Source organism: Plastoroseomonas hellenica (genome assembly GCF_018129085.1).
In the GTDB taxonomy this organism is placed as follows: Bacteria; Pseudomonadota; Alphaproteobacteria; order Acetobacterales; family Acetobacteraceae; genus Plastoroseomonas; species Plastoroseomonas hellenica.
In genome coordinates this window covers 167,417-221,996 of sequence record NZ_JAAGBB010000005.1, presented here as the reverse complement: position 1 = coordinate 221,996, position 54,580 = coordinate 167,417, and the positions used below count along the sequence as shown (strand labels likewise).

The 54,580-nt window shown below is 69.1% G+C and carries 59 protein-coding genes, 1 pseudogene and 2 riboswitches (1 of these 62 only partly in view); of the genes and pseudogenes, 32 read left to right on the top strand and 28 right to left on the bottom strand.

The window, feature by feature from the left end; translation table 11 throughout:
• Window positions 1-57: 57 nt before the first annotated feature.
• Complete coding sequence (locus GXW71_RS06250) at window positions 58-492, bottom strand: LysR substrate-binding domain-containing protein (protein ID WP_211851546.1); 435 nt, start codon at window positions 490-492, stop codon at window positions 58-60.
• A 68-nt stretch (window positions 493-560) separates the two neighbouring features.
• A complete protein-coding gene (locus GXW71_RS06245) occupies window positions 561-1,337 on the bottom strand; it encodes an MBL fold metallo-hydrolase (protein ID WP_211851545.1) in 777 nt (258 codons plus the stop codon).
• A 78-nt stretch (window positions 1,338-1,415) separates the two neighbouring features.
• Between GXW71_RS06245 and GXW71_RS06240 the strand changes: the two genes are divergently transcribed.
• Entirely contained in the window at window positions 1,416-2,306 is an 891-nt protein-coding gene (locus GXW71_RS06240) for a LysR family transcriptional regulator (RefSeq protein WP_211851544.1), read from the top strand.
• A 135-nt stretch (window positions 2,307-2,441) separates the two neighbouring features.
• Here GXW71_RS06240 and GXW71_RS06235 read toward each other — a convergent pair whose 3' ends face one another.
• Window positions 2,442-3,416, bottom strand: coding sequence for a LysR family transcriptional regulator (locus tag GXW71_RS06235; protein ID WP_211851543.1), 975 nt, complete (start codon window positions 3,414-3,416; stop codon window positions 2,442-2,444).
• Window positions 3,417-3,632: 216 nt separating this feature from the next.
• Here GXW71_RS06235 and GXW71_RS06230 point away from each other — a divergent pair, with 216 nt between their 5' ends.
• From GXW71_RS06230 to GXW71_RS06215, 4 genes are all read left to right on the top strand, one after another.
• Window positions 3,633-4,700: an LLM class flavin-dependent oxidoreductase gene (locus GXW71_RS06230; protein WP_211851542.1), complete on the top strand. Its 1,068-nt coding sequence runs from the start codon at window positions 3,633-3,635 to the stop codon at window positions 4,698-4,700.
• A 32-nt stretch (window positions 4,701-4,732) separates the two neighbouring features.
• A complete protein-coding gene (locus tag GXW71_RS06225) occupies window positions 4,733-5,710 on the top strand; it encodes a Bug family tripartite tricarboxylate transporter substrate binding protein (protein WP_211851541.1) in 978 nt (325 codons plus the stop codon).
• 297 nt (window positions 5,711-6,007) lie between these two features.
• Window positions 6,008-6,682 (top strand): GntR family transcriptional regulator, encoded by a 675-nt coding sequence (locus tag GXW71_RS06220; RefSeq protein WP_211851540.1) that lies wholly within the window; start codon window positions 6,008-6,010, stop codon window positions 6,680-6,682.
• A gap of 32 nt (window positions 6,683-6,714) precedes the next feature.
• Entirely contained in the window at window positions 6,715-7,515 is an 801-nt protein-coding gene (locus tag GXW71_RS06215; RefSeq protein ID WP_211851539.1) for a phytanoyl-CoA dioxygenase family protein, read from the top strand.
• 12 nt (window positions 7,516-7,527) lie between these two features.
• Here GXW71_RS06215 and GXW71_RS06210 read toward each other — a convergent pair whose 3' ends face one another.
• Entirely contained in the window at window positions 7,528-8,145 is a 618-nt protein-coding gene (locus GXW71_RS06210; protein ID WP_211851538.1) for a hypothetical protein, read from the bottom strand.
• Window positions 8,146-8,243: 98 nt separating this feature from the next.
• Between GXW71_RS06210 and GXW71_RS06205 the strand changes: the two genes are divergently transcribed.
• A complete protein-coding gene (locus GXW71_RS06205; protein ID WP_211851537.1) occupies window positions 8,244-9,125 on the top strand; it encodes a bifunctional helix-turn-helix transcriptional regulator/GNAT family N-acetyltransferase in 882 nt (293 codons plus the stop codon).
• Between the two features lie 26 nt (window positions 9,126-9,151).
• On the opposite strand, the gene arsB is transcribed toward GXW71_RS06205, so the two are convergent.
• The 9 genes from arsB to GXW71_RS06160 form a co-directional block, all read right to left on the bottom strand.
• Complete coding sequence (gene arsB / locus GXW71_RS06200) at window positions 9,152-10,219, bottom strand: ACR3 family arsenite efflux transporter (protein ID WP_367617257.1); 1,068 nt, start codon at window positions 10,217-10,219, stop codon at window positions 9,152-9,154.
• Complete coding sequence (arsC, locus tag GXW71_RS06195) at window positions 10,216-10,647, bottom strand: arsenate reductase (glutaredoxin) (protein ID WP_211851536.1); 432 nt, start codon at window positions 10,645-10,647, stop codon at window positions 10,216-10,218. Before arsC ends, arsB begins: the two co-directional genes overlap by 4 nt.
• Entirely contained in the window at window positions 10,644-12,014 is a 1,371-nt protein-coding gene (locus GXW71_RS06190; protein WP_211851535.1) for an FAD-dependent oxidoreductase, read from the bottom strand. Before GXW71_RS06190 ends, arsC begins: the two co-directional genes overlap by 4 nt.
• Entirely contained in the window at window positions 12,011-12,376 is a 366-nt protein-coding gene (locus GXW71_RS06185) for an ArsR/SmtB family transcription factor (protein ID WP_211851534.1), read from the bottom strand. The genes GXW71_RS06190 and GXW71_RS06185 overlap by 4 nt, the downstream gene beginning before the upstream one ends.
• Window positions 12,377-12,439: 63 nt before the next feature.
• Window positions 12,440-13,012 (bottom strand): class I SAM-dependent methyltransferase, encoded by a 573-nt coding sequence (locus GXW71_RS06180; protein ID WP_211851533.1) that lies wholly within the window; start codon window positions 13,010-13,012, stop codon window positions 12,440-12,442.
• A 293-nt stretch (window positions 13,013-13,305) separates the two neighbouring features.
• Window positions 13,306-14,133 (bottom strand): dienelactone hydrolase family protein, encoded by an 828-nt coding sequence (locus GXW71_RS06175; protein ID WP_211851532.1) that lies wholly within the window; start codon window positions 14,131-14,133, stop codon window positions 13,306-13,308.
• Between the two features lie 103 nt (window positions 14,134-14,236).
• Complete coding sequence (locus GXW71_RS06170) at window positions 14,237-15,406, bottom strand: helix-turn-helix transcriptional regulator (RefSeq protein ID WP_211851531.1); 1,170 nt, start codon at window positions 15,404-15,406, stop codon at window positions 14,237-14,239.
• A gap of 93 nt (window positions 15,407-15,499) precedes the next feature.
• Window positions 15,500-16,243 carry a sulfite exporter TauE/SafE family protein gene (locus GXW71_RS06165; RefSeq protein ID WP_211851530.1) on the bottom strand — a complete coding sequence of 248 codons (744 nt, stop codon included), beginning with the start codon at window positions 16,241-16,243 and terminating at the stop codon, window positions 15,500-15,502.
• Window positions 16,244-16,447: 204 nt separating this feature from the next.
• On the bottom strand, window positions 16,448-16,840 hold the full coding sequence (locus GXW71_RS06160) for a winged helix-turn-helix transcriptional regulator (protein ID WP_211851529.1): 393 nt from the start codon (window positions 16,838-16,840) through the stop codon (window positions 16,448-16,450).
• Between the two features lie 75 nt (window positions 16,841-16,915).
• Here GXW71_RS06160 and GXW71_RS06155 point away from each other — a divergent pair, with 75 nt between their 5' ends.
• Window positions 16,916-17,299 (top strand): YybH family protein, encoded by a 384-nt coding sequence (locus GXW71_RS06155; RefSeq protein WP_211851528.1) that lies wholly within the window; start codon window positions 16,916-16,918, stop codon window positions 17,297-17,299.
• 94 nt (window positions 17,300-17,393) lie between these two features.
• Here the strand turns inward: GXW71_RS06155 and GXW71_RS06150 are convergent, their stop codons facing one another.
• Window positions 17,394-17,879 carry a MarR family winged helix-turn-helix transcriptional regulator gene (locus GXW71_RS06150; RefSeq protein WP_211851527.1) on the bottom strand — a complete coding sequence of 162 codons (486 nt, stop codon included), beginning with the start codon at window positions 17,877-17,879 and terminating at the stop codon, window positions 17,394-17,396.
• A gap of 82 nt (window positions 17,880-17,961) precedes the next feature.
• Between GXW71_RS06150 and GXW71_RS06145 the strand changes: the two genes are divergently transcribed.
• Window positions 17,962-18,843 carry an EamA family transporter gene (locus GXW71_RS06145; protein WP_211851526.1) on the top strand — a complete coding sequence of 294 codons (882 nt, stop codon included), beginning with the start codon at window positions 17,962-17,964 and terminating at the stop codon, window positions 18,841-18,843.
• A 21-nt stretch (window positions 18,844-18,864) separates the two neighbouring features.
• Here the strand turns inward: GXW71_RS06145 and GXW71_RS06140 are convergent, their stop codons facing one another.
• On the bottom strand, window positions 18,865-19,317 hold the full coding sequence (locus GXW71_RS06140) for an SRPBCC family protein (protein ID WP_211851525.1): 453 nt from the start codon (window positions 19,315-19,317) through the stop codon (window positions 18,865-18,867).
• Window positions 19,318-19,365: 48 nt separating this feature from the next.
• Between GXW71_RS06140 and GXW71_RS06135 the strand changes: the two genes are divergently transcribed.
• The gene (locus GXW71_RS06135) at window positions 19,366-19,698 is read left to right on the top strand and encodes an ArsR/SmtB family transcription factor (protein ID WP_211851524.1); all 333 of its coding nucleotides are present in this window, start codon (window positions 19,366-19,368) and stop codon (window positions 19,696-19,698) included.
• A 3-nt stretch (window positions 19,699-19,701) separates the two neighbouring features.
• On the opposite strand, the gene GXW71_RS06130 is transcribed toward GXW71_RS06135, so the two are convergent.
• Window positions 19,702-20,640: a LysR family transcriptional regulator gene (locus GXW71_RS06130; RefSeq protein WP_367617256.1), complete on the bottom strand. Its 939-nt coding sequence runs from the start codon at window positions 20,638-20,640 to the stop codon at window positions 19,702-19,704.
• Between the two features lie 115 nt (window positions 20,641-20,755).
• Here GXW71_RS06130 and GXW71_RS06125 point away from each other — a divergent pair, with 115 nt between their 5' ends.
• The 3 genes from GXW71_RS06125 to GXW71_RS06115 all read left to right on the top strand — a co-directional run bounded on the left by GXW71_RS06125 (window position 20,756) and on the right by GXW71_RS06115 (window position 24,087).
• The gene (locus tag GXW71_RS06125; protein ID WP_211851523.1) at window positions 20,756-21,703 is read left to right on the top strand and encodes an N-carbamoyl-D-amino-acid hydrolase; all 948 of its coding nucleotides are present in this window, start codon (window positions 20,756-20,758) and stop codon (window positions 21,701-21,703) included.
• A gap of 250 nt (window positions 21,704-21,953) precedes the next feature.
• Window positions 21,954-23,351 carry an amidohydrolase family protein gene (locus GXW71_RS06120; RefSeq protein ID WP_211851522.1) on the top strand — a complete coding sequence of 466 codons (1,398 nt, stop codon included), beginning with the start codon at window positions 21,954-21,956 and terminating at the stop codon, window positions 23,349-23,351.
• 244 nt (window positions 23,352-23,595) lie between these two features.
• Complete coding sequence (locus GXW71_RS06115) at window positions 23,596-24,087, top strand: hypothetical protein (RefSeq protein WP_211851521.1); 492 nt, start codon at window positions 23,596-23,598, stop codon at window positions 24,085-24,087.
• Window positions 24,088-24,213: 126 nt separating this feature from the next.
• On the opposite strand, the gene GXW71_RS06110 is transcribed toward GXW71_RS06115, so the two are convergent.
• From GXW71_RS06110 to GXW71_RS06095, 4 genes are all read right to left on the bottom strand, one after another.
• The gene (locus GXW71_RS06110) at window positions 24,214-24,840 is read right to left on the bottom strand and encodes a DedA family protein (protein ID WP_211851520.1); all 627 of its coding nucleotides are present in this window, start codon (window positions 24,838-24,840) and stop codon (window positions 24,214-24,216) included.
• A gap of 57 nt (window positions 24,841-24,897) precedes the next feature.
• The gene (locus tag GXW71_RS06105) at window positions 24,898-25,548 is read right to left on the bottom strand and encodes a class I SAM-dependent methyltransferase (RefSeq protein ID WP_211851519.1); all 651 of its coding nucleotides are present in this window, start codon (window positions 25,546-25,548) and stop codon (window positions 24,898-24,900) included.
• Entirely contained in the window at window positions 25,545-26,099 is a 555-nt protein-coding gene (locus tag GXW71_RS06100) for a hypothetical protein (RefSeq protein ID WP_211851518.1), read from the bottom strand. The genes GXW71_RS06105 and GXW71_RS06100 overlap by 4 nt, the downstream gene beginning before the upstream one ends.
• Window positions 26,100-26,379: 280 nt before the next feature.
• Window positions 26,380-26,886 carry a hypothetical protein gene (locus GXW71_RS06095; protein WP_211851517.1) on the bottom strand — a complete coding sequence of 169 codons (507 nt, stop codon included), beginning with the start codon at window positions 26,884-26,886 and terminating at the stop codon, window positions 26,380-26,382.
• A gap of 159 nt (window positions 26,887-27,045) precedes the next feature.
• On the opposite strand from GXW71_RS06095, the gene GXW71_RS06090 reads away from it, so the two are divergent.
• From GXW71_RS06090 to GXW71_RS06070, 5 genes are all read left to right on the top strand, one after another.
• Entirely contained in the window at window positions 27,046-27,717 is a 672-nt protein-coding gene (locus GXW71_RS06090; RefSeq protein ID WP_211851516.1) for a response regulator transcription factor, read from the top strand.
• Window positions 27,718-27,720: 3 nt separating this feature from the next.
• The gene (locus GXW71_RS06085) at window positions 27,721-29,037 is read left to right on the top strand and encodes a sensor histidine kinase (RefSeq protein ID WP_211851515.1); all 1,317 of its coding nucleotides are present in this window, start codon (window positions 27,721-27,723) and stop codon (window positions 29,035-29,037) included.
• 138 nt (window positions 29,038-29,175) lie between these two features.
• A complete protein-coding gene (locus GXW71_RS06080) occupies window positions 29,176-29,910 on the top strand; it encodes an MlaC/ttg2D family ABC transporter substrate-binding protein (protein WP_211851514.1) in 735 nt (244 codons plus the stop codon).
• Between the two features lie 147 nt (window positions 29,911-30,057).
• Entirely contained in the window at window positions 30,058-30,972 is a 915-nt protein-coding gene (locus tag GXW71_RS06075) for an MlaA family lipoprotein (RefSeq protein WP_211851513.1), read from the top strand.
• A gap of 59 nt (window positions 30,973-31,031) precedes the next feature.
• Window positions 31,032-31,481, top strand: coding sequence for a DoxX family protein (locus GXW71_RS06070; RefSeq protein WP_211851512.1), 450 nt, complete (start codon window positions 31,032-31,034; stop codon window positions 31,479-31,481).
• A 113-nt stretch (window positions 31,482-31,594) separates the two neighbouring features.
• On the opposite strand, the gene GXW71_RS06065 is transcribed toward GXW71_RS06070, so the two are convergent.
• Together GXW71_RS06065 and GXW71_RS06060 are read right to left on the bottom strand one after the other, a co-directional pair.
• On the bottom strand, window positions 31,595-32,089 hold the full coding sequence (locus GXW71_RS06065) for a PadR family transcriptional regulator (RefSeq protein WP_246526315.1): 495 nt from the start codon (window positions 32,087-32,089) through the stop codon (window positions 31,595-31,597).
• Between the two features lie 181 nt (window positions 32,090-32,270).
• Window positions 32,271-33,056 (bottom strand): IclR family transcriptional regulator, encoded by a 786-nt coding sequence (locus GXW71_RS06060; protein WP_211851510.1) that lies wholly within the window; start codon window positions 33,054-33,056, stop codon window positions 32,271-32,273.
• Between the two features lie 107 nt (window positions 33,057-33,163).
• On the opposite strand from GXW71_RS06060, the gene GXW71_RS06055 reads away from it, so the two are divergent.
• The 12 genes from GXW71_RS06055 to GXW71_RS06000 all read left to right on the top strand — a co-directional run bounded on the left by GXW71_RS06055 (window position 33,164) and on the right by GXW71_RS06000 (window position 43,860).
• Window positions 33,164-34,027: a MaoC family dehydratase N-terminal domain-containing protein gene (locus GXW71_RS06055; RefSeq protein WP_211851509.1), complete on the top strand. Its 864-nt coding sequence runs from the start codon at window positions 33,164-33,166 to the stop codon at window positions 34,025-34,027.
• Window positions 34,024-35,226: a CaiB/BaiF CoA transferase family protein gene (locus tag GXW71_RS06050; protein ID WP_211851508.1), complete on the top strand. Its 1,203-nt coding sequence runs from the start codon at window positions 34,024-34,026 to the stop codon at window positions 35,224-35,226. The genes GXW71_RS06055 and GXW71_RS06050 overlap by 4 nt, the downstream gene beginning before the upstream one ends.
• 106 nt (window positions 35,227-35,332) lie before the next feature.
• A complete protein-coding gene (locus GXW71_RS06045) occupies window positions 35,333-35,959 on the top strand; it encodes a hypothetical protein (protein ID WP_211851507.1) in 627 nt (208 codons plus the stop codon).
• A 13-nt stretch (window positions 35,960-35,972) separates the two neighbouring features.
• Window positions 35,973-36,623 carry a DNA oxidative demethylase AlkB gene (gene alkB / locus GXW71_RS06040; RefSeq protein WP_408901989.1) on the top strand — a complete coding sequence of 217 codons (651 nt, stop codon included), beginning with the start codon at window positions 35,973-35,975 and terminating at the stop codon, window positions 36,621-36,623.
• A 74-nt stretch (window positions 36,624-36,697) separates the two neighbouring features.
• Window positions 36,698-37,519 carry an alpha/beta fold hydrolase gene (locus tag GXW71_RS06035; RefSeq protein WP_211851505.1) on the top strand — a complete coding sequence of 274 codons (822 nt, stop codon included), beginning with the start codon at window positions 36,698-36,700 and terminating at the stop codon, window positions 37,517-37,519.
• Window positions 37,520-37,624: 105 nt separating this feature from the next.
• A complete protein-coding gene (locus tag GXW71_RS35125) occupies window positions 37,625-38,185 on the top strand; it encodes a methylated-DNA--[protein]-cysteine S-methyltransferase (RefSeq protein ID WP_367617255.1) in 561 nt (186 codons plus the stop codon).
• On the top strand, window positions 38,182-38,922 hold the full coding sequence (locus tag GXW71_RS06025; RefSeq protein ID WP_211851504.1) for a 2OG-Fe(II) oxygenase: 741 nt from the start codon (window positions 38,182-38,184) through the stop codon (window positions 38,920-38,922). The genes GXW71_RS35125 and GXW71_RS06025 overlap by 4 nt, the downstream gene beginning before the upstream one ends.
• Before the next feature lie 102 nt (window positions 38,923-39,024).
• Window positions 39,025-39,123, top strand: a riboswitch (glycine riboswitch).
• Between the two features lie 3 nt (window positions 39,124-39,126).
• Window positions 39,127-39,221, top strand: a riboswitch (glycine riboswitch).
• Between the two features lie 58 nt (window positions 39,222-39,279).
• Window positions 39,280-40,527, top strand: coding sequence for a D-amino acid dehydrogenase (locus tag GXW71_RS06020; RefSeq protein WP_367617254.1), 1,248 nt, complete (start codon window positions 39,280-39,282; stop codon window positions 40,525-40,527).
• 123 nt (window positions 40,528-40,650) lie between these two features.
• The gene (locus GXW71_RS06015; RefSeq protein WP_211851502.1) at window positions 40,651-41,262 is read left to right on the top strand and encodes a MarR family winged helix-turn-helix transcriptional regulator; all 612 of its coding nucleotides are present in this window, start codon (window positions 40,651-40,653) and stop codon (window positions 41,260-41,262) included.
• Window positions 41,148-42,173 carry a Bug family tripartite tricarboxylate transporter substrate binding protein gene (locus GXW71_RS06010; protein ID WP_211851501.1) on the top strand — a complete coding sequence of 342 codons (1,026 nt, stop codon included), beginning with the start codon at window positions 41,148-41,150 and terminating at the stop codon, window positions 42,171-42,173. The genes GXW71_RS06015 and GXW71_RS06010 overlap by 115 nt, the downstream gene beginning before the upstream one ends.
• A gap of 26 nt (window positions 42,174-42,199) precedes the next feature.
• Window positions 42,200-43,531 (top strand): nucleotide disphospho-sugar-binding domain-containing protein, encoded by a 1,332-nt coding sequence (locus GXW71_RS06005; protein ID WP_211851500.1) that lies wholly within the window; start codon window positions 42,200-42,202, stop codon window positions 43,529-43,531.
• Window positions 43,532-43,587: 56 nt separating this feature from the next.
• On the top strand, window positions 43,588-43,860 hold the full coding sequence (locus GXW71_RS06000; RefSeq protein WP_211851499.1) for an FAD-dependent oxidoreductase: 273 nt from the start codon (window positions 43,588-43,590) through the stop codon (window positions 43,858-43,860).
• A gap of 22 nt (window positions 43,861-43,882) precedes the next feature.
• Here GXW71_RS06000 and GXW71_RS05995 read toward each other — a convergent pair whose 3' ends face one another.
• Window positions 43,883-45,091 carry an MFS transporter gene (locus GXW71_RS05995; RefSeq protein WP_211851498.1) on the bottom strand — a complete coding sequence of 403 codons (1,209 nt, stop codon included), beginning with the start codon at window positions 45,089-45,091 and terminating at the stop codon, window positions 43,883-43,885.
• A 168-nt stretch (window positions 45,092-45,259) separates the two neighbouring features.
• Window positions 45,260-45,703, bottom strand: coding sequence for a VOC family protein (locus GXW71_RS05990; protein ID WP_211851497.1), 444 nt, complete (start codon window positions 45,701-45,703; stop codon window positions 45,260-45,262).
• A gap of 510 nt (window positions 45,704-46,213) precedes the next feature.
• Here GXW71_RS05990 and GXW71_RS05985 point away from each other — a divergent pair.
• Window positions 46,214-47,803, top strand: a complete 1,590-nt coding sequence (locus GXW71_RS05985; protein ID WP_211851496.1) for a cytochrome P450 — start codon at window positions 46,214-46,216, stop codon at window positions 47,801-47,803.
• A gap of 65 nt (window positions 47,804-47,868) precedes the next feature.
• Window positions 47,869-48,389 (top strand): annotated as a pseudogene (locus tag GXW71_RS05980) (FAD-dependent oxidoreductase).
• A gap of 238 nt (window positions 48,390-48,627) precedes the next feature.
• Here the strand turns inward: GXW71_RS05980 and GXW71_RS05970 are convergent.
• From GXW71_RS05970 to GXW71_RS05955, 4 genes are all read right to left on the bottom strand, one after another.
• The gene (locus tag GXW71_RS05970; RefSeq protein ID WP_367617253.1) at window positions 48,628-49,542 is read right to left on the bottom strand and encodes a DNA polymerase; all 915 of its coding nucleotides are present in this window, start codon (window positions 49,540-49,542) and stop codon (window positions 48,628-48,630) included.
• Entirely contained in the window at window positions 49,478-50,179 is a 702-nt protein-coding gene (locus GXW71_RS05965) for a hypothetical protein (protein WP_211851493.1), read from the bottom strand. The genes GXW71_RS05970 and GXW71_RS05965 overlap by 65 nt, the downstream gene beginning before the upstream one ends.
• Entirely contained in the window at window positions 50,172-51,875 is a 1,704-nt protein-coding gene (locus GXW71_RS05960) for an RNA-directed DNA polymerase (RefSeq protein WP_211851492.1), read from the bottom strand. Before GXW71_RS05960 ends, GXW71_RS05965 begins: the two co-directional genes overlap by 8 nt.
• Before the next feature lie 71 nt (window positions 51,876-51,946).
• A complete protein-coding gene (locus GXW71_RS05955) occupies window positions 51,947-53,488 on the bottom strand; it encodes a hypothetical protein (protein WP_211851491.1) in 1,542 nt (513 codons plus the stop codon).
• 682 nt (window positions 53,489-54,170) lie between these two features.
• Between GXW71_RS05955 and GXW71_RS05950 the strand changes: the two genes are divergently transcribed.
• On the top strand, window positions 54,171-54,580 hold the start of the coding sequence (locus GXW71_RS05950) for a sulfurtransferase (protein WP_211851490.1). It continues 475 nt past the right edge of the window; the window shows 410 of its 885 coding nt (coding positions 1-410); its start codon is at window positions 54,171-54,173; the stop codon falls past the right edge of the window.

Genomic DNA, 54,580 nt, shown 5'->3' with positions numbered 1-54,580 from the left:
GGGTCACCGACAATGTCCCGAGCACGGGACCGAGGGACCGTCCGAGCATGAGCCGCGTCAGAACCGCCGCACGATCGTGACCTTGCTGCGCAGGTGCCGCAGCAATTGCTGTGCGGCAGGCGACAGGCGGCGGCCGCGCCGGGTGACGAGGTGCGCCTCCCCACCCTCGAGCAGCGGCGGCTCGGCTTCCAGCGCCAGGACCCTCCCCTCCTCGACCTCCCGCGCCGCGGCGAAGGCAGCGGTGATGATGACGCCGTTCCACTGCTCGACGAAATGCAGCAGGGCGCGCGCCGAATTGGTCAGGAGCTGCGGCACCAGGCGCATGCGGTCGCCATGCTCGGCGGAGAGCAGCACCTGGCGTACGCCATAGCCGCCTGGCAGCAGCCCGAGCCGATGCTTCTTGAGGTCCGCGAGCGTCACCCGCCGGCCAAGCCGCGCCAGCGGATGGCCCGGACGCACGATGCCCTTCAGCGGCCTCGCCGCGGGCTGCATAGGCCGTCGCCGGTGGACTCGGTCGCTGCCATCGTCAGGACAAACCCCTTGGGGGTCTGCCGCTCTCGCTACAGCGCAAAGGTGACCGGCTTGCCGCGCTCGAGCGGGGTCAGACGCTCGCCGATACCCAGCGCAGCGAAGCTTGCCGCGATCTCGGCCGCGCTTTCCGTGAAGTGCACCCAGCCCTCATTGTGGATGGCGACGATCGTGGCCTCCGGGAAGGCATGCGCAGCTTCCAGCGCGTCGTTGCTGCCCATCGTCATGTGGAAGCGCCCGCGCGGCTGGGCGGCGCCGGTGAAGAGCATCACCACCTTGGGCGCGAATCGGCGCGCCACCTCCGCCGTGCCTTCGTACCAGACCGTGTCGCCGGTGACGTAGAGCGCATCGCCCGGCTGCTCCGTGCCGAGCAGCAGGCCGACGACATCGCCCGAGATCGGCTCGATGCCGACCGGGCCGTGCCGCGCCGGCGCCGCGGTGACGAAGAGCTGCTCGCCGCCCTGGCCGATTAGCGTCCGGGTCTCGAAGGGCGCGAGGCCGATGGCATTGGCCCCGAGGCGCGCGGCGCCGGCCTGGGTCGTAAAGGTCGCCGGCACGTGCGGCAGCAGGGCGCGGCCGGCCTGGTCGAGATTGTCGAGATGCTGATCATGGCTCAGCAGCACCGCATCCAGCGCGCCGATCTTCTCGATCGAGAGCGCGGGGCCGGAGGTTTTTTCGAAATGCACCGGCGTCTTCCGGTAGAGACCCGGCGGATCGAAGGTCGGGTCGGTTAGCAGGCGCAACCCACCGATCTCGATCAGCGCGGTCGGGCCGCCGATCAGCGTCAGGGTCAGCATCGATGCAAGCATGGCGCAGCTCTTTCGCGAGGTCGGTTGCGCCGTAGATAAAGGGCCCGGCCCTGTGCCGAAATCCGCTAAGCTCGCGCAATGGCTGATCGAAATCGCACAGCGCCGGATTGGGAGGATATCCGCGTCTTCGTAGCGCTTGCGCGGCATGGCAGCCTCTCCGCGGCAGCGCGGGCGCTCGCGGTCAACCATGCGACCATCGCCCGGCGTCTCGCCGCGCTCGAAGCCGCGCTCGGGGAGAAACTCGCGGAGCGGCGGCCGGATGGCTATGTGCTGACCCCGGCCGGCCAGCGCAGCCTCGCCGCAGCCAGCGAGATGGAGGCGGCAGCTGCCGCGCTCAGCCGCGGCGGTGCGGCGGCGGGGCCCAAGGGCCTGGTCCGCATCAATGCGACGCCCGGCCTCGCGCAAGGCTTCCTTGTCCCCCGCCTGGCGGCCGCGGCGGCGCGGCATCCGGGCCTCGACATCGAGGTCGCGACCGATCTGCGGGTCGTCAGCCTGGAGCGGCGGGAGGCGGATATCGCGCTGCGGCTCGGGCGACCGCAGGATGGCGACGTGCTCGCGCGGCGCCTGGTGGTGCTCGGCTTCGGCTTCTACGCCACCTCGGCCTGGCGCCACCGGATCGCGCAAGGTGCGGCGCCGGTCTTCGTCGGCTTCGACGAGGCAAGTGCCCATATCCCGGAAGCGCTCTGGCTGGCGCAGCATTTCCCGCGCGCGCGCCGGGCCTTCCGGGCCGGCAACCAGGCCGCGCATGCGGCGGCCGCGGCAGCCGGGGCCGGCATCGCGCTGTTGCCGCATGTGACCGGCCGCGCCGATCGCCGCCTCGGCCTCTGCCCAATCGAGCCGGCGCCACCATCGCGCGAGCTCTGGCTGATCACGCGGCGGCAGGATGGCCGGGATCCGGCGATCCGCACGGTGTCGGATCTGCTTACCACGATATTTTGCGACAGTGCGGCGCTCTTCGCACCGGCCTGATGTGCAATGCACAGTTTTGGCCTGGCCGATACCGGAACGGCCGCTCTCAGGAGCGAGCGACTGGAGAGTTGCGTACCCGTGTGACCGACAATGTCCCGAGCACGGGACCGAGGGACCGTCCGAGCATGAGCCGCGTCAGAACCGCCGCACGATCGTGACCTTGCTGCGCAGGTGCCGCAGCAATTGCTGTGCGGCAGGCGACAGGCGGCGGCCGCGCCGGGTGACGAGGTGCGCCTCCCCACCCTCGAGCAGCGGCGGCTCGGCTTCCAGCGCCAGGACCCTCCCCTCCTCGACCTCCCGCGCCGCGGCGAAGGCAGCGGTGATGATGACTCCGTTCCACTGCTCGACGAAATGCAGCAGGGCGCGCGCCGAATTGGTCAGGAGCTGCGGCACCAGGCGCGTGCGGTCGCCATGCTCGGCAGAGAGCAGCACCTGGCGTACGCCATAGCCGCCTGGCAGCAGCCCGAGCCGATGCTTCTTGAGATCCGCGAGCGTCACCCGCCGGCCAAGCCGCGCCAGCGGATGGCCCGGACGCACGATGATGCGCATCGGATGCCGCCGCGCGGCATGGGATTGAAGCTGCGCATCCGGCGGCGGGTTGAACATCAGCGCCATCTGGATGGTGTCGTCGAGAAGCTGCGCGACGAGCTGGTCTGTGCTGCCGACCTGCAGGTTCACGTGAAGCTGCGGATGCGCATCGACGAAGCTGCGCAACGGCTCGCCCATGACATGCCAGAGGAAGCCCTCGCCCAGGCCGAGCGAGACCTGGCCGCGCCGCGCGCCCGTGATCTCCTGAAGCTGTGCGATGACGCCGTCGAGCCGCGCCCGCTGCTCCGCGCAGTAGTCGTCGAGCAGGGCGCCTGCCTCGGTCGGGCGCACGCCGCGCCCATGGCGCTCGAGCAGCGCGATGCCGAGCTCCCCTTCCATGCGCGCGATCTGCCGGCTGAGCGCGGAGGCGCTGACGCCGAGCCGTTCCGCCCCGCCGCGCACGGACCCTGCCGCAACCGCCTCGTGCAGGTAGAGCAGCCGCCGCTGGTCGAGCCCGGCGAGGCGGTTAGCGAGGGGCAGGCGCTGCGCCTCCGACAGGAAGCGGCGTGGGGTGCTCGGCAAGCAGCGTCTCCGTGCAACGAGGCGTTGCCGAAAAGGCAACGCTGAAGTCCATGTAGGGAACACAATGGGGCTGGCTATTTCCCAGGTCCATGCTCGGATGAGGGGGACATCCGGGCCACCGGGTGGGATGACCATGCTTCAACACGCGACGCCGCCGGGTAGCCGCATTTGCCGGCCGCCATCGGCAGGCCGCATGACCGCGATCGGAGGAACCCCATGACGCATCCCCTGCGCATCGGCATCTGGGCCCTGGTGCATGGCAATCGCGCCGCGCTGCGCGATCCGCTGGAACCCTATGACGCGTCCTGGCGGCGCAACCGGAACCTGATCCTCGAAGCCGAATCCCTCGGCTATGACTGCGTGCTGGTCGCGCAGCACACCATGAATCCGCACCAGACCGATCTCGGGCAACTCGAGGCCTGGACGGCCTCCGCCGCGCTGGCGGCGGAAACCCGGCGGATCGAGATCATCGCCGCCATTAAGCCCATGCTCTACCACCCGGTCGTGCTGGCCAAGATGGCCACGCAGATCGAGGAGATCAGCAACGGCCGCTTCGCCATCAACCTCGTCAACGCGTGGAACCGCAAGGAGATCGAGGATGCCGGGATGGTGTTCCGCGAGCATGACGAGCGCTACGCCTACGGCACCGAATGGCTGTCCATCGTCGAGCGCCTGATGCGCGGCGAGACGGTGAACCATGAGGGCCGCTACTTCACCGTGAAGGACTATGTGCTGAGCCCCACCGGACTGCAGCGGCCGCGGCCGCCGATCTATGTCGGCGGCGAATCCCCGCCGGCGCGGGACCTGGTCGCGGCGCTCGCCGATGTCTGGTTCATCAACGGCCAGCCGCTGGAGAACGTGCAGGCGCTGATCGCCGATGTCCGCGCCCGCCCCCGCAAGGGCCCGCCGGTGCGCTTCGGTCTGTCCACCTTCGTCATCGCGCGCGAGACGGAGGCCGAGGCGCAGGAGGAGTATCACCGCCTGCTCGCGCTGGCGAAGGAGGATGCGGACATCAAGGCCTATGTGCGGGCCAACACCGATCCGGCGGTGCAGATGCGCAAGACCCAGGCACGCTACGAGAGCGTCGGGACGAATGGCGGCACCTCCGGCGGCACGGTGGGCAGCTACGACCAGGTGGCCGAGCGCATCGCGCAGTTCCATGCCGCCGGCATCGACACGCTGCTGACCCAATTCCAGCCCTTCGAGCCCGAGATGCGCCGCTTCGCGCAGCATGTGATGCCGCGCCTCGCTCCCATTCGGGCCGAACAGCCGCGCGCCGCCTGATCCCTTCCCCGCACCGCCCAGGAGATCCGAGCATGGCGACGCGACGCAGTCTGATTCGCACCGCATTGACGGCGCCGCTGGCCGTGCCGGGCGTCGCCGCCGCGCAGGGCACCTGGCCGGACCGGCCGCTGCGCCTGGTTGTGCCCTTTCCGCCCGGCGGTGCGTCGGACCTGCTCGGTCGCCTGATGGCCGAACAGCTCACCACGCGGCTCGGCCAGCCGGTGGTCGTGGAGAATCGCGGTGGCGCCGGCGGCAAGGTCGCGGCGGAATACGTCGCGAAGCAGCCGGCCGATGGATACACCCTGATGCTCGGCACCCAGCCGACGCAGGTCTTCAACAAGTACCTCTACGCCAATCCCGGCTACGATCCCGATCGCGACTTCACGCCGCTGACCACCGTCGCGGCTGTCGCCTATATCCTGGTCGTCACGCCGCGGCTGCCGGCGCGCGACGTGAGCGAGCTCATCGCCTATGCGCGCGCCAATCCGGGCAGGATCAACTACGGGTCCTCCGGCACCGGCGGGGGCATGCATCTCGCCTCGCACCTGTTTGCCCAGCGCGCCGGCGGGGACATGGTGCATGTGCCCTATCGCGGCGCCGCGCCGGCCGTCACTGCCCTGGTGCAGGGCGAGGTGCAGCTCATGGTCGACCTGGTGCCGAACAGCCTCGCGCTGGTGCGCGGCGGCCAGCTCCGCGCGCTCGCCGTCGGCCTGTCGGAGCCCACGCCGCTGCTGCCGGGCGTGCCGACCTTCCGCAGCTTCGGCATCACGGATTTCGACGTGCCGTCCTGGTTCATCATGGTCGCGGCGGGAAAGATCCCGGCCCCGATCGCCGACCGCCTGCGGGAGGCCTGTGTCACCTCGGTGAATGACCCGATCTTCGCGGCGCGGCTGGAGGGGGTCTCGGCCCGGCCCATGCCGATCTCCGGACCGGAGCTCGACCACTTCCTGGCGCAGGAAGGCACGCGCTGGGAACAGATCATCCGCAGCGCGAACGTGCGTCTCGACTGACGCCGGCCGGCCGTCGAGCGCTGCTGCCTGATCCAAGGCTTTGACAGTGCAGTTTCTCCCGGGCGGCATAGGAGAGCGATGCGGCCTCGGCTGGTGATGCCATCGGGGGTTCTGACGCAATGGAGCAAAGCGGATATCCGCTAAGGGGCCCGCGCTACCGTCCGCTCCCGAGCCATCCAAGTCGTTCCTGATCGGGCTTCGCCTTGGTGGGCGTGGCGGCGCCCCGGCTTTGACAGCTGACCACCAAAGGGCCTAGTTTTCCGAATTCGGAATTCCAAATTCAGCAAGGTTACCGCCGTGATCCCGCTGAACCCCGCCCCGAACCTCATCCAGCAGGTCTACGACCGCATTCTGTCGGCGATCGTCGATCACAGCCTGGCGCCGGGCGATCGCATCCGGCAGCAGGAGCTGGCCGAGCAGCTCGGCGTCTCGCGCCAGCCGGTCAGCCATGCGCTGCACCTGCTGCACCGGCAGGGGCTGGTGGTGGAAAGCGGGCGCAAGGGCTTTCAGGTCACGCCCCTCGACCCCGCGCGCATCCGCCAGCTCTATGAAGTGCGGGGCGCGCTGGATGGCCTGGCGGCGCGGCTGGCGGCCGGTCACGCCGGCAGCGATGCGGCCGGCCGGGCCGCCTTCGCGGACGCCCTGGCCGCGGGCCGCGCCATCGATGCGCGGACGCCGCTCGCCGATCTCATCGCCCTCGATGTCGCGCTGCATCGCGCGCTCTATCGGCTGTCGGGCAATCCGGCGATCGAGGAGATGGCGGCGCCGCAATGGCCGCATATGCGCCGCTCCATGGCGGCGGTGCTGACCGATCCGGACTACCGCACCCGCGCCTGGGTCGAGCATGCGGCGATCGCCGAGCGCATCCTGGCCGGCGATGCCGCCGGCGCCGAAGCGGCGGCGCGGGACCATGCGCTGGCCGCCGGCCTGACGACGGAGGAGCGGCTGCGGTCGCGGCAACGCGCGGCCTGATCCCGATCGACGACACGCAAAGGGAGGATAGGATGCGACTGACCCAGGACCAGCTCGACCAGTTCCAGACCGAAGGCTGGCTGCTGCTGCCGGAGCTCTTCACCGCCGAGGAGGTCGATCTCCTGCGCCGCGAGGCCGAGGCGATCTATCGCGAGCATCGCCCCGAGGTGTGGCGGGAGAAGACCGGCGCGCCGCGCACCGCCTTCGCCGCGCACACCTACAACGAGGCCTTCCGGCTGCTGGGCGCGCATCCGCGCATGATCGGGCCCGTCGAGCAGGTGTTCGGCGAGAAGGTCTACATGCACCAGTACAAGATCAACGCCAAATCCGCCTTCACCGGCGAGGTCTGGCAATGGCACCAGGATTACGGGACCTGGAAGCGCGACGACGGTATGCCGGAGCCGCGGGCGATGAACATCTCGGTCTTCCTCGACGAGGTGATGCCGATCAATGGGCCGCTGATGCTGGTGCCGCGCAGCCAGACCGCCGGCGACCTCAAGGCCTCCCACGACGTCGAGACGACGTCCTATCCGCTCTGGACACTGGACGAGGCGACGGTGACCCGGCTGGTCGCGCAGGGCGGCATCGTGGCGCCGACCGGCAAGCCCGGCAGCATGCTGATGTTCCATGGCAACCTGGTGCACGGCTCGGCCGGCAACATCACGCCCTATCCGCGCAAGATCGTCTATCTGACGCTCAACGCCGTCTCGAACCACATCCGCACGCCGACCCGGCCGGACTTCATCGCGCATCGGGATTTCACGCCGATCGAGCCGGTCGCCGACGACGCCCTGATCCGCCTCGCGCGCGCGCATCGCCAGGCAGCCGAGTAGCGCCGGCGAGGCTCAGCCCGGGCAGCGCCAGCGGGCCTCGATTGCGATGGCCTCGGTCTCGGGCATGCGGTTGTGCGGGATCTGCTGCACGAGACCACCTGCGCGGAGGCTGCCGCTCAGGCCGTCGGCCGCGATCGTCACGCTGGCCTCGGCAGCGGGGTCATCGGCCTCGATCATCCGTTGCCACAATCGGCCGCCGGCGGCGACGGTGATCCGGACGGCGCGCCGCGGCCGCGCCGGCCCATCCGGCGTGAAGAAGACCTCGAGCGTGAAGCGCGTCTGCGGACCGTAGGGAAGCCATTCCTCGGTCGGGCGCGCCGCGCCCGGCACCGGCGGCGGAAAGTCGGGGCCGAACTCGACGGTATAGTGGAAGGGTTGCTGCGAGGCCGCGGCCGCCGGCGCCGCCCCGGTCGCGGCGGCAAGCTCGGCCGGCGCCGGCAGCCGGCAGCGGTGCCGGTCGTCCCGCGGATGCGAGAGGACCATCCGCGGCTCATGGACGACGCCGCGGATGCTGGCGGTCACGGCGAGCGTGCCGTCCGATGTGCCGCCCGGCGGCGGGCCCGCGCAGCCGGCGAGCGCGAGCGCGCCGGCCAGGAGGCAGGGCGATGGGCGGAGCGAGCTCGCAGGCATTGTGGATGGCTCTCCAGGGGGGGTCGCCGTCCCTCATAGACCGCGCCGCGCGCGAGGGCACGCTTGCCTTTCCTCAATCCCTGACTAAAGTCAGAGGAATGGAACCGCGCCAGATCGAGCAGGTTCGCCGCTTCAACCGCGCCGTCACCCAGCGGGTCGGCGCGCTGGAGGAGAGCTATCTGCGGCGTGGCCGGCCGCTCGGTGAAGCCCGCCTCCTGTTCGAGCTGGGCGCAGAAGGGGCCGATCTGCGCGTGCTGCGGCAGAGGCTCGGGCTCGATTCCGGCTATCTCAGCCGGCTGCTGCGCTCACTGGAGGCGCAGGGCCTGGTGCAGGTGCGGGCACAGGCCGATGACCGCCGCGTCCGCGAGGCGCGGCTGACGCGCAAAGGGCGCGCCGAGCGCGCGGCCTATGACGGGCTCTCCGACACGCTCGCGCAGTCGATGCTGGCGCCGCTCGATCCGGCGCGACGGGAACGCCTGGTCGCCGCCATGACGGAGGTCGAGCGCCTGCTGCGTGCCGCCGCGGTCACCCTGCATCGGGAAGCGCCGGATCACCCGGAGGCACGATGGTGCCTCGACCAGTATTTCGCGGAGCTCGCCACGCGCTTCGAGGCCGGCTTCGATCCCGGCCGGAGCAACCCGGCGCCGGACGTGGATCTGCTGCCGCCGGCCGGCGTCTTCGTCCTGGCACGGCTCGACGGCCGCCCCGCCGGATGCGGCGCGCTGAAGCGCCTCGGCGGCACGCTCGGCGAGATCAAGCGCATGTGGACCGCGCCGGATGCGCGCGGGCTCGGCGTCGCGCGCCAGGTGCTCCATGCGCTGGAGGCGGCGGCGCGGGAATTCGGGCTGGGCACCCTCCGGCTCGAGACCAACCGCACGCTCCAGGAAGCGCAGGCGCTCTATCGCGGCGAGGGCTACCGGGAGGTCGCGCGCTTCAACGACGAGCCCTATGCGCATCACTGGTTCGAGAAGCGGCTGTAAGGCTGCTGCCCCGCAAGCGCGAATGGTCAGCCGCGCTCGTACCAGGCGCGCGACCGGCGGACGATATGGACGACCGAGAGCATCACCGGCACCTCGATCAGCACGCCCACCACGGTCGCGAGCGCGGCGCCGGACTGGAAGCCGAACAGCGCGATCGCCGTCGCCACCGCCAGCTCGAAGAAATTGCTGGCGCCGATCAGCGCGGAGGGGCCGGCGACGCACCAGGCGACGCCGAGCCGGCGGTTCAGCCAGTAGGCGAGGCCCGCATTGAAGTAGACCTGGATCAGGATCGGCACCGCGAGCAGCGCGATCACCGCGGGCTGGCGAATGATCTGCTCGCCCTGCAGGCCGAACAGCAGCACCAGGGTCAGCAGCAGCGCCGCGAGCGAGAGCGGGGACAGCGCGCGCAGCGTGCGGTCGAGCGCCGGCGGGCCGCCGTGCGCCAGCAGCCCGCGCCGCCAGAGCTGCGCCACAGCCACCGGCACCAGGATGTAGAGCACGACCGAAAGGATCAGCGTGTCCCAGGGCACGGTGATGGCGGAAAGCCCAAGCAGCAGCCCGACCAGTGGCGCGAAGGCGACGATCATGATCGCGTCGTTCAGCGCCACCTGGCTCAGCGTGAAATGCGGCTCGCCTTCGACCAGGTTCGACCAGACGAAGACCATGGCCGTGCAGGGCGCGGCCGCCAGCAGGATCAGCCCGGCCATGTAGCTGTCGATCTGCGCCGCCGGCAGCCAGGGTCGGAACAGCCAGCCGATGAAGAGCCAGCCGAGCAGCGCCATCGAGAAGGGTTTTATCAGCCAGTTGACGCCGACCGTGGCGGCCATGCCGCGCCAATGCGCGCGCACTTCGCCGAGTGCTGCCGGGTCGATCTTCAGCAGCATCGGCACGATCATCAGCCAGACCAGCGCCGCGACGGGCAGGTTGACCTCGGCGATCACCGCGGCGCCGAGCGCGTGGAAGACGCCGGGCAGCGCCTGCCCGAGCAGGATCCCGGCGACGATGCAGAGTGCGACCCAGAGCGTCAGGTAGCGCTCGAAGATGCCGAGGGCAGGTGCCGACGCCCTGCCCTCCCCGATCGCGGCCTCGCTCACGGCGCTGCCCTCACGCGCGCGCCCGCCGCATCGACCACGGCCGCCCCATCCTCCTTGGCAAAGGCGCCATGCTGCGCATCGGGCAGGATGTCGAGCACGGTCTCCGACGGCCGGCAGAGTTTTGCGCCGAGCGGTGTCACCACGATCGGCCGCTCGATCAGGATCGGATGCGCCAGCATGGCGTCGAGGAGCTGGTCGTCGGGCAGCGACGGATCATCAAGGCCGAGCGCGTCATGGGGCGTACCCTTCCGGCGCAGCACGGCGCGCACCGGGAGGCCCATGCGCGCGATCAGCGCCTGCAGCAGTGCGCGGTCGGGCGGCGTCTTCAGGTATTCGACGACCACCGGCTCCGTGCCGCTGTTGCGGATCAGCCCGAGGGTGTTGCGGGACGTGCCGCAGGCCGGGTTGTGGTAGATCGTGACCGTCACTGCGCGGCCTCCTGCCGGGTGCCGCAGCAGGACGCGGCGGGCGGCGGCGCCGCAACCGCCGGCGCGCAGCAGGATGATGCCGCGGCGACCGCGATCGGCGCCTGCGCCGCCGGTCGCGTGTTGCAGACCCCGGTCTCCGGCAGCACCAGCTCGACCCGCGCCGCCGCCGCCGCGTCGCCGACCAGCGCCGCCGCGATCGAGCGCACCTGTTCGTGCCCGGTCGCCAGCAGGAAGGTCGGCGCGCGGCCGTAGCTCTTCATGCCCGCGATGAAGAAGCCCGGCTCGGCATGCGCCAGCTCGCGCGCGCCATGCGGGCGGACGGTGCCGCAACTGTGCAGGTTGGGATCGATCAGCGGCCCGATCCCGGCCGCGCATTCGAGCCAGGGATCGAGCGTGAACCGGACCTCCCTGAGCATGGCGAGGTCGGGGCGGAAGCCGGTTGCGACGATCAGTTCATCCGCCGCGAAACTGGCCGGGTGGCCGGCATGCTCGCCGGTGACGCTGAGGGCATGCGTGCCCCCCGCGCGGATCTCGGCGATGCGGAAGGGCGACAGCACCGTGACGCCGCCGCTTTCGACCAGCGCCCGCGCCCGACTGCCGAGGGCGCCGCGCGCCGGCAGCCCGTCCAGATCCTCGCCGCCGAAGGCCGCTTCGATCCGCGCCTTGCGCATGATCCAGAGGATGCGCGTCTCCGGCGCCTGCTCGCGCAACGCCGCGAGGTCGATCAGCGCATTCAGCGCCGAATGGCCACCGCCGATGACGGCAGTGGTGCGGCCGGCGTGGCGGGCGCGGGCCGCGCCCAGCACGTCGGGAATGCCGGTCGCGATATGCGCGGCAAGGCTCTCCTCCCCGAGCGCCGGCAAGCCGTCGGCGCCGGCCGGGTTCGGCGTCTGCCAGGTGCCGGAGGCATCGATCACCGCGCGCGCCTCGACGCTGCGCAAGGCGCCGCCGGGGCCCGCGATGCGCAGCACGAAGGGCAATGCGTCACGCCCCATCGTCCGCACCTTGTCGCAGCCCCTGCGCGTCACCGCGACGACGCGGGCGTCGAGATGGATCGCGGACGCCATCGCCGGCAGTGCCGCCAGCGGCTCCAGGTAATCGGCCACCAGCTCGGCGCCGGTCGGCACCGCATCCGGCGGCGGAGGTGCCCAGCCGGCAGCGTCCAGCAGCGCCACCGCCGCGGCGTCGGTGCAGTAGCGCCAGGGCGTGAACATGCGCACGTGACCCCATTGGCGGATGCTCTGCGCGATGGCGCGCCCGGCCTCGAAGACCATAGGCCGCTCGCCGCGCCGCAGCAGATGGGCGGCCGCCGCGAGCCCGACCGGGCCGGCGCCGATGATCGCGATGGGGAGCGGTGATGCGGTCATGCTGACAGCTTCCTCCGGGTCTGGCGGGCGGGGCCGGGCGCGCATCCGGCGGCCTCGGCGGGCAGGCAGGCGGCGCGGTCGCCGCCGCAGCAATTCTCGGTCAGGAAGCCGATCAGCCCGTTCATGGCCTCGAACTCGGCCATGTAGATCAGCGACCGCCCTTCGCGCCGGAAGGTCACGAGATCGGCGTGGCGAAGCTGGGTCAGATGGAAGGAGAGCGTCGCCGAGGGCAGGCCGAGCCGGTCCCCGATCTGCCCGGCCGGCAGCCCCTCCTGCCCTGCCTGCACGAGCAGGCGGAAGATATCGAGGCGGGTATCCTGGGCGAGTGCCGCCAGGGCGGCGATGACGGATGATTTCTCCATATCTCCATGGTCATGGAGATATGGAGATGAGTCAAGCGACACCCGGATACCCACAGATCGGCTCTACGGCGGCGTCGCCTCGAAGACGGCGCCGTAGTGGTAGGGCGAGACCTCCGCGGTCCAGGCGAGCCGGAAGCCCTCCGGTTCGACCGCCGCCGCGGTGGCTTCGGGCGAGATGCGGAGCCTCGTCTCTGGGCCGCGTGGCTGGCCGAGCACGGTGGTGCGCTCCCGCGGGACCCTGTGCCAGTTGACGATGGCGAAAAGGCCGCCGGGGCGCAGCACAGCCCTGACCGCGCGTGCGAGGCTGGGCTGATCCGGGACGCCGTGGAAGGTGTTCGCCATCAGCACATGGTCGACGGGATGCGGCAGCAGGTGCGGCAGGTCGCGGGCATCGGCGCAAAGCCAGGCCGCGACCACGGCGCCCTGCCGCGCGACCTCGGCCTGCGCCCGCGTGATCATCGTGGGATCGAGATCGAGGGCATGGACGCGGCCCTGGACCAGCAGCGCGAGCGGCGCGGTGAAGTACCCGTCGCCGCAGCAGAGATCGAGCACCGTCATCCCCGGCCGGATGCCGAGCTGCCGCAGCACCGCCATCGGGTCCGGCCACAAGGCTTCCCACCAGTCCCGGTCGGGCATGGAGGTCGCTGGAAAGCCCTGCTGCGTTACGGATGATGGCGTGGTCACCGCTGAGGCCCGTCTTGCCGATCGCGGCGATGATACAGGAATCGGCGGCGGCCCGTCCGGATGGTGCGCCCGGTCACATCGCCGCCTGCGCTGGCAGCTTCGTGAGCAGCGCAGCCGCGGCGCATCTGCTCCGATGCCGTTGCTGCGGTTCAGGGGAATAGGCCTGGACGCAGCGCATACCAGCCTCTTCCACTTACGCCCGGCGCCGCGAGGTGCCGGGCGGCTTTTGTGTGGGGTCGCGCGCGTCACCGCGCCGGCGCGAGCCTGCGTGCGAAGAAGCCGGCGACCTGCGTCGCCGAGAGTTCGGCGATCGCCGGCCGGTGGCTGACGGGAAGCCAGCGGCCTGGGCTGCCTGGCCAGGGCATGGTCACCACCTCCTCGACGCCGGATGGCGGCAGGTCCCAGGCATAGCCGGCGCCGGCATGGCGGATCTGGCGCACCGATGCGCCGCGGGCGAGCCGCGCGGCGAGGCCCGCGCAGTCGGCCGCCGTATTGGCCGGGTCGGCATCGCCATGCATCAGCAACACCGGCGCACGCGACACGGCCTCCGTCGCCGGCAGCGCATCCTGCAGCGTGGCGCAGCCGGGATAGAGCAGGACGAGCGCCGCGATGTGCTCGCCGAGGCCCGGCGCCGCGGCGACGCGGAGCGCAGTCTCTCCGGCGGCGCCGAAGGCGAGGATGCCGAGGCGTGCGCCTGCGAAGCGCGGATCCTCGGCGAGGGTGGCGGCCGCCGCCGCCAGGCGCGCCGGCGCGGCGGCGCCATCATCCGGCGCCGGTCCCGCGCCATCGGCCGAGGTGTCGTGCAGCTCGAGGTGCAGCACGGCGATGCCGGCGGCGGTCAATTGCTCGGCATAGCGCCAGCCGCGCGAATCGATCCCCACTGCGTCATGGACCGCGATGACCGCGGGCACGGGTGCCACCGCATCCGCATTGGCGGGCAGCCAGAGCAGGCCGATCGCCTCCGGGCCATCGCAGGGATCGCCGGCGAGGCTGCGCCCAGGCGCCAGCGCGATCGCGAGGCCGAGGGCCGCCGCGGCGAGGATGGCCAGGCGAGGACGGGCGGTGGCGGGCATCGCGGCAGCCTTCCATGCCGATCGTCCACGGCGCCTCCACCGGTCGGAGGAGGCGCGCCGCTTTCCCGCGATCGTCACAGGCACGCCGGGGCCGGCCACGCGGTCACCCCTTGTCACGGAAGAACGGCCCGGGGCCCGACGGCAGCGCGCCGAGCAGCCGCATCAGCCCCGCCTGGGAGCGGACGCCGGTCTTGTCGAAGCAGCGCAGGAGATGGGTCTTGAGCGTCGTCGGCGAGATGCCGAGGACCGCCGCCGCCTGCGGTCCGCTGAGGCCGCCCGCGATCAGCGCCGCGACACGTGCCTCCGCCGCCGTCAGCCCGAAGGCCGCACCGGCCGCTTCCGCCGCCGCCAGCGGCTGCGGCGCGGGATCGATCACCAGCACCAGCGCCCGCGCGGCTTCCGTCAGCTCCCAGAATGCGAAGGCGGGCGGCGGCAGCGGCACCAGGATGACCAGCAGCGGCGCCCGGCCGGAGGGGCGGGTGAGCCGGAGTGGCGGCCGCAGCGCGGTGTCGCTGCCGGCAGCGATCGAGAGCGCTTCCGTCACCGCCCGCATCAGGGCGCCGGTCTCGGCCGGCAGCGCGGCGGCGAGGCGCAGGCCGCCCTCGCGGTCGGTCATCAGCCCGTCACGCTGGCGCAGCAGCGCCTCGGCCGCGGGGTTGGCGTGGCTGATGCGGCCCGCGCGATCCAGCAGCAGCGCCGGGCCGGGCATCAACTGCAGCACCCGCGCCAATTGTCGCGCGCCGTCGGCGTAGCGGCCAAGGGTGAGCGAGGTCTCGAGGGCGCGGGAGAGATGCGGCACCAGCCGGCCGAACCGTCGCAGCCTCTCCCCGGCCTGCTCCGCGCCGCGCTGCGACAGGGTGAAGCCGAAGCCGCCGAGGCCGCCATGGCCCCCGAAGACGGCCTCCTTCACGTTCAGGTTGGTCTCGATCCCCTGCGGCGCCAGGATGTCGGCGTGGAAGGCGGTGCGGCGGAGCGCGCCGGTGTCGATCAGGCTGTTGACGGTGACCGGCTTGCCGATGGGCACGCCGGCCATCGCGATGGTCCAGGGGTTCTGGAGATAGCGTTCGATGAACAGAGCGCCGAGATCCTCGCGCAGCCGGCCGGTGACCAGGAAGCTCTGCCGGCCGCGCGGGGCGACATAGGCGATCATGCCGCCGGTGGCGCCGAGATGGTCGGCGACGTGCGTCAGCGTCTCCGGCCAGCGTTCGGGCTGCGCCGCGGCGGCATAGATGGCGTCGAGCGGCGTGGTGCCGCGCCTGGATCGCATGATCATGCGGTGCCTCGTCGATGCCGGCACCGGCAGCCTGACAGGGTGCGCGCCTATCCGGAACGATCATTTTTGCGACTGCGAAGAAGGCTGCGAGCCTCAACCGGCGAGCAGGCCGTAGACGCTGACCGCGGCCTGGCCCGCGACCACCAGCGCCACCAGGGCCAGTGCCAGCCGCTGCGGCATGATCCGGATCAGATAGCCGGCGAGCGGTGCCGCGAGGGCGCCGCCGATGACGAGGCCGAGCACGATGCGGCCGTATTGGGCGAAGTCGAGATGCAGCAGGAAGGTCACCGAGATCGCCACGGTGACGAAGAACTCCGCCAGGTTCACCGAGCCGATCGAGCGCCGCGGCTCGCCCCCGGTCGCGATCAGGGAGGAGGCGACGATCGGCCCCCAGCCGCCGCCGCCGATCGCATCCAGGAAGCCGCCGCCGGCGCCGAGCGCCTGGGGCGGTGGCTGGAAGCGCCGGTGCTCGCGGCCGCGCACGCGCTCGAAGATCAGCAGCGCCATGCCGACCAGATAGAAGGCGACGAAACCCTTCACGATCTGCTCCGGCAGCCCGGTCAGGACATAGGCCCCGACGATGCCGCCGAGCACGCCGGTGACCACGAGCTTCAGGAAGAGCCGCTTGTCGACATTGCGGTGATAGAGGTGGGAGGTGCCGGACAGGCCGGTCGTCACCACCTCGGCCGCATGCACCGCGGCGCTGGCGATCGCCGGCGGCAGGCCGAAGGCGAGCAGGCTCGAGGAGCAGATGACGCCGAAGGCCATGCCGAGGGCGCCGTCGATGATCTGCGCGGCGAAGCCGATCGCCGCGAACAGCAAGAGCTCAGTGTCCATGAGACCTCCCGATCCGGGAGGTCAACGCGCAGCGGCACGCATCGCTGCCCCACGACCGCAGCCGCAATGGGAGCGGCGCGCTGGCTGTCGCCGCTGTGAATGGTGGACGGAGAACCGGGCATACGATCCGAATGCCGGGACGCCGTGGCTGCGCGAGCGCTACTGCACCGCCAGCATCGGCATCGACGGGCGCCGCATGCGGCTTCACGGGGGAGTTGCAGCGGCGGTGACGGGCGGTGCCGGGCTTTGCGCCCGGCGGGACCACAGCTCGAGCTGGTCGAGGATGGCGACGAGGTCCCGGCCGGCCGGCGCCAGCGCATAGGCGACCCCGCGCGGGAAGGCCGCGATCACCGCGCGTTCGATGAGGCCGCGCCGCTCCAGCCCGTCCAGGCGTTCCGACAGCACCTTGGGCGTGACACCGGGCAGCAGGGCGGCCAGGGCCTGGTGGCGCCGCGGTCCCTCCTGCAGGTGCCAGAGGATGAGCGCGTTCCAGCGATGGCCAAGGAAGCCGAGCCAGTCCTCGACCGGGCAATCGCCCGGCCGGCGCGGAACCGGCGCATCCAGGACAGCGCGTTCGATCGTGGCACCGGCCGGCATGGCGGCATTCCTTCCCGTTTGGATAGCGCTGGGGGCGCGTGATCCCCTCGCGGCATCACAGCAGGAGAATACACCGTGGCCGTCACCGATCCGCGCGGGATGAACGAAGCCTTCGCCCGCGCCTTCAACAGCCGCAGCCTGGACGGGCTGCTCGCGCTCTACGAGCCCGGCGCGGTGCTGCGGGTGGATGGCAGCGACCGGGACCTGTCCGGCCCCGGCCAGATCGCCGACGCGCTGCGGGGGCTGCTGCAGGCGCCCGGACGGATGACGTCGACGAACAGCTTCTGCATCGCGCAGGGCGATCTCGCGCTGCTGCGCGCGGACTGGGAGATCATTGATGATGCCGGGGCGGTCGTCGCGTCCGGCAGTTCCGCGGAGCTGGTCCGGCGACAGCCGGATGGCGCCTGGCTCTATGTGATCGACCACGCGGTCGGTGCCAGCCTGCCGCGCGTCGCGTGAGATACGCGTTCGCGTATAAATCGGCATTATACGCGCACGCGTATACTGATGTTCGCTGGCGGAAGCCGATCCCGCCGCCGGCTGACGCCGCGCCTCAGCCCTCGAACCCTGCCATGTACTTGCCGAGCACGGCGTTGAGCATCGCCCGCTCCTCCGGCGACAGGGCAGCGACCAGCCGTGCCTGGGTCGCGACATGCGCGGTGACCGCAGCGTCGATGGTGGCGAAGCCCTTCTTGGTGAGCGAGATGATGACGCTGCGGCGGTCTTCCGGGTTGTGGGCGCGCGCAACCAGGCCCGCCTTCTCCAACTGGTCGATGCGGTTGGTCATGGTGCCGGAGGTGATCATCATCGTCTCCAGCAGATCCCCCGGCGAGAGGGCATAAGGCGGGCCGGAGCGGCGGAGCGTCGCCAGCACATCGAAGCTGGCGCCGTTCAGCCCATGCGCCATGAAGGTCTTCTCCATACCGCGGGAGAGATGCGCCGCGACCCGCCGGATGCGGCCGATCAGCCCCATCGGCCCGGTGTCGAGATCCGGCCTCTCCCGCCGCCACTGCGCAAGGATGACATCGACGCGATCCATGCCGCATGGTCGCGGGCCAGTATCTTGACGTCAAGATATCTCGTATTATCTTGAGGTCAAGATAATCTGCGAGGAACGCCCCATGGCCCGCAAACTCGACCTGCTGCTGACCGCGATCGCGCCTGCGATCTGGGGCAGCACCTATCTGGTGACGACGGAGCTGCTGCCGGCCGGCTATCCCCTCACCGTCTCCCTGCTGCGCGCCCTGCCCGCGGGGCTGCTGCTCCTGCTGCTGGTGCGGCAATTGCCGAAGGGGATCTGGTGGGGCCGGGTCTTCGTCCTCGGCGCGCTCAACTTCGCGATCTTCTGGTGGCTGCTCTTCATCGCCGCCTATCGGCTGCCGGGCGGCGTCGCGGCGACGGTCGGCGCCATCCAGCCGCTGCTGGTGATCGGCCTCGCCCGCCTGGTGCTGGGATCGCCGGTGCGCGCGGTCTCGATCGCGGCCGCGATCGCCGGCATCGGCGGCGTCGCGCTGCTGATCCTGACGCCGCAGGCAGCACTCGATCCCATCGGGATCGCGGCCGGCCTCGCCTGCGCGGTCTCCATGGCGGCGGGCACGGTGCTGTCGCGCCGCTGGCAGCCGCCGGTCTCGCCGCTCACCGTCACCGCCTGGCAGCTCACCGCCGGCGGGCTGCTGCTGTTGCCGGCGGCGCTCTGGCTGGAGCCGGCGCTGCCGGTGCCGAGCATCGCCAACCTGCTCGGCTTCGCCTGGCTCGGCCTGGTCGGCGCGGCGCTGACCTACATCCTCTGGTTCCGCGGCCTCGCGCGGCTGGAGCCCGCGGTCGTGTCCCCACTGGGCTTCCTCAGCCCGATGACCGCGGTGATCCTCGGCTGGTCGGTGCTCGGTCAGTCGCTAAGCCCGGCGCAGCTCGCCGGCGGGGTCGTCGTGCTCGCCAGCGTCTGGCTCAGCCAGCGCGGCGCCCAGCCGGCGAGGCCGCCCGTGGTCCTCGCGCCGGCGCGGTAAAGCGGAGGGCCGGCCGCCGCCTCAGGCGAACATGCCCTCACGCAGGTTGATGCCGTGATCCTTGTACGCTTTCAGCGCGCAGATCATCTGCATCCAGCCGCCGCAATTGCCGTAGGAGGCCTTCTGGCCCGCCTCCGTCTCGCGCCAGCCTTCCTCGGTGATCGAGACCAGCGTGCGGCCGCCCTCGATCGCCTCGAATGTCATGGTGACGGTGGTCTGGTAGGCGCTCGCCCCCTGCTCATCCGCCGCCCAGCGCAGGACGATGCGGCGGTCGCGCTCGATCTCCGCGACCTCCACCGGAAAACTGCCGGGATAATCGGCGAAGGCCCAGGTCACCGTGGTGCCGGTTTCGAGCCGCCCCTGCGCGCCGCCGGTCGTGAAATAGCGCGACAGCTCCGTCGGGTTCACGACGGCTTCGAACACCTCGGCCACGGGTTTGCCGATCCGTCCTGAGACCGTGAATTTCAAGGTCATGACGCGTTCTCCCTTGTGGTGTGCCACGATAGGTTATAAAAATATAACATGTCAAGCGACGACGAGGATGACCGCGTTTACAAGGCCCTCGCCCACCGCAAGCGACGCGCTTTGCTCGACTGCCTGAAGGATGCGCCGCAGACCACGGGCGCGCTCTGCGAGCGGTTTCCGGAGATGGATCGCTGCACGGTGATGCAGCACCTGAAGGTGCTGGAGGAGGCAGATCTGGTGATCGTGCGGCGCGCCGGCCGCGAACGCTGGAACCACCTCAACGCCCTGCCGATCAAGGGCATCCATGATCGCTGGATCGGCGACTACGCGCGCTATGCGGTAAGCCTCATCGACCAGCTTCGGCGCGACCTCGAGCCCGAGGCGGGATGAACGTCAGCGGCCGGGTGATCGGCGCGCGCCGGCGCTGCGCGGCGGCTTCGCCTCGGCGCCGGCACCGCCCAGGATCCGCCGCACCTCGCCCATGAAGCGCCGCGCCGTCTCCGGCAGAGGCTTGCGGTTCGACCAGAAGGCCCAGGCGACGGAGGGGATCGCCGGCTCGAAGGGGCGGATGGCCATGCGTCGTTCCCCGCCATGCGCGGCGGAGAAGGGATCGACGACGGATGCCCCCATCCCCGCTTCCACCAGCGCGCAGGCGGTCGAGCAGGTGCGGACCTCGGCGCGGAAGGCGTGGGGCTGCCGCGCCGCCTGGAAGGCGCCGCGCACCGCAGCGCCCATGCGCGTCGCGGCATCGAGCGCGATGAAGGGATGCGCCGCGAGGTCTTGCGGCGTCACGACGGGAAGCGTGGCGAGCGGGTGACCCGCGGGGCAGACGCAGACCATCCGCCCCTCGAACAACGCCTGCACCTCGAGCGTTGGCTGCGGACCTAGACCCAGGCCGAAGCCGAGATCGGTCTTCCCGCTCTCGACGCTGCGCACGACCTCGTCGAGCTCGCGGATGTCGAAGAAGGTCTGCAGCCGCGGGTGATGCCGCGCGAAGCCTTCCAGCGCCTGCGGCAGCACGCCCTGGCCGAGCGGCGGCGTGCTGAGGATGCGGAGCCGGCCGATCTTCGCCGCCCGCAGATCCTGCACGCGATCCGCGAGCGCCGCATGCATGGCGAAGATCGGGTCCGAATCCTCCTGGATGATCACCGCCGCCTCCAGCGGGAAGAGGCGGTTGTTCACCCGCTCGAACAGCGGAAAGCCGAGCTGCGCCTCGATCTGGCGGATCGCGTTGCTGACCGCCGGCTGCGACATGCCGAGCGCGCGCGCCGCGGCCATGGTGGTCTGCAACCGCATGACCGCCCGCAGGATCTCGAGCTGGCGCAGCGTCACTCCATAACCTCAACAAATGGTTCTCCGGCAATTTTCATAGCCAGGGCGATTGCCAGGCACAAGGCGGCTGCGCCATGGATGGGGTGCCCGTCAGGCCAGGAAAGGGTTTCCCGCCATGCCCCGCATCCTCCGCATCGCCGGCGCCCAGATGGGGCCGAACCAGAGGGCCGACAGCCGCCCCGCGATCCTGGCGCGCATGATCGCGCTGCTCGACCAGGCCGCGGAGGCCGGCGCCAAGCTCGTCGTCTTCCCCGAGCTTCCCTTCACCACCTTCTTCCCGCGCTGGCTCATCGAGGACCAGGCCGAGCTCGACAGCTATTTCGAGCGGGCGATGCCGAACCCGGATGTCCAGCCGCTCTTCGACCGCGCGCGCGAGAAGGGCATCGGCTTCTACACCGGCTATGCCGAACTGACGCCGGAGGGGAAGCGCTTCAACAGCGCGATCACCGTCGGACCCGACGGCGCCATCCTCGGCAAATATCGCAAGGTGCACCTGCCGGGCAGCGTTGAGCCGCGCGCCGGCGACCGCTTCCAGCAGCTCGAGAAGCGCTATTTCGAATATGGCGATCTGGGCTTCCCCGCCTTCCGCGGCCCCGCCGCCTGGCATGCACCGGTGCTCGGCATGCTGGTCTGCAACGACCGCCGCTGGCCGGAGGCCTGGCGCTGCTATGGGCTGCAGGCGATGGAGCTGATGCTGATTGGCTACAACTCCGCCGCCTATGACCCGAATGGCGGCAGCACCGAGAACGAGGCGATCCGCACCTTCCACTCCACCCTCGCCGCCCAGGCCAATGCCTATATGAACGCGACCTGGGCGGTGAGTGTCGCCAAGGCGGGGAACGAGGATGGCTCCGGCCTGATCGGCGGCAGCGTGATCGTCGATCCGAACGGGGTGATCGCGGCGGAGGCGAAGACGCTCGGCGACGAGGTGATCGTCGCCGATGCGGATCTCGATCTCTGCCGGCAGGGCCAGACCAAGATGTTCAACTTCGCCGCCCATCGCCGGCCGGAGCAGTACCGCCGCATCGTCGACCAGGTGGGCGCCCAGCCCCCCGGCGCCTGAGGACAAAGCGCCGCCGGCCTGAACCGCTCTCTCCATCGGATGATCGCGACGGGGCGCCCTGCGGCGCCCCGCCCGCTACGCTTGACCGGCATCATGAGCGGCACCGGCGTCTTCTGGAACGTACGGCCTGCGTGATACCTGTGGCCTTGATCGCTCCGCGATCAAGGCCCCTCAGACGCCAGCGGGCTGCGGGCCGCATTCGCGGCCTCGGGCCGGTTGAGCAAACCGGCCCGTATGGTAGGAGCTTCCGATGCACGCCCCCGGCACCACCGCCATCTTCGCCTCCTTCCTGCTCGCGGAGCAGGAAGGGGAGAGTGTGGTCCTGCGCGACCACTGGGTGCTGACCGAGGGGCGGCGCATCGCGGCGATCACGCCGACGCGGCCGGAAGGGGCGGATCTCGTCCTCGACACGCCGGGCCGCTTCGTGCTGCCCGGGCTGATGAACCTGCACAACCACTGCTTCAGCGAAGCCGTGGCCCGCACCCATAGCGAGGATGGCGCGGGGCGGAAGAACAACCAAAGCATCGTCTACACGGTGCTGATGCCGCTGACCAAGCGCGGCATCGAGATCCTGTCGCCGGAGGAGCGGCTGGCCGTCGCGCGGCTCGGCATCCTCCAGCTCCTGAAGGGCGGCGCCACCACGGTCATGGAGCCCTTCCGCGCCGGCATCGCCGAGATGTTCGACGCGGCGGAGGCGATGGGCATCCGCTTCTACGGCGCGCCCTATCTCTTCTCGACCGCCGATGCCAAGGCCGGCGCCGACGGCACCGTGACCTATGCCGCGGCCTCCGGCGGCACGGATGACGGCGCCGCCGACCTCGCGCGCTGGAACGCGCTGCATGCCACCTGGGAAGGCCGCGATGCCGGCCGCATCCGCCTGGCGATGAGCCCGCATGCGACCGACACCTGCGGCCCCGACCTGCTGCGTGCCGCGACCGCGCGGGCGCGCGAGCTCGGCGTCCCCGTCACCACGCATCTCGCGCAGAGCCAAAGCGAGGTCGCGACCATCCGGTCGCGCCATGGCCGCACGCCGGCGGAATACCTCGACTGGCTCGGCGTGATGGGGCCGGACCTGCTGGCCGCGCATTGCGTCGCCTGCAGCGACGACGATCTGCGGCTGATGGCGGCGCGGGGTGCTGCGGTGCTGAACTGCCCGCGCGTCTTCGCCCGCGGCGGCACCACGGCGGCCTTCGGCCGCTTCGCCGATCATGGCGTGCGCACCCTCATCGGCACCGACGGCTACAACATGGACCTGCTCGGCGAGATGAACGCCGCCGCGATGATTTCCAAGCTCGTCTCCGGCCGCGCCGAGACCGCCTCCTCGCCCGAGATCATCGCCGCCGTGACCACGGAGGCAGCCGCCGCGATCGCGCGCCCCGATCTCGGCCGCATCCGCCTCGGCGCCACCGCCGATCTCTCGGTGATCGATCTCAGCCACCCGCATCTGCAACCGCTCCACGACCCGCGCCGCGCGCTGGTCTGGCTCGCCAATCGCGGCAATGTCGATGCGGTGATGGTCGATGGCCGCGTGCTGGTGCAGGGCGGCCGCTACCTCCATGGCGACGAGGCCGCGATCACCGCGGCCGGCGCCGCCGCGATCCGGAAGATCTGGGATCTGCCCGAGGCCCGCGCCGCCTTCGAAGGCTGAGGGCTCGCAGCAGTCGTTCCTTCTCGTCGCACGGTCGAAGCAGCGAGTGCGCGGGCTTCGGATTTGTGGATGCCAGCTTCCCGCAATGCAGGTGGCCTATTGCCCTCCCGCCGGCGACATGCCCGGCGATGCATGCTCGGGAATGGCGGCGGATGACACTGCGATGGCGGTGAAAGAAGCTCTGCGACGCGTGCGGGCATGGTTGCTTGAGACGGAACACGCACCTGTCGCTTCGAGGAAGGACATGCTCCTCGCCTATCTGATGGCGCGCCAGGTCTCGCCCGCCGACGCACCGATCATCGAAATCGGGTCCGGCAAGGGAGCACTCACCGAGTACGTCTTGCGTCGCGGCATCGCGCCCGAGCAGCTCGCGCTTGTGGAGAACGCACCTGAATATGCCGCGTTCCTCAGAGCACAGTATCCCGCGGCCCAGATCGTGCCGATCGACGCCCTCGGGCTCGGCGCGGTGCCGTTGTTCGGCAAAGGGCAGGCCGGTGCGGTGTTCTGCAACCTTCGCCTCGGCGGCTTGTCGGGCTGGCAGATGACCGTGATCCTGAACGGGGCGTTCGAGCACCTTCGGGAGGGCGGTGCCCTGTACCAGGCGAGCGATTGGCTCCGTTGCCCCGTGCCGCGGCCCATCCTCGAACGACTGAACCTTCGATCCCAGCGCGTATGCACCTTGCTGGGTATCGCTGTGCCGCGGTCGGTGCATCGCATCGTACGGTGCCAGGCGTAACGCCGCGTGCAGATGAATGCGCCGCGCCCATGCTCTGCCTGCCTCACCGGACGCGGCAGCCTGCTCCGCATGGTGGCATCAGGATCAAGGTAGACCGCTCCCGTTCGATGGCGCCGTGGCTCACGATCAGCCGCACCTTGGCTTGGCGGGCAGGACGAGGAGCGTGAAGAGCGCGGCTGCAGCCTCAGCCGCCACGAGGGTCAGCAGGACAGTCAGGCCGGCTTCACCTGCTGCCCACCCCAACTCGTGCAGCAGGTGCCCCGCCGCCGCCAGGGCAGTGATCCAGCAGAAGGATCCCAATGCGGTTGCCGCGAGAAACGGGGCAAGAGGAAGCCGAAGGACACCGGCGGGCAAGGCCTGAAAGATCCGGACGGTCGGCACGAGCTGGCCAAGGAAAGTCAGGCCCAAAGGACGGCCGCGATATGTCGACGCCATCCGCTCGTAAAGGCGTGGGTTCAGCAGGACCCACCGGCCATGCCGGGCGACCAGACGCTCAATCCGGGCAGGACCGATGATCGCGCCGAGGACGTACCACACCATGGCACCCCCGAGAGAACCCAGCGTCGCGACAAAGCACCGCAGAACAAGATCCCAAACGCCCGGCGCCCCCATGCCGATTGCGGGGTAGAGGACGTAGGACGGAAGTACCGGGAGGAATTTCTCGACGAGCGCTGCCAGAAAGACGTCCCCCAGGCTCGTCGCCTGCAGGAGCAGTTCGAGCAGCGCTTCGAGATGCGCGAGGTCGACCGTCATTTCACAGCCGCCCTGGCGCCATAGGCCGCTCCTGTTCCGACACCACGGGGCGAACCGTCAGCACCAGGTGGCTGATTCCACGTCGATGAGATCGGTCCTTTCCCGGCGGTGGCCGCCGGCTGCCGGGCGTGGCTGGCGCCGCCGGATCCGGTAGACGGCAGCCGGCGGGACATTGGCGAGCGCCCGGCCGATTTGGGTCGCCTTCAGCCCCAGCCGGTCGAGGAGCGGGCGCGGAATCGGACAGGTCGGGCCGTAGGTGAACTGATAGAACGCGCCGTCCGGCCGCATCCTGGCGAAGGCTCCATCGAGGATGGCGATGACCTTGCGCGGGGGCATCGACAGCACGGGCAGCCCGCTGACGACCGCGCCAGCCGGAACCCCACCGAAAAGCTCGACAGCCTTCAGCCGGGATGCATCCATCCAAAGCGTTCGGGCGCGGGGAAACCGATGGTGCAGCTTGACCGCGAATTCCGAACCGTATTCGACCAGCGCCAGATTCTCCTGCGCGACACCCCGCGCGATCAGGGCGCGCGTGAAGGCGCCCGTCCCGGGCCCAAGCTCGATGACGGGTCCCGTGCCCGCGGAGATCTCCGAGGTGATGAGCCTCGACAGCGCTCGCCCGGACGGGACGACCGCCGCGACGCGAAGCGGATTGCTCAGCCATGCCCAGAAGAAGCCAAAGGTGTCAGTGAAGCCGCTGTAGCTCACAGGGAATCTCCACGCGCGAATGCCAGCCGATAGGTCCAGACCCTTGCGGGCCAGGGATTCCGCCAGATCATCGCCGACCCACGGGCGCGCAGGCGGGCTCGCGGCAGGGGTACTGGCGATCGCACAAGGCAGGTGACCTGGACGAAGGGTGCGCCTGGTGCGGACGCGCGCAGGCAGCCGAGCACCAGCCGAAGGCGCACTCGTGCCGGGCGCAGGAGCGCTGCCAGACCGGCCACCACCGCCGCTGCGGGCTCGTCGAACCTCCGCAGCAGAATGGGCGCGGCGTAAGCATCCGTCTGTATCACCCGCGCCATCGGCCAATGCTCGTGGAGTTGCGCGCAGATCATAGGATCCGCCTCGATGAGCACGAGGCGGGATGGACGAACGCCCCGATCGACGAGCCCGGATGTGATGGCACCGAGGCCGGGCCACAGGACGACCACCGGGCCGGGAGCGCCGGGATTGATCTGCGCTGCCAGGGTTCGGGCGACTTCCGGACCGGTGGCTCCGAACGGACGGACAAGCAGGGGATCGGCGAGCCAGCTCCGCAAGCCACGGCTCTCGACGCGACCCGCCACACGCTCACCAGATCTGCGTCTCATGTCGTCCACATCGCCCGGCGCGGATGGCTGCGCAGCGCACCGCGTGAGCGTCTCTGGAATCGTCGTAATCAATGTCGCTTCCTAGCGTCCGGAGCCGGCGATCCCGGCCATCGCAGGCTGGGTGCTCAAGATTGCAGAAAGCTGTCGCCGGGCCCGGCTCGTCGGCGGCTGCCGCGATATGTGCGATCACGAAGCCGCACGAGAAGCCACACGCGTGATGCCGCAGGGATCAGTCGGGCAGAAACACGATCGCGAGCAAGCGGTTCACGCCGGCTCCAGTCCCGACCGAGAGATCGCGCACCGATTGCTGGCTCGTCGCAGTGATCCCGCGTGCTCTCAGTCTCAGCAGCAAGGCATCCGGGTCTGCGCGGATCACGCCCGCCAGCGCCGAAAGCGGGGCATCGACCAGAGCTTGCTTGATCGGCCTCTCCAACTGCGGGCCCGTTATGCGCCCCCAGGAAAAAAGAGACGCTGCCAGGACGACCATGAAGACTGCGACGCTGACTTGGCCCCAGCGTGATCGGAGGTGATTCTTGAACGGCCGGATATTGGCGGCGATGTGCCCGCCGGCACCCATGAGAAAGAACCAGGAGAACCATTGGTGGACCACGGCTGTCAGTCCGCGATCATAGCCAAAGAACATGAGCACTCCGGTTGCCGACATCAGAAGGAATGCGCCGATGGTCAGCGACGTGGCCCAGGTACGCAGAGGAATGCTCTTCTTCCCCGGCAGCATTCTCATTTCATGGCCTCAGGTTGATCCACTTGAGAAGCTGCTGGGCAAGGATTGCAGGATCCTGACGGCTTTCAAGCGGGCGCCGCGCAGCCACCGAGGCCGTATCAGACTGTGGCAACCTTCGCGTGGCAGGTCCGCGACGGCGGAACGGGAGGCCTCATGCGTATTCTGCTGATTGAGGACGAGGTCGAAATGGCAGCGGTGCTGCGTACGGCCCTGTCGCGACACGGATATGTCGTGGACTGGGTTGCGAACATCGACGACGCGCGGGTAGCGCTTCGCGATCCGGGGCTGCGCGTCGTGCTGCTCGACCGCCGTCTGCCGGACGGTGACGGGCTGATCTTGCTGCCGGTCGTCGCCGCCCTCCCCGACCCGCCATCGGTCATCGTGCTGACAGCGCGCGGGCAGATCGACGAACGCGTCGCGGGACTCGATGCCGGGGCTGAGGATTATCTCGTGAAGCCCTTCAAGCTGGAAGAATTGCTGGCGAGGTTGCGCGTCGTGACGCGCCGCCGCGCGACGGGCATGGGGCAGCGATTGGTCCTCGGGGCCCTGAGCTTCGACCCCGCCCACCGGGAGGCGCAGGTGGACGGTCTGCCCCTGCCGCTGCCCCGGAGGGAATTGGCGCTTCTCGAACTGCTGCTGCGCCGCGCCAACCGCATGGTCCTCCGCGAGGCCATCGAGGCAGCGGTCTTCGGCTTCGACGACGCGCCGGTCTCGAACACGCTCGATTCCCATGTCTCGCGGCTGCGGCGCCGGTTGGCTGAGAGCGGTGCGGGCGTGACCATCCACGCGCTGCGCGGCGTCGGCTACATGGCCAAGGCGGAATAGCGCGTGGCGTCGCGCAATCCATCGCTGGCGCGCCGCCTGATCCTCGGCCTGGTGGCTTTCCAGGCGTTGATCGGGCTCTTGGCGATCCTGTCCGAGCCGCTCATCAGCAGCAGCCTGCCCTTGCGCTCATGGCTCGCGACCGAACGCGCCGGACAACTGATCGCCGCGTCGATCAGCCGAGATGACGCTGGAAGCCTGGTGTTCTCGGCCTCCCCGGAATTGTCGGCCTATATGGCTGAGGTGCCGGAGTTCTGGTTCCTCGGCACGGACGGGCGCACCTTCGTCCGCGGTGGCCGCCAGAGGGCGCCCATCAACCGGTTCATAATGGCCATGGTGCCGGAGGAGGATTGGGGCACGACGCTGGACCTGAATACCCGGGGCGGGCGGGTCGGCGTGCTGCTCGGCGGACAACGGAGCGACCTGGCCGATGGTGCCTGGGCCTGGTTGTCCGACCGCCTGCGACGCTGGCTGCTGGTGCTCGCGGCCGGCGCCGCCTGCACGACCGTGCTTACCGTCGGACTCGTGCGGCTGCTGCTGCGCCCGGTACACGGGGCAGCGCAGGCGGCTCGGCAATTGCAGCCCGGTCGGGTCGGACCCGCTTTGCCTGAGGCTGCGGTTCCGGAAGAACTCCTGCCGCTCGTGCGGGCCACCAACGACGCCTTTTCGCGGCTGGAGCACGAGCATGAGCAGCAGCGCCGCCTGCACGAGCAGCAACGCCGCTTCATCGCCAACGCCGCGCATGAGTTGCGCACCCCGATCGCCATCCTCAGCATTCGCATGGAAGAGCTGCAAGAGAGCGTGACGAAGCAGCGGCTGCGCCAGGACGTGGATCGGCTGGCGATGCTGGCGAATCAGCTTCTGGATCTCGAACGCCTCCAGCAGGCCGAGGCGGCGAAATTCCGGCCGGTGGACCTCGTGGCGCTCGCCCATGATGCGGTCGCCGAGATGGGACCTCTGGCTATCGAGCGTGGGAGCAATCTCTCCTTCCAGACGGCACGCCGGTGCTGGGAGGTGGCGGGCGACGAAATGGCATTGCGCGGGGTATTCCTGAACCTGCTGGGTAACGCGCTCGCCCATGGCGGCGCGGGCGTGCAGGTCGCGCTCAACATCGGCGCCGACGACACGATCGAGGTTGCCGACCACGGGATTGGCGTCCCCGCCGAAGCGCAGGAGCGCGTGTTCGAAGCATTCCAGAGAGCGGGCGGCGGGACCGGCACCGGGCTGGGGCTCTACATCGTGCGCGAGGTCCTGGCCGCGCACGGGGCGCGCATCGAGTTGCGCGATGGGCGGCCTGGGGCCGTGTTCCGCATCCGCTTTTGACGTGGCGCCGCCGCCATTTCGCCGCTGCCTGGCAGCGCGCGGTCGAGGCGGCGTGCCAGCTTTCCGCAACCCTGGCCCGCTAGGCTCATCGCAGACCACCCGGGAGGCGGCGCACATAGCCGTCAGGAGCATTGCAGCGTGATCGAACCGCAAGAACCGCAACCTAGGTTTCCTTCATCCGACGCGTCCTGGAACGACCTGCGGTGCACGGTGGTCCGGCACCGCGCAGCGGTGGGATCCGTGGGCCGCCGGGGCGCGCTGAGCCTATTCGCCGGCGCCGCCAGTGCCGGGTTCCTGCTGCTGTCCGGCCGCTCCGTCCGATCCGCGATGCAGCCCGACGCGGCGGCCAATCTGGTGCTGGCGACCGGCAGCGAAATCGTCGCGACGATCAATGCCGTCGACCTGCCGGCGGCGCAGCGGCGCGGCACGCTGGGGGTGATCCTGCGCCGGTCCGTGGACATCCCCGGCGTCGGGCAGTTCGTTCTCGGGCGACAGTGGGGTCTCTCGGCGGCGGCCGAACAGCAGGAATTCCTCCGGCTTTTCGAGGAGCTGATCATCCACACCCTCTCGATGCGCTTCAGCAGCTACGCGGGGTTGCGGTTCAGCCTCGGCCGGAGCCAGCAACTCAGCGAGGATGAAGTGCTGATCAACACGGCGGTGGAGTACGACGGAAGCATGCGCTTCACGCTGGACTGGCGGGTGTCCGAGGTTGCCGGCGTGCCGCGCGTGGTGGACGTCATCGCGGAGGGCACCAGCATGCGCCTGGCGCTCCGTAGCGAGTACGCTGCCGTGCTCAGCCGCAATGGCAATCGGATGTCCGCGCTGCTCGACGCCATGCGCCGGCAGGTCGCTACCCTGGCCGCGAGAGGGTAGCGCGGGCGCGCCGGCAACGCTGCCTTCGAGCTTTGCCGAAAGCCGACGCGGGCACCTGCGGGCCCGGCCATGCCAGTCTGCCGCAATGCTCCCGCGATATTCCTGCGCCGCGGCCCGATGGTCGGCTGCGTGAAGGGATCCCGTCCGATGAGCAGAAGCGTCGCGTTGATCCGTTTGATCAGGAAGATCTTCGGCCTGCCGGCATCGGGCCAGGCCGCCCGGCGCGATCCGGCGGCGAGCGAGATCGCCCGACTGGACTGCGGCTGGGAGCACCCCATGGAGGGGTTGCGGGCGTCCGTGGACACCGTCGGCACACCGGCAGATCGCCGCCACCTGAAAGTGCTGCCGCTGCTCCTGCTCCTCGTCGCCGCGGGCTGTGCGGGCCGCGATGGCTCGCAGGCCGTTGCCGCGGGCGAACCCGGGGATCCCGCCGAATCCGTCAATCGGGTGGTCTTCGACGGCAACCAGTTCGTCGACCGCACGGTCCTGCGGCCTGTCGCCAGCGCTTACCGGGAGTATGTCCCGCAGCGCATCCGCAGTTCCGTCGGGAACTTCGCGGCCAACCTGGGCGAACCACGCACGCTGGTGAACGATCTCCTCCAGGGCAACACGACCCGCGCCTGGAACACCACGCAGCGCTTCGCCGTCAATACGACGATCGGCGTCGCCGGGCTGTTCGACGTCGCGACGGACTGGGGGCTGCCACGGCACAACGCCGACTTCGGGCAGACGCTCGGCGTCTGGGGCGTGGGTCCGGGGCCGGTCACGCAGTTGCCCCTGCTTGGCCACTCCAACCTGCGGGACACCGTGGGAACGGTGGCCGGCTTCTTCGGCAACCCGCTGAGCTACCTCCCGGATGCGGGAATCGTGCTCGCCGCCGGCACCGGTGCCGGCCTGATGGACACGAGGGCGAGGGTGCTTCCGCAAACCGACGCGATGGAAGCCACCTCGCTCGACTACTACGCGGCGCTGCGGAGCGCGCGAGCGCAGAATCGCGATGCCGTCGTCGAGGAAGGCCGCCAGGGACGTCTCCGCGATCGGCGAACCATCGACGAACCCTGAGGGATCCCGAGCGTGCCCACCGCACCCCGCACCGGTATTCGCAGCTGAAGGAAGTGCCTATGTCCGTCACGCAAAAGCTCTCCGCCGCCATCCAGGATACTCGCTACATTCCGGCCATCGGGCGGGTCCTGGCTGCGGCCATCTTTCTGAACGGTGGGTTGGGCAAGGCCCTCGCACCCGCCGGCGTGGAGCGATACATCGCGTCCGCAGGGCTGCCTTTTCCCACACTGGGCCTGATCATCGCCATCGTGATCGAGATCGGCGGCGGAACTCTTCTGCTCCTCGGATACCGGGCGCGCCTGGTTGCAATCATCCTCGCCGCCTTCACGATCGTCACGGCGCTGATCTTCCATTCGGATTTCGGCAATCAGAACCAGGTCATCCATTTCATGAAGAACCTCGCCATCGCCGGCGGGCTCCTGCAAGTGGCGGCCTTTGGCGGAGGCTCCTTGAGCATCGACGCGAAGCGCAGTCCGCCGGCAGCATTGCGGAGCGGCGGAGTCCGATAACCGGGTTCCCGCCTGCGAACGGCCATGAGGCTGGCCGAGCGACGCGCCCGGCGTGGCGGAGATGCTGGATCCGCGGGCGCCCTAAGCCGGCCGCCGTGCCGGAAGCGCCGGCGTCAGCCGCCGAGGATCTCGGCGGCGGCGCGGTCGAGGATCGCGGCAATGCGCCGGGCCTCGGCGGGATCGCAGCCGCGCTTGCGGTGCAGCGCATGCCGCAGCGCGTGGCGCGCGCGGTGCACCTCGTCGGAGGCGCCGCCATCGGCGTCACCGACACCGGCGAAGGCCTCCCGCACCTGGTCCATGCGGCCGCCGATGCGGGTCAGCGCCTCCAGGATCGCATCGGCCGTCGCGCGGTTGGCAGCGAGATGCGCCTCGCCGGCGGGGGTGATGCGGTAGAGCTTGCGCGTCCCGTCCTGCTCCGCCTGCGCATGGCCGACGTCGTCGAGATAGGTGAGCGCCGGATAGATGACGCCGGGGCTCGGGTTGTAGAAGCCGCCCGAACGCTCCTCGAGCGTCTTGATGAGCTCGTAGCCATGGGCCGGGCGTTCCGCGAGGAGCGCCAGGAGGATGAGCTGGAGGTCGGCCGAGCTGAGCCGGCGCCCCCAAGGCATGTCCCCGCCCCCGCGCCCCCCCATGAAGCCCGGGCCGCCACGGCCGAAGCCGTGCCGGCCGCCATGGCGGCCAATGGCGTGGATCAGGTGCCGGAGATGATGATCGCAGCGATGTCTGTCGTAGAACATATCTTACGATATAGCTGCCGACATAGCGGCCTGCAAGGGAAAAATCGGCCCGTCAGCGGCGCCGGCGCTGCGTGCCCCCGGTGCCGCCCGCGGCCGGGTCGGCGTCGTGCCGCAGGGCGGCGCAGGTCTCGCGCAGCGCCGCCACCAGCGCTGGCCTCTGCCGCTCCACCTCCTCCCCGAGGGCACCGAGGCCGATCGCCATGGGTGGTTGCCCGGCCATCGCGGGCAGCGGCATGGCCAGCACGTTCTGCCCCGGCACGACAGCGCCGCCGCTCTCGGTCCAGCCCCTGCGGCGGGAGGCGCCGATGTCCTCGAGCACATCGGCGACATCAACGCGGCGAGCTTCCGGCTCCTCCGCATTGGCGCGGCGCAGGATGCGCTGCGCCTCGGTGTCGGTCCGCAGCATCAGCAGCGCCTTGCCGACCGCGGCGCGGCCGATCGGGCGCATCATGCCGGCGCGCATGGTGGCGTCGGCGCCGGGGCGACGCAGCGTCAGGATGTAGCGCACCCGCGCGCCGGCCTGCATGCCGATCAGCACCGTGACCTGGTGCCGGGCGCGGAGCTGCTCCATGCGCCGCAGCAGGCTGCCATCGCCGATCAGCCGGTCCTGCAGCCAGCCGCCCAGCAGCATCACGCGCAAGGTCGGCCGGTAGCGGCGCATCCCGTCCTGTTCGAGGTAGCCAAGCCGCGCGAGGTCGCCGAGCAGCACCGATGTGCTGGACTGCGGATAGCCGAGCTCGCGCGCGATCTCGCCGACGCCGGCGGGATGGTGGGTGGCGGCGAAATACTCCAGCACCTCCAGCGTGCGCTGGGCCGATTTGACGAAGCCTGCGGCCATGAAGCCCCTCCCCGCGGCCAAAGATCACATACGTGATCGGCCACAGAGCCTCCCGCACGGCTAGGCTCGGCGCAACCGCAGGAAACGCCAAGGAGCACCCCATCGCCATGTCCGATGCCTTCGACATGTCCGGACTGCGTTCATGGATCGGACGCACGCGCGTCGTGGAGGACGACATCAGCCTCGCCGCCGTCAGGCGCATCGCCGGCATGCTGGACCAGGATCCCGACAGCTACCGCCGCGGCTCCGCCCTGCCGCCGCACTGGTTCGGCATGTTCTTCGCCGATGTGGCGCGGCAATCCGCGATCGGCCCGGACGGGCATGCGCGCAAGGGCGAGTTCCTGCCGCCCATCCCGCTGCCGCGCCGCATGGGCGCCGGCCGGCGCGCCCGCCTGCATGGCGTGCTGCATGTCGGCGACGATGCGGCGAAGGTGATCGAGGTCGCGGGCATCGAGCCGAAGCAGGCGCGCACCGGCCTGATCGTCGTGCTGACTATGCGGCAGACCATCAATGCGCGCGGCAAGGTCATCGCGGTCGACGAGTTCGACGCGATCTATCGCGAGGCGGTGCCGCCGGGCACGCAGAGCACGGCGACCACGCCGATCCCTGCCCCGGCGGACGAAGCCTGGTCGGACCCGGTCCTCCTCGATCCGGTGCTGGTGTTCCGCTATTCCGCCGTCACCTGGAACGGCCATCGCATCCACTACGATGCCGACTACGCGCGCGAGGCCGAAGGCTATCCGGGCGTGGTGCAGAATGGCGGACTCACCATGCAGCTCATGCTGGAGGCCGCGATGAAGCGCGCGCCGGGCCCGCTCCTCGGCTTCACCGCGCGGCTGCGCCGCCCCCTCTTCGTCGGCCAGACCGCGCGCTTCTGCGGCCGCGCCCCGGAGGGCGGGCGGATGGCCTGCTGGGTGGCGGCGCCGGATGGCAGCCTGGCCGCTGAGATGGAATTGGAGTTCGCGGCATGAGCGGGCCGCTCGCGGGCATCCGCGTCATCGACATGACGGCAGTCGTGGTCGGGCCGATCTGCTCCCGCATGATGGCCGACCAGGGCGCCGAGGTGATCAAGGTCGAGGCGCCGGAGGGCGACCTGCTGCGGCGGATGGCGCAGGGCTCGCGCAATCCCGGCATGTCCGGCAAGTTCATGCAGTTTAACCGCAACAAGCGCTCGCTCGCGCTCGACATCAAGCATCCCGAGGGCCGCGCGGCGCTGCTGCGGCTGATCGAAGGCGCGGATGTCTTCGTCAGCAACATCCGCCCGCAGGCGCTGGAGCGGGCGGGGCTCGGCTGGGAAGCGCTCAGGGCGCGCAACCCGCGGCTGATCCATTGCTCCATCCTCGCCTTCGGGCGCGGCGGCCCTTACTTCAACCGCCCGGCCTATGACCCGATCATCCAGTCGCTCTCCGGCGTCGCCGGCACCTTCGAGCGGGCCAATGGCACGCCGCGCTTCGTGCCCATGGTCATGACCGACCACATCACCGGCCTGATCGCCGCGCAATGCATCGGCTTTGCGCTGTACCGGCGCGAGAAGACCGGCATCGGCGAGGCGATCGAGGTGCCGATGTTCGAGAACATGGCGAGCTTCGTGATGAGCGAGCATCTCGGCGCCGGCACCTTCGACCCGCCGGTCGGCCCGCTCGGTGATGGGCGGCTGCTCAGCCCCGACTACCGGCCGGTCGCGACGCGGGACGGCTACATCACGGTCGGGCCGAACACCAACGCCCAGGCCTTCGGCTTCTTCGACGCCATCGGCCGTCCCGAGCTGAAGACCGACCCGCGCTTCCGCGATGCCGCGTCGCGCACCGCCAATGCGGCCGATTACCTCGAGATCCGCGCCGGCGCGATGCGCGAGAAGACCACCGCCGAGTGGCTCGCGATCCTCGGCGAGAAGGACGTGCCCTGCGCCGCCTACAACAGCCTGGAATCATTGCTGGAGGATCCGCACCTCGCCGCCACCGGCTTCTTCGCGGCCGAGGAGCACCCGAGCGAGGGCCGCATCCGCCGCACCGCCATCCCGAACCGCTTCAGCGGCGGCATGCGGGAGGAGGCGCTGCCCGCGCCGCGCCTCGGCGAGCAATCCCGCGCCATCCTGCGCCAGGCCGGGCTGGACGACGCGACCATCGACCGCCTGGCCGAGGCCGGCGTGGTCGTCGAGCCGGGCGGATAGCGGGCGACGCGGCCGGATACCAGCGCAACGCCCGGCCGTTGCGCGGCGGCCGGATGGCGCCAAGTCTCTCATCGCCGGATGGAACCGGCGGGAGGAGGCAGGCGACATGCCCCGGCAGAACCGCGTCACGCCGACCGGCGAGATCGTCGCGATGCCCGAGCGCGGGTTCTTCACCGGCAACCGCGGCATCATCCACGATCCCGCCACCCGCTTGCTGCTCAGGAAGCGCTGGGCCGGCAAGGCCTGGCTCGTCTGCCGCCTCGACTACCAGGGCCGCCGCCGCGACGTCATGGGCGGGCGGAGCTGGACCGAGCTCTTCTTCCTCGACGAGGCGACGGCACTGGCCGCCGGCCACCGCCCCTGCTTCTTCTGTCGCCGCGCCGCGGCGGAAGGCTTCCGGGCCGCCTGGGCCCGCGGCAATGGCGGCGATCCGCCGGCGGCGGCGGCGATGGATGCGGCGCTGCATCGGGAGCGGCTGGACCGCGGCGGCAAGCGGCTGCACGCGCTCCCCGGCCGCATCGCAGCCCTGCCCGACGGCGCCATGGTCGCGGCAGGCGGGGATGCCTACATCACCATGCGCGGAGGATGCTTCCGCTGGTCGCCGGGCGGCTATCGGGCGGCCGTGCCGCCGCCCGCCATCGACGGGCTGCTCACGCCGCCCTCGACCCTTGCCGCGCTCGCAGCCGGCTATCGGCCGGCGCTGCACCCGTCGATCGACACCATGAGGCGCTGACACGGCGATGACGATGCACGACCTTTTCGACCATGCCGAACCCGCCGGCCCCGAGCGCGAGGCGATGGCGGAAGGCGCCCTGCTGCTGCGCGGCGCGGCGCTGCCCTTCGAGGATGCGCTGCTCCCGGCGATTGCCGCGGTCACCGCGGCCGCGCCCTTCCGCCACCTGGTCACGCCTGGCGGCTTCACCATGTCGGTCGCCATGACCAATTGCGGCGCCGCCGGCTGGGTCAGCGACCGCAGCGGCTACCGCTATGACGGCCGCGACCCCGAGAGCGGCCGGCCCTGGCCCGCCATGCCGGAATGCTTCCGCGCGCTGGCTGCGGTGGCGGCGGCCGAGGCCGGCTATCCCGGCTTCGCGCCGGATGCCTGCCTGATCAACCGCTACGCGCCGGGCGCGCGCCTCTCGCTGCATCAGGACAGGAATGAGCGCGACCTCGCGCAGCCGATCGTCTCGGTCTCGCTCGGCCTGCCGGCGCGCTTCCAGTTCGGCGGGCTGAAGCGCACGGACCCGATCGCCACCTATGCGCTGCGCCACGGCGATGTCGCGGTCTGGGGTGGCCCGTCGCGGCTGCGCTTCCACGGCGTCGCCACGCTGAAGGATGGCGAGCATCCGAAGCTCGGCCGGATGCGCATCAACCTCACCTTCCGGGGCGCGCTGTAGGCGCAGCGCGGCTTGAGCCGGGCCGCCTTCGCGGCGATTGTGGCCAACCTCCCCGGCATCGGCCAGGATGGATCATGAACGCCCATCATCGGATTGCGTCCGGCCGCGCCATGCTGGCCGCGGAGGCCGTCGGCAGCGGCGATCCCGTCATCTTCCTGCACGCCAATGTCTGTGACAGCCGCATGTGGCGCGCGCAGCTCGACGGAATCGGTGCCGGCAGCAAGGCCATCGCCTATGACCGGCGGGGCTTCGGCGAGACCCAGGCCGAGCAGGAGGCGTTCTCCGCGGTCGCGGACCTGATGGCGGTGATCGGCGCCCTGGCGGATGGCAGGCCCGCGATCCTCGTCGGGTGCTCGCAGGGTGGGCGGATCGCGGTCGACGCGGCGCTGCGGCATCCCGCCTCCATCCGCGCCCTGGTGCTCATCGCGCCCAGCGTGACCGGCGCGCCGGAGCCGATCCATCCGCCGGAGATCGAGAGCCTGCTCGCCCGGCAGAAACAAGCCGAAGCGGCCGGCGATCTCGATCGGGTGAACGCGATCAAGGCGCGCCTCTGGCTGGACGGACCGCTGGCGCCGGAGGGCCGCATCACGGGCGAAGCGCGCCGGCTGTTCCTGGAGATGAACGGCATCGCGCTCCGCGCGCCGCCGATCGGGCGGGATGTCGCGCTCGCGCCCGCCTTCCATCGCCTGGGCGCGATATCGGCGCCGTCGCTGGTGATCTGGGGCGACCGCGACTTTCCCCATATCCAGGAACGCAGCCGCGATGTCGCGGCCATGCTGCCGAACGGGTCGGGCCATGCCTTGACCGGCGCCGCCCATCTGCCGAGCCTGGAGCGGCCGGCCGAGGTCACGGCGCTGATCGCGGCCTTCGTCACCCGCTGCGCCGGCCGGGGATAGTCGTCCGCGACGGGTCGATCCTGGGGCGATGCGGCCGCAAGGAGCGGAGGGTGGCGCGCCGGAGGATGCCCTAGATCCCGTGGCGAGGATCAAGGAGCGACGTCAATGAACCCCATGATGAATCAGGCCAGCCTGTCCCCGACTTCCGCCCGCGCGGGCGGCCGCACCGCCGCGGTCCGCTTCGCCACCGGCACGGCATCCCTCGGCGCGGTGCTGGTCGCGCGGAGCGATGCGGGCATCTGCGCCATCCTGCTCGGCGACGAGCCCGAAGCCCTCGTGCAGGAGCTGCGCGAGCGCTTCGCGGATGCCGAGGTTGCCGGCGGCGATGCCGCCACCCAGGACCTGCTCGCCCGCGTGCTGCGCTTCATCGAAGCGCCGCACGGCGGCCTCGACCTGCCGCTCGATGCCGGCGGCACCGATTTCCAGCGGCGCGTCTGGCAGGCGCTGCGCGGGATCCCCGCCGGCGAGACCGCTGGCTATGCCGAGATCGCCCGGCGCATCGGCGCACCCAAGGCGGTACGCGCGGTGGCCCAGGCCTGCGGCGCCAACCCGATCGCCGTCGCCATCCCCTGCCACCGCGTGGTGCGGAGCGACGGCGCGCTCTCCGGCTATCGCTGGGGGGTCGCGCGGAAACGCGCGCTGCTTGAGAAGGAGGCCCAGGCATGAATGCGCAAACGAAGATCGTCCCGGGCGCGCCATCCGCCGAGGCGCGGATCGCGCGCTACGACTGGGGCGCGCTCGCGGCGGAGCTGGACGGCCAGGGCTGCGCCGTCCTCGACGCGCTGCTGACCCCGGAGGAATGCCGCGACATCGCGGCGCTCTATCCGGAGGAGGCGCATTTCCGCAGCCATGTCGTGATGGCGCGGCACGGCTTCGGCCGCGGCGAGTACCGCTACTTCCGCTACCCGCTGCCGAAGCTGCTGGGCGGGTTGCGAGCCGCGCTCTACCCGCGCCTCGCCATCGTCGCCAATGACTGGAACCAGCGCATGGGCATCGGCCAGCGCTACCCGGAGACCCATGCCGCCTTCATCGAGCAGTGCCACGCGGCCGGCCAGACGCGGCCGACGCCGCTGCTGCTGCAATATGGCCCGGGCGACTACAACTGCCTGCACCAGGATCTCTATGGCGAGCTCGCCTTCCCGCTGCAGGTGGCGATCCTGCTCTCCGAGCCTGGCCGTGACTTCACCGGCGGCGAATTCGTGCTGACCGAGCAGCGCCCGCGCATGCAGAGCCGGGCGGAGGTGGTGCCGTTGCGCCAGGGCGATGCCGTCGCCTTCGCCGTGCACAACCGGCCGGTGCAGGGCACCAAGGGCAGCTACCGCGTCAACCTGCGCCACGGCGTCAGCCGGCTGCGCTCCGGCCGGCGCCACACGCTCGGCATCATCTTCCACGACGCGACCTGAGCGATGCCGGAGCCGGATGGCCGCCCCCCGCGCCCGGCGGGACAGGGGGCGGGATTCCGGTTGACCTCCCGCCCCCTGCGCGCAGAGAGTGCCGGCGTCCGCTCAGGTGATGCGGGAGAGTGTCTGCCGGCCTCAAGCCGGCGGGCCGCCGACGGAGCAACCCCCCAGGAAACTCTCAGGCCCCAGGACCGCATCGCCAGGACGATCTGGAGAGAGATGCCGAGAGGCATCCACCGAAGGGGATATCCGGCCGCCTCCGCCAGGGGGTCCGGATCAAGCTCTCAGGTACCGTGACAGATGGGGGCAGAGGAAGGGTGGCCATGCCCTTCGCTGCGAACCCTCGTCACGGAGCCTGCAGTGAGCAAGATCGCCATCATCGGAGCCGGGATCACCGGCGTCACCACCGCCCATGCGCTGCTGGAGCGCGGCCATTCCGTGGTCGTCCTCGACCGGCACCGCTATGCCGCCATGGAAACTTCCTTCGCCAATGGCGGGCAGCTCTCGGCCAGCAATGCCGAGGTCTGGAACAGCTGGGCCACGGTGCTGAAGGGCATGAAGTGGATGCTGCGCGGCGACGCGCCGCTGCTGCTCAACCCGCGCCCGAGCTTCCACAAATATTCCTGGCTCGGTGAGTTCGCGGGCCAGATCCGGCACTACCGCGCCAACACCATCGCGACGACCAGGCTCGCGATCGAGGCGCGCCGCCACCTGTTCGCGATCGCCGCGCAGGAAGGGATCGATTTCGACCTGGAGCGGCGCGGCATCCTGCACATCTACCGCGACAAGGCGGGCTTCGATGCCGCGGCGCGCGTCAACGCGCTGCTGCGCGAAGGCGGGCTCGACCGCCATCCGGTGACGCCGGAGGAGATGCGCGCGATCGAGCCCGCGCTGCATGGCCACTACCATGGCGGCTTCTTCACGCCCTCGGATGCGACCGGCGACATCCACAAATACACGCGCGGCCTGGCGGAGGCCTGTGCGCGGCGCGGCGCCCGCTTCCACTTCGATGCCGCGGTGGACAGCATCACCCATGGCCGGGACGGCATCGCCATCGGCTGGACGGCCCCGGACGGAAGCAGGGAGGTGCTGGCCGCCGATGCGGTGGTGGTCTGCGCCGGCGTCGCCAGCCGCCGCTTCGCCGCGATGCTCGGCGATCGCATCAACATCTATCCGGTGAAGGGCTATTCCATCACCGTGCATCTGGATGACGAGCGGAGCCGGGCGGCGGCGCCGATGGTCAGCCTGCTCGACGACGCGACCAAGATCGTCACCAGCCGGCTCGGTCGCGACCGCTTCCGGGTGGCCGGCACGGCGGAGTTCAATGGCGAGAACCGCGACATCCGCGCCGACCGCATCCGGCCGCTGGTGGCCTGGACGGAGGCGCTGTTCCCGGATGTCGGCACGGCGCGGGTGGTGCCCTGGGCCGGGCTGCGGCCGATGACGCCGAACCTGATGCCGCGCATCGGCGCCGGTAGCCGGCCGGGCGTCTTCTACAACACCGGCCATGGCCATCTCGGCTGGACGCTCTCGGCCGCGACCGCGCAGATGGTGGCCGAAGCCGTGCATGCCGGCGCGGTCAGCAATCGGATGGATCGCGCCGCCTGATGACCCGCTTCCGAAGGTCGCCGCAGGGCGGCGCCCTTCAGGCCGCTTGCAGCCAGGGTCTATAGTAAGTATTCTTAGCATATGGCTCAGCCACGATCCGCGCCTCGCCCCGACCTCCCGACCGTGACCGTCCTGCGGGCGCCGGAACACCTGGCCCGGCGCCTTCAGCAGGTCTGCGACTCCCTGTTCGCCGGCCTCTTTGCCGAGCATGGCATGGCCAACTGGCAGTATGCCCTCGTCGTGCAGGTGCGTGCGACGCCCGGGCTCGACGCCGCCCGCCTCGCCGCCGCCGTGGGGCGCGATGCCACCTCGACCGGCCAGGCGCTCGACATGCTCGTGGCACGCGGCCTTGTGGCGCGCTGCGTCGCGCCGCACGACCGCCGCGCTCGGGCCTTCACACTCACGCCGGCGGGCCTCGCGTTCCACGAGGCCATGCGCCCCCGGGTGACCGCGATCAGCCACCAAATAACCGCTCCGCTTTCGTTGGCAGAGCGGGAGACGCTGCTCGACCTGCTCGCCCGCATTGTCGTCGCCAACGAGGAGCATGCGCGGCCCGGCGCTGGCCGTCGCCGGCCCAGCCGCCGCGGCCCGGTCGCGGCCGCGACAGAGGAAGCACAGCCATGCACCGCTCCGGCATCCCTGCCCCGCGCCGCCGCGCGCTCGGCCTCCTCAGTGCCCTCCTCGGCGGCGCGAAAGCCACGACGGCGGCCGCGCAGCCCCCCGTCTCCGGCCTGACCGGCACGGCCGCGGCGGCTTGGCCGGTCCGCCAAGTCCGCCTGCTGACGCCTGGCGGGCCCGGCACCGGCGTGGACCTCGCCGCCCGCCTGCTGGCTGAAGGGCTTGCGCGCCGCCTCGGCCAGCCCTTGCCGGTCGAGAACCGGCCTGGTGCGGACGGCACCCTGGCTGCGGAAGCGCACGCGCGCGCCCGCCCCGGCGAAAGCCTGCTGTTCAGCTTCCTCGCTGTCGCCAACCCCGCCCTGCACGACAGGCCGCTGCCCTACGACCCCGACACGGACCTCGTCCCCGTCGCCCCGGCTGTCACAGAGTTCCATGCTTTTGCGGTGCCCTCCGCCCTGCCGGCGACCGACATGGCGGGGCTGCTCACCCTCGCGCGTGAGCGGCCGGGGACCCTGAACTGGCATGGCGCGGCGGGGCTGCCCCACCTCGCGTTCCGTCTGTTCCTGCGCGACCGTGGCGCCGAGATGGTCTTCGTGTCGTACCGCGGCATCGCCGCGGCCGTACCTGATCTCGCCGCTGGTCGCATCCATCTCGTCTTCGGCCCCGCCTCGTCCGCCCTCGGGCTGATCCGCGAGGGGAGCGTGCGCGCCCTGGCGGTCTCGGCGCGCGAGCGCGCTCCTGCCCTGCCAGAGGTGCCGACCGTCGCCGAGGCCGGCTTTCCGGACCTGCGGCTCGAGGCCGTCTATGGCCTGTTTGGATGGTCCGGCATGCACGCCGCCACGCGCGATCGTCTCGCAGCCGAGACCCGCACGGTGCTGGCCGAGCCCGCGGTGGCGGACCGTCTGCGCGCTGCCGGGGCCCTTCCCCGCCCGGGCACCCCGGATGACCTTGCCGAACTCATCTCCCAGCAACGGGCGAGAGCCGAGGAGGGCGCGCGCGCTTTCGGCAGCGCGCGCCCTCCCGGCTGATCCCCGGACCGGCATTGCATGGTGCCATGAGCAGGTCCCCCGCCCGCATTCTCGGTGCCGTCTTCCAGGGCGGGGGGAACCTCGAACTCATTCTCCCCGTGCTGGCCGAACTCGCCGCGCGCGGCCACTCTCTGCGCGTCATGGTCGGTCCGGGTATTCGCCGGTCGCGCCTGCCAGCCAGCCCGGGCCTCCACCGTCGCCTGGCCCAGGCCGGGGCGGAGGTTGTGGCGCTCAGCGAACCCGCGGCCCACCCGCTGGACTCGGCGCCCTCCGCCCGCGCCCTGTTCGGCGGCTGGGCGCCGGGCGCTTTCCGCGGCGCGTCCGCCGAGGCGCGGACCTGGCTCTGGGCGCCGGCCTGGGCCGAGGGCGTGGCGATGGAGTTGCGGCGCGCTCCGGCCGATCTCGTCGTCGCGGACTTCATGCTCCCCGGCGCCCTCGCCGCGGCGGAGGCTGCCGGCGTCCCGGGCGTCGCGCTCGCGCACACCGTGCCCATCCGGCCGGCGCCCGGTGTCCCACCTTATGGGCCCGGTTGGTTGCCGCCCGCGGGGGCGCTCGGCGCCCTGCGCGACCTGCTTGGCCAAGCTGCGTTGGAGCGCATCTGGCGGCGCGACGGGCTGCCGGCGCTGAACATGGCCCGCACGGCGCTCCGCCTGCCGCCGCTGCGCGGCGCCTTCGACCAGCTTGACCGCGTCGCCCGGGTACTGGTGCTGGCCGGCGCCGCCTTCGACTTCCCCGCACGAAGGGGGGCCGACGCACCCGCCAACCTCCGCCACGTCGGCACCCCGCTTGGCGACGATATCGCCGGTGCCGCTCCGGCGTGGACACCGCCGTGGCCCCTGAGCGACGACCGCCGGCTGGTGCTCATCAGCCTCAGCACGCTGGCGCAGGGCCAGGAGGGGTTGATGCGGCGCTGCCTCTCCGCGGTAGGCATGCTGGAGGGGGTGCAGGCCCTGGTCACCCTCGGCCCCGCGCTTGACCTGGCGCGCTTCCGGGCGCCACCGAACGCCCGGCTGGAGCGGTTCGTGCCGCACGCGGCGGTGCTGCCAAAGGCGTCGGCGGCCGTGACCCAATGTGGGCTCGGGACGGTTGCCAAGGCCCTCGCGCATGGCGTCCCGCTGGTCTGCCTGCCGCTGCTCGGCGACCAGCCGGAGAACGCTGCTCGCGTGGTTGCGCGCGGAGCCGGGCTCCGCCTATCTGGCGACGTCCCGCCGGGCCGCATCGCCGAAGCGCTCCGGCGCGTGCTGGTGGAGCCGGAATTCCGCGCCGGCGCCGCGCGCCTCGGCGCATCCTTGTCGGAGGAGGGTCACCCGGCCACGCGGGCGGCGGATGAGATCGACGCCGTGCTGTCTTCACTATGAGGGCCGGGCCGAACCCGGCGTGAGGCAGGGTAGTTGGCCCTCCGCCGCGGGCCGCGGTGGACAGCATCGCCCATGGCCGGGACGGCATCGCCATCGGCTGGAAGAACCCGGACGGAAGCACGGAGATGCTGGCGGCCGATGCGGTGGTGGTCTGCGCCGGCGTCGCCAGCCGCCGCTTCGCGGCCATGCTGGGCGATCGCATCAACATCTACCCGGTGAAGGGCTATTCCATCACCGCGCATCTGGATGACGAGCGGAGCCGGGCGGCGGCGCCCACGCAGCACCTCGAATCCATCTCGGTCCAAGATCGCAGAACGCCGGCAGGGTAGACCGGGATCGTGGCACGAGGCTCTACGCGACGGCCATCGCTGCCTGCCTCCTGGGGAACGGCCGGAACGCCATGAGGATCAGCATGGCCGCCAGCCCCGCGCCCCACGAGCCGATATACATCAGCACGTAGCTGTCGAATTGGTCGTAGATCAAACCTCCGACCAGCGGCCCCGTGGACATGCCGAGGCTGCCCGCCATTGCCGTGCCGCCGATGATCGTGCCCATCATCCTCAGCGGGAAATTCTCGCGGATGATGACGGCATAGAGCGGCATGGTGCCGGCGTAGATGAAGCCGACCACCACCGCCACGGCGTAGAAGCCGCCGAGCTGGCCGACGAACGCATAGGCGAGCACGCCGAAGGCCTGCGCCAGCAGCCCGATCACCAGCACGCGCTGTGCGCCGAACCGGTCTCCCGCAAGGCCGAACCCGATGCGGCCGAACATGCCGGCCAGCCCCTCGACGCTGTAGATCGACACGGCCGCGATCATCGGGATGCCGCAGGTCACCGCATAGCTCACCGTGTGGAAGATCGGGCCGGAATGGGTGGCGCAGCAGAAGAAGTTCGCCAGCATCAGCGTGATGAACTGCGGCGAGCGCACCGCTTGCCGGACCGTCATGTCCGATTGCGGCTCTTCCGCCGCACTCCCGACCTGCCCGCCTTCCAGCGCCGGCGGCCGGCGTATGAGGAGCGCGGCAGGGATCATCAGGACAGCCACGATGCCGGCGATGATCTGCATGGCGGTGCGCCAGTCATGGACCGTCACCAGCCAGGCCGCGAGCGGCGCCATGGTCATCGGCGCCATGCCCATGCCGGCGGAGACGAGGGAGACGGCGAGGCCGCGCTGCGTGTCGAACCAGCCGGTCACGCAGGCCATCATCGGCGCGAAGACGGCGGCCGCCGCTGCGCCGACCAGGGCGCCGAACAGGAGCTGAAACTCGGCCAGCGATCCGGCCCGGCTGGCAAGCGCCAGGCTCACCGCCAGCACGGCCGATCCTGCAAGCACCACCGGGCGCGGCCCGAACCTGTCGGAAAGGCCGCCCCAGACCATGCTGGCCGCCGCCATGGCGAGGAAGCCGATCGTCATCGCGGTGGAGATGCCGGTGACGGACCAGCCCGTGTCCTGCGACATCGGCCGCAGGAAGACGGGCAGCGAGAACATGGCGCCGATCGCGACGCAGCCCAACAGGCCGCCCGCCGCGACGATCACCCAGCGATAGGAATGGTTCATGGCATTCTCCGGGGCGTTCCATGCACCACCCCCCGGCCTGCCCTGGCGTCGGAGCGTGGTTGGCGCTCCAAGGACGCATCAACACCGCCGCTGCCGACAGCCGGTCGCATTCTTCTATCGATTTTCTTCTATCGATTTTGCCTTCTATCGATTTTGCTCGGGGTGGGATCAGCCCTGCGGCTTCCAGCCGGCCGAAGGGATGGTGTTGACCATCCACGGGACCCCGAACCGGTCGATCAGGGAGCCGAAGCCGGGCGACCAGAACGTCTCGCCGAAGGGCATGACCGGCTTGCCGCCTTCGGACAGCCGGTCGAACCAGCTCTGGCCCTGGGCCTTGTCCTCCGTGTGCAGGGTGACGTCGAAGCCGTTCTTGGGCTTGGCAATGTTGGGTGCCCATCCGACGTCCATGTCGGCGCCCATCAGCGCCTGGCCGCCCACATCGAGCCAGCAGTGCATCAGCCAGGTCTTGCACTTCTCGTCGGTGATGGGCATGCCCGGCGGCGCATCGCCATAGGGTATGGCCGCGGTGATCTTGCCGCCCAGGACATTGGCGTAGAACTCGAACGCCTCGCGGCACTGGCCCTGGAAGCTGAGGCTGGTCACGATCTTCATGAGCGTCTCCTTTCTGATCGGGGTTCGACGTGCGTCGGTCGGGATCGATCTCGCCAGGGCACACCGAAGCGGTCCGCGTCGGTCCCCTGGGAAAGCGCCGCCGATGCCGATTGACCTTCTCGTATCTAGATTGATATCAACGTAAATGGTCGATGGATGTCAACCGTTCAGGTGCCCGCTCCTGCCGACCTTGGCCTCGAAACCACGCTCTTGGTGCGCGACACCTGCCTATGCCTGCATGCGCAGAGAGTGGCGCGTGTTCTCGCGCGGCGCTTCGACGTCGTGCTGAAGCCTGAAGCCGCCAGAGCGCGACGCCGAGCATGTTTGCCGAATTGCGGAAGGCGCCGTCCGTGAAACATCGGGGACAAGCCTGATCTCGTTGAGGTTCGGCCAAACTTCGGATGCTTTCGGAATTTCGGAGGCAAATTTCGTCCGGGCTTCAGGACGGATGCCGCAAGGTCCGGTCTTCTCCCGCGCAGGGATCAATCTCGCCCTGCCGGGAGCCTTGCCGTGAAGAGCACCGCCACCCTTCTGAAACTGTACGAATGCATCTATGGCTTCGTGGTCGCCATCCTGCTCGTTGTCAGTGGCTTCGCCCTCGCGCGCATATCCTCTTTCCCCGCGGCCTGGCTCCTCGCGGCACTGGCCCCGCTCGGGCTCCTGGCGGTGGGCGTGGCCCTGCGATTGCGCGAGTTTCGACGCTACGCCCACATTCCTGGCCCGAAGCCCTCATTCTTCGTCGGGAACCTCAGGTCTCTCCTGCTCCACGAACACGGAGCCCGCGATCGGGCGCTCGTGGAGATGCATCGGCTGTACGGCCCAGTCGTGAAGATCCACATGGCATGGGGCAACAGGCCATTCGTCTCCCTCTCGGTCGCACCGAAGGATCTCGGGCATAAGGACATGGATTCGAACCGGGTCGCCGACAGCACCGTGCTGCCCCGAAGCCTGATGGGCTTGAAGAGGGGGGAGAGGCATACGGCGCATCGGCAACAGATGAACCCGCAGTTCGCGCCGAAAGCCGTGCAGCAGGGGGCCTGCCGCATGGAGGAGGTCTCCGCGCTCTATCTTGGGACCTGGAAATCCGGCGAGACCCGGCATGGCAGCCTGAAGGCCGACCTCCATCACTGGAGCGCGAACAGCCTGGGTTCATTCCTCTGCGGCGGGGAGTGGGATCAGCGGTCGGACCTGTCGGCGTACTTGGCGGCGATCGGGGAGCTCGAGGAAGCGATCAGCTTCCGGGCCTTTCATCCCTTCTTCGTGCGATGGCTGTTCCCGATCAGGGCGAGCCGGGCGAGAGTCGCGTATCGCTACCTCTTCGACCATCTGGAAGCCGTGTTGGAGCGGCGGCTGCAACGGCGTTCGAGAGCGGGAGGGGACGAGGCGCGGGATGCGCTGGGAAGGCTTGTCAGCCTGAAGCTCGATCCGTCGGGCGGCAAGGCGAGCTGGAGCCACGAGGAATGCGTGGAGGAGTTGATCTCGCTCGTCGCGGGCGGAACCGACGCCATGAGCTACACCATGGCGCAGGCGCTCTATCTGCTTTCCCGAAATCCGGACGTGCAGGACGAGGCCCGGGCCCGGCTGCTTCAAGCCGGAGACGCGGGCAAGCGTGCAGGGGGCCTCTTCGTGCTGAACATCCTCCACGAGACCATGCGCCTGTTTCCGCCCGTGCCGTTCAGCTCGAAGATCTCCGAGACCCGGTCGATGGAGGTAGAGGGACTCAGTATCCCGGCCAGGACGAATGTGATGTGGATGAAGACCGCCGTGGGCCTGAACGAGGCGTTCTTCGCGGACGCGCAGCTCTTCAACCCGTGCCGTTTCGCCGCAGAACCAGGCAGCGAGCGGCCGGCCGAGTCCATCGGCAGCGCCATGCCGTTTGGCGCGGGAGCGCGACATTGCATCGGTCGCCACCAGGCCGAGTACCTGTTGACCCACTTCCTGAGCATGGTGATCCGGGAGTTCGAGCTAGTACCCGTGCACGACGTCGCCGTGACCTTCTCGGCCACGGTCTCGGTAACGCCATCATCGGTGCCGGTGCGGCTCGTCCCGCTGTCAATGCCGGCGAAAATCTGCCCCACATCATCACTGTTCGCCCACTGAAGCTGCCTTGACCGGTTCTTCCCCGGGAAGGGACACAAACCCCATCCGGGGAGGGCGGCACGGAGATGCTGGCAGCCGATGCGGTGGTGGTCTGCGCCGGCGTCGCCAGCCGCCGCTTCGCCGCGATGCTCGGCGATCGCATCAACATCTATCCGGTGAAGGGCTACTCCATCGCCGTGCATCTGGATGACGAGCGGAGCCGGGCGGCGGCGCCGATGGTCAGCCTGCTTGATGACGCGACCAAGATCGTCACCAGCCGGCTCGGCCGCGACCGCTTCCGGGTCGCGGCACGGCGGAGTTCAATGGCGAGAACCGCGACATCCGCGCCGACCGCATCCGGCCGCTGGTGGCCTGGACGGAGGCGCTATTCCCGGATGTCGGCACGGCGCGGGTGGTGCCCTGGGCCGGGCTGCGGCCGATGACGCCGAACCTGATGCCGCGCATCGGCGCCGGTAGCCGGCCGGGCGTTTTCTACAGCACCGGCCATGGCCATCTCGGCTGGACGCTCTCGGCCGCGACCACGCAGATGGTGGCCGAAGCCGTGCATGCCGGCGCGATCAGCAACTGGGCGGATCGCGCCGCCTAGGGCGAGGCGGCGGCGTCGAAAACTCTGAACCGCGTGACCCGACAAAGGGCTGGAGCATGGTCCGTGAGCGCAAGTAAACGGCCCATGCTCCAGGCTGAAACCCAATCGGAACTGGCTGCTTTGGATGGGAAGCAGACAACCGGCATGCCGACGAGAGTGTCCACTTCGCGCCCGCTGCGGCCATGCGGCGGAGCTCAGATGAAAATCGAAAGCGGCCGTTGCGGTCTAAGGTGACTACTCAGTCCAGAGCGAATTGCCCGACCGAGGCCTTGCCATGGACGCGACCCTGCAGTTGCGCAGTCATCACCTTTTCGAACGCAGCCACCACCTTCGCTGGCGTGTCTGACAAGCGGTGCTCGAACAGAAGCGCGTCGTGCATGGGCAATACGATGGTCACGTCCTCAAGGTCACCGACCTCCAGCAGGGCCTTCTTGAAGATCAGCGAGGCGGTACCCTGAACCACCTGACTGACCGCTGAGCGCTGCTCCTTGGCGGACAGCTGGCCATTTCCGTTCCTGTTGTAATGATTGCCTTGCACCGTTGCGACGCGACCCTCGCGCTGGAATGCCGTCCAGACTGTCCTCTTCCACTCTTCATATTTAGAGAAGAGCCTGAAGGCGGTCTTCGCCCGCTCGCGATCGGCCCCTAGTGATACTGCCGCGTCGATCAAGGCCTTCCGGCTCATCCCATAAGCATATGAGAGGAATAGTTGTTTTGCGGCCTTCCGATTTCCCGCGAGCCCGAGGTGGGTCGTCGCGAACAGGTCGTACATATCTCCCGCACCATATAGGGTTGCCAGCTCCGGATCTTCGGAGAGGGCTGCCATGATGCCGACTTCATATTGGTCAAAATCGACATAACAGAGCTTGGCACCCTCGCGCGCCGCCACGATCGTCCGGTACTTCTTTGGCATGTTTTGCAGCGAGGGAGTGCGCAGATGCACGCGTGACGTTCGCGATCCGAAGACGTCGATGATTGGCCGCGTGCTACCGCTCGACAAGACGAGCGACGACAGCACCCGCTTCGCCGCATCGAATTCACGGAGGGCGAGCGTATCATTGCCAAAGTCGTTCTCGTGTGGCAGAAACTCAAGTATATATTCGGTTGATACACCCGCTGAGATCGAACCCAGATTTATAAAGTCTGCCTTCAATCTCTGCCAAAGTAGGCGTCTCTAGTGGCATGTCGTGCGTAGCAGAGTACCTTTTCAAAGAAAAGAAGTAGTCATATTCCGCCTCTCTTCGCTTCTCCGATAGGTCCGCGGAGTTGATGGTGATCCCTCTCGACATGGCCTTCTGGAGAAGCCGATAGACAGGCACTTCTACCGCGAAGAAGCGCTCGAACTCTCCGTCAGCAGACGCCTTTGCGCACAGGGACAAGTACATTCCGGCCATGATTCTCGCGGCTGAGCACGCCACGTCAGCATCAAACTCCACCCCTCTGTTGAACATCCTCTTGTAGGTGGAACAGATCTCCGGGCTTGCTCCGTATCGCCCCAGCTCGCTCGTGATATCCACCTTTTCCCGAGAGAGCCGGTCTTCGGGATTTCCGCTAACAGCCATTCGAAATTCGTCGAGATCGATGATGGCTCTCGGCAAGTCTTGCGTCTTATCGAAGAGGACGTCGCGGATGATCCAGAAGTCGTGACATACGACCGCGCCGGGGAACTCCACAACCTGCTCGGCGCTCGTCTCGTTCAGCTGACCATCTTCCAGCCAATAGAAGCGATCCGCACCGCGCCCGGTAAAGTCCTTCACGAACAGCATCAACTTCCATACGGAATCAATCATATTCGCTGACCTCATCCACGAGGTTCAGCAGATCGGGTCGTTCACGGACAGCGAATGGTAAGCCATCCTCGTTTTTGTGGCGCGCTGCGCGCGCGCCCGTCCCCCTCAATCGCGACGACACCAAGCCGTGCAGCGGCTGCAGATCTCCCGGCGGGAGCACGGACGCGGAGATCAGGAGGTAGCGTGCATTCTGGTACGGCAGCGACGCCTCGAAGCCTTGGACCGATCGCTCAATCAGGGCCGTTTCTTCTACGCAGCGAAGCCAGATGAAGATGGCAGCGGCTTCTCCCGATCTCATATCCTCCTGAAGCTTGCGACCAGCCAACAAGACGAGAGCGTCGGACCGATATTTCCGTACGGCGAGGAGCAGCCAGATATTGTAATTCTGCCAGTCGTGAATGGCGCCTTCCTCTGCCAGAACGAAGGCTTCCAATGCAGGCAGGCAGCGTCCATCCCTGTCCAGGATCGCGATGAGCCGACAATATTGATCCGTCGATACGGCGTGGTCAGATAATGTTCCCGAAAGCGTGTCCAGCAACGTTGTCGATAAGGCATCGCTCACGTCGAAGAGGCCTGATTCCACAATTTGCGCGACGCGGTTCACGGCGAAGCGGAATTGGCGCGATTGGGTCTCGCCCGACGCGATGCAGTTAGTCAGTATGTCAAAAATATAGGTGACCGACCTCGTCACAACCCGACGGCTCCGCGACTGCCACATGTGATTGATCGCGGTCGTCATACTGTCCTGAGATGGAAAATACATTGCGAGTGCATCCTTGGGCGTACCCGGCAGCAATATCTCGGTTTTACTGGCGTTAATGTTCAAGCCCACCGCCCGCAGCTCCCGGATGAGATCCTGGAGAGCACGCCGAGCGTGCAGCTCGGAGTCGGAGATAATCCGGATATCATCGACATATCGGTAATAGTCATGCCCCTTCTTAGCCATCTCCCGGTCCAGGCGAGACAGCAGGATATTAGATAAGAAGGAAGACGCATCACGATTTTGCGGCAGTCCGTGGCTGCCACTGAATGTCCACTTCTCTAGTAGATTATCCAGTGTGCTGATCGCATTGCGTATCTGTAGCTTTTCCGGACCCGTTGCCTCTATGTCTGGTACCGAGCGTTCCAATTCAGTTATAACCTGAGTTCGTGATATATTCTCGAAGAAATTACTGATGTCTGTAACCAAAAGGTACTTATTTGATCTGACGAATGTCAGTGTCACGCCCTCAAATATAAACCACCTGCTTATCTTGGGTTTGAAAAGATACTTCGGGTTCTGGGGCTGAGGATCGTAGCGATAGCTGAGAACCCGATGGCTCAACAGCCTATCGTAATAGGGAATGAGAAAGCTACAGATAGCCTGATAAATGAAACGGTCAAAAAAGTCTGTTTCTAAGCCGTATCGCTCTCCATAGCCCTTCTTCGGGATGTTCCGGACGACGCTCCGTGTTCCGCAATAGACGCCATTCCACTCCTGGAGGAGCGATATTATAATCTTCTTCGCCTCGTTCGGGTCGCTGAAAAGATCCTCGTATTGCAGGCAGTCGAAATACCAATCGTCCCGCATGTCCTGCCGCAGATGCCGCAGCACCACATCGAACCGGATCGGGAATCCCAAAGCTTGCCCCTTCGCCCAGAAGGAGGAGCTTAGCGAATAGTCCTCGTCAGCTTTCGATTGATCACCCGTTGTCACGCCAGTAGCGCCTCATTTCACCAGGTTCCACAGAAGGCCCGTCGACAGGCACAAGTTCTAGCATACCCTGTTTATAACGTGCGCTCGCGTTCTTCCGGAACTAGCCAAGGTAGAAGGCTCCCGATCCGACCGTTGAATGGATAGGAACGTTCGAAATTCTGATTGGCGGAGTGCGCGACCGAGAGCATCCAGCCCTTCTTTTCGCCGGACGCCACCTCGCGACAGGCTGCAATGAAGCTGTCCGCCGTGCCGTGTTGGAGCACGAATTCAACATCGTCGATCTGACAGAAAGTGATATCCCGCCGGTCCTCCAGACCGATATCCCACTCCCCGTCAGCGAGCTTATTGGCCGCTGCGAGGACCTGCTCGGCCTGATTTCGGGCCATGGTGAGCCAACTATCTGCCGTCACGATCACGCCCTGACAGTCTCCGGCGAGGCTGAGCGGCGCTGTCAGGCCGCGCCTCGCGTGGGCAAAGAAGCGCCAGAGCTGCAATACGCCCTTTGCCATTTCGTCGAACCCTCGCGCATCCTCCACCAACGGATCGTCCGCGAAGCGCGCCTCGAAGCTCATTCGTTTGGCTTTGCATTCGACCGCGCACAGCACGTGCCGCGTGTCCGAGATGAGCACATCGGGCGTGCGGAACCGCGCCTTCTTGGGCCCGTAGATTGCCTCGCCTGTCACCTTGTAGGGCGCCATCATTGCTTCGAGATACTCGCACACGTAGGTCTCGAACCGGCTGCCGATCCCGGCCCAGACGCCGCCGCCGCCGCGGACGACATCGAGATAGAGACCTGAGGTGTAGCGATAGGTGATGAGCTCGGGTATCGGCGCGCGCAGCCTCTGGCCTGCGCCACCGAATGCAAGGACGGGGTAATCTCGCAGGATGCTGGGACGGTACGCCGTGTGCCGGCCCGGCGCGCGTATCTGCGCGGTGCGCGCGCGTGCTTCAGCATGGCCGATGACGAACCGGGCAAAGGCGGCTTCGCACATCTCCGGAGAGATCGCGACGGAAGACAGGTCTCGCCGCCTGTCGATCAGCTCACACCGGCCCAGCGCGCCGGCCAGATAGGCACCGACCTTCACGAAGTCTGCGATCGCGATCCCGGTGCTTTCCTCGAAGAACTGTCCGGCGCTGCCCGATCCATACAGGAGCATCGAGCGATAGAGTTGAGGAGCATTGGCCGCGCCTCTCTGCCAAGGGAACTGTCGCTGCGCTATTCGGCCCATCTCGTAGAAGACGTCGTGGGATTGGAGGAAGATGCTATCCTCGGCATTTTCGAGCTTAACGAGTATACTGACCAGCACGCGTACCGTTTCGAACAGGTCGGCGCGCAGCAGCCGCGTGCGTCCAATACCCTGATTTCTGATCTTCGGAGTGGCGAGCAGCTCATTGACGAGCGTCTCCATCGTCCAGAGCGGGACGTGATAGCGGGAGCCGAGCTCCGCGCCGATCGCTTCCCTGGGCATGTCCAGCACGGCGGACAGCGGTGCCTCGTACCCCCCTTGTATGCCAACGATCGCCGAGATGAGGCCGATCATCGGCTCGTCCTGGCTCTGGGCCAAAAGCCGCTCGAGCTTACGGCGATAGATGTCGCGACCAAGCCTCGTCATCGCGACACTCCCCACCCGCTCAGCGCGGGCGGCGCGATCCTGCGCCTGATCATTGCCCCTTTCACCATCATCGAACGAACACGATCCAACGCAATGGGCCCGGCATGCGGCGCATCTTCGTCTGAGCAATGTCCTTTCTCTCGTCGGAGCTCGGCAACTGGTTGCCGCGCATGGCCACAGCGTCTTCATGCGCCCAAGGGCGTTCGAACGGCAAACCGATGGTCACGCTCGATCGTTACGCCGTAGCTTGCTATCTAGCGCAGATGTTGCGCAGCGCCTCCCATGACGCCGAGCATGCTGCGCCGGACATGCGATCAGGCCGAGTTCGACGAACGAGCCGGCTAGTCCCCCTCCGCCAGAATGGTTCGGTCGAGGCAATAGCGCTCGCGCTCTCGCGCATGCGGCGCAATCTTCTTGAGCAGAATGTGCATCTGATCTGCCCAGCTTATATTTCGAACGCTAAGGCGACTTTCGCGATGGGAAAATCGATGAGGGTCGGTTTCTTAGCTCCCGCAATGTTCCGAGCGGCAGCTATGCACCTCGGCCTAGCATTAGCTGGTAGGACCGCTCACGGCCATCCACGGACATCGATGCAGCCGCCTTCAGCTTGGAAGCGGCCTGGATCGAGGGCAGGCTCGGATGAGGCGCCCGGTCCGGGCCAAAACCGTCAGGAGGATCGCCCGTGTCGACCACCGCGCATTACGTCCACCCGGAGGCCATGGTCAGCGCGCAGTGGCTCGAGGAGCATCTGGCGGACCCGATGCTCCGCGTCTTCGACTGCACGACCTATCTGATCTACGAGACCGGCACCGGCAGGCCCTATCGTGTCGAGAGCGGGCGCCGCGACTACGAGGCGGCGCATATCCCAGGCTCGGGTTTTCTGGACCTGCAGGGTGAGCTCTCCGACCCATCGAGCCCGTTCAACTTCACCATGCCGCCGGCGGATGATCTCGCGGCGCGGCTCGCGGCGAAGGGCATCGGCGATGGGCACCGCGTCGTGCTCTACGCGCGCAAGAACATGCAGTGGGCCACGCGCGTCTGGTGGATGCTGCGCGCCATCGGCTTCGATGACGCGGCGGTGCTCGATGGCGG

What these genes read in the sequence shown, in the direction of transcription:
- GXW71_RS06250 (WP_211851546.1), bottom strand. Translation starts at nt 492, where the DNA reads ATGCAGCCCGCGGCGAGGCCGCTGAAGGGCATCGTGCGTCCGGGCCAT.
- GXW71_RS06245 (WP_211851545.1), bottom strand. Translation starts at nt 1,337, where the DNA reads ATGCTTGCATCGATGCTGACCCTGACGCTGATCGGCGGCCCGACCGCG.
- GXW71_RS06240 (WP_211851544.1), top strand. Translation starts at nt 1,416, where the DNA reads ATGGCTGATCGAAATCGCACAGCGCCGGATTGGGAGGATATCCGCGTC.
- GXW71_RS06230 (WP_211851542.1), top strand. Translation starts at nt 3,633, where the DNA reads ATGACGCATCCCCTGCGCATCGGCATCTGGGCCCTGGTGCATGGCAAT.
- GXW71_RS06225 (WP_211851541.1), top strand. Translation starts at nt 4,733, where the DNA reads ATGGCGACGCGACGCAGTCTGATTCGCACCGCATTGACGGCGCCGCTG.
- GXW71_RS06215 (WP_211851539.1), top strand. Translation starts at nt 6,715, where the DNA reads ATGCGACTGACCCAGGACCAGCTCGACCAGTTCCAGACCGAAGGCTGG.
- GXW71_RS06210 (WP_211851538.1), bottom strand. Translation starts at nt 8,145, where the DNA reads ATGCCTGCGAGCTCGCTCCGCCCATCGCCCTGCCTCCTGGCCGGCGCG.
- GXW71_RS06205 (WP_211851537.1), top strand. Translation starts at nt 8,244, where the DNA reads ATGGAACCGCGCCAGATCGAGCAGGTTCGCCGCTTCAACCGCGCCGTC.
- GXW71_RS06190 (WP_211851535.1), bottom strand. Translation starts at nt 12,014, where the DNA reads ATGACCGCATCACCGCTCCCCATCGCGATCATCGGCGCCGGCCCGGTC.
- GXW71_RS06185 (WP_211851534.1), bottom strand. Translation starts at nt 12,376, where the DNA reads ATGGAGAAATCATCCGTCATCGCCGCCCTGGCGGCACTCGCCCAGGAT.
- GXW71_RS06180 (WP_211851533.1), bottom strand. Translation starts at nt 13,012, where the DNA reads ATGCCCGACCGGGACTGGTGGGAAGCCTTGTGGCCGGACCCGATGGCG.
- GXW71_RS06175 (WP_211851532.1), bottom strand. Translation starts at nt 14,133, where the DNA reads ATGCCCGCCACCGCCCGTCCTCGCCTGGCCATCCTCGCCGCGGCGGCC.
- GXW71_RS06170 (WP_211851531.1), bottom strand. Translation starts at nt 15,406, where the DNA reads ATGATCATGCGATCCAGGCGCGGCACCACGCCGCTCGACGCCATCTAT.
- GXW71_RS06165 (WP_211851530.1), bottom strand. Translation starts at nt 16,243, where the DNA reads ATGGACACTGAGCTCTTGCTGTTCGCGGCGATCGGCTTCGCCGCGCAG.
- GXW71_RS06160 (WP_211851529.1), bottom strand. Translation starts at nt 16,840, where the DNA reads ATGCCGGCCGGTGCCACGATCGAACGCGCTGTCCTGGATGCGCCGGTT.
- GXW71_RS06150 (WP_211851527.1), bottom strand. Translation starts at nt 17,879, where the DNA reads ATGGATCGCGTCGATGTCATCCTTGCGCAGTGGCGGCGGGAGAGGCCG.
- GXW71_RS06145 (WP_211851526.1), top strand. Translation starts at nt 17,962, where the DNA reads ATGGCCCGCAAACTCGACCTGCTGCTGACCGCGATCGCGCCTGCGATC.
- GXW71_RS06140 (WP_211851525.1), bottom strand. Translation starts at nt 19,317, where the DNA reads ATGACCTTGAAATTCACGGTCTCAGGACGGATCGGCAAACCCGTGGCC.
- GXW71_RS06135 (WP_211851524.1), top strand. Translation starts at nt 19,366, where the DNA reads ATGTCAAGCGACGACGAGGATGACCGCGTTTACAAGGCCCTCGCCCAC.
- GXW71_RS06125 (WP_211851523.1), top strand. Translation starts at nt 20,756, where the DNA reads ATGCCCCGCATCCTCCGCATCGCCGGCGCCCAGATGGGGCCGAACCAG.
- GXW71_RS06120 (WP_211851522.1), top strand. Translation starts at nt 21,954, where the DNA reads ATGCACGCCCCCGGCACCACCGCCATCTTCGCCTCCTTCCTGCTCGCG.
- GXW71_RS06115 (WP_211851521.1), top strand. Translation starts at nt 23,596, where the DNA reads ATGCTCCTCGCCTATCTGATGGCGCGCCAGGTCTCGCCCGCCGACGCA.
- GXW71_RS06110 (WP_211851520.1), bottom strand. Translation starts at nt 24,840, where the DNA reads ATGACGGTCGACCTCGCGCATCTCGAAGCGCTGCTCGAACTGCTCCTG.
- GXW71_RS06095 (WP_211851517.1), bottom strand. Translation starts at nt 26,886, where the DNA reads ATGCTGCCGGGGAAGAAGAGCATTCCTCTGCGTACCTGGGCCACGTCG.
- GXW71_RS06090 (WP_211851516.1), top strand. Translation starts at nt 27,046, where the DNA reads ATGCGTATTCTGCTGATTGAGGACGAGGTCGAAATGGCAGCGGTGCTG.
- GXW71_RS06075 (WP_211851513.1), top strand. Translation starts at nt 30,058, where the DNA reads ATGAGCAGAAGCGTCGCGTTGATCCGTTTGATCAGGAAGATCTTCGGC.
- GXW71_RS06070 (WP_211851512.1), top strand. Translation starts at nt 31,032, where the DNA reads ATGTCCGTCACGCAAAAGCTCTCCGCCGCCATCCAGGATACTCGCTAC.
- GXW71_RS06065 (WP_246526315.1), bottom strand. Translation starts at nt 32,089, where the DNA reads ATGCCTTGGGGGCGCCGGCTCAGCTCGGCCGACCTCCAGCTCATCCTC.
- GXW71_RS06060 (WP_211851510.1), bottom strand. Translation starts at nt 33,056, where the DNA reads ATGGCCGCAGGCTTCGTCAAATCGGCCCAGCGCACGCTGGAGGTGCTG.
- GXW71_RS06055 (WP_211851509.1), top strand. Translation starts at nt 33,164, where the DNA reads ATGTCCGATGCCTTCGACATGTCCGGACTGCGTTCATGGATCGGACGC.
- GXW71_RS06050 (WP_211851508.1), top strand. Translation starts at nt 34,024, where the DNA reads ATGAGCGGGCCGCTCGCGGGCATCCGCGTCATCGACATGACGGCAGTC.
- GXW71_RS06045 (WP_211851507.1), top strand. Translation starts at nt 35,333, where the DNA reads ATGCCCCGGCAGAACCGCGTCACGCCGACCGGCGAGATCGTCGCGATG.
- alkB (WP_408901989.1), top strand. Translation starts at nt 35,973, where the DNA reads ATGCACGACCTTTTCGACCATGCCGAACCCGCCGGCCCCGAGCGCGAG.
- GXW71_RS06035 (WP_211851505.1), top strand. Translation starts at nt 36,698, where the DNA reads ATGAACGCCCATCATCGGATTGCGTCCGGCCGCGCCATGCTGGCCGCG.
- GXW71_RS35125 (WP_367617255.1), top strand. Translation starts at nt 37,625, where the DNA reads ATGAACCCCATGATGAATCAGGCCAGCCTGTCCCCGACTTCCGCCCGC.
- GXW71_RS06025 (WP_211851504.1), top strand. Translation starts at nt 38,182, where the DNA reads ATGAATGCGCAAACGAAGATCGTCCCGGGCGCGCCATCCGCCGAGGCG.
- GXW71_RS06010 (WP_211851501.1), top strand. Translation starts at nt 41,148, where the DNA reads ATGCACCGCTCCGGCATCCCTGCCCCGCGCCGCCGCGCGCTCGGCCTC.
- GXW71_RS06005 (WP_211851500.1), top strand. Translation starts at nt 42,200, where the DNA reads ATGAGCAGGTCCCCCGCCCGCATTCTCGGTGCCGTCTTCCAGGGCGGG.
- GXW71_RS05995 (WP_211851498.1), bottom strand. Translation starts at nt 45,091, where the DNA reads ATGAACCATTCCTATCGCTGGGTGATCGTCGCGGCGGGCGGCCTGTTG.
- GXW71_RS05990 (WP_211851497.1), bottom strand. Translation starts at nt 45,703, where the DNA reads ATGAAGATCGTGACCAGCCTCAGCTTCCAGGGCCAGTGCCGCGAGGCG.
- GXW71_RS05965 (WP_211851493.1), bottom strand. Translation starts at nt 50,179, where the DNA reads ATGATTGATTCCGTATGGAAGTTGATGCTGTTCGTGAAGGACTTTACC.
- GXW71_RS05955 (WP_211851491.1), bottom strand. Translation starts at nt 53,488, where the DNA reads ATGACGAGGCTTGGTCGCGACATCTATCGCCGTAAGCTCGAGCGGCTT.